Source organism: Streptomyces sp. NPDC017520 (assembly GCF_044329855.1).
GTDB lineage: Bacteria > Actinomycetota > Actinomycetes > Streptomycetales > Streptomycetaceae > Streptomyces.
On record NZ_JBIRKB010000001.1, the window covers coordinates 1 to 57,220 of the forward strand.

Consider the following 57,220-nt stretch of genomic DNA (forward strand, 5'->3'; position numbering starts at 1 on the left):
AGCTACCTGGCCGGACTCCAACTCCGGGCCTCCATGATCTGGATCAAAGACCTCACGCGAACCACCCAGTGATCACGACCCGATACACGCCCTAGGGGGATCGGCCCGTGGCCGCTAGCAGAAGGTCGAGATGCCGTTCTTGACTGCTGTGTAGACGAGGGGGTAGCCGGCGATGTCCAGTGTTCCCGCGGCATTGGTCGTCGTCTTGCACGCGGGTATGTGCACCGTCGGCGCGAAGCAGCCCGCGGTCGCGCCGGCTGCGAAGTTCGAGGTGGCACACCACACGTCTCCTCCGCGCTGCGACTCGAACACGACCCGACCACTGATCGTCTTTGCGCTCGATGTCGGGTTCTGAGCGACCAGAACACCCTGCGCGTCGTTGTTGTTGTTGAGGACGATGCACGTCTTCAAGTTCAGTCCCGAGGTGGGGTGGTACAGGTAGTGGGTGCAGTGCCAGTTCGCGTTGGTTTTCACCGGCTTCCAGTTAACGGTCTCGCTCGCCTGCGCGGGCTGCGCGACGACAAGCACCGCACTCGCTGCGAGCGCTGCCGTAGCAAGTCTCTTCCTGCGCGCCATGGTCTTTCCCCTCCCTCTGCCAGCCCCCAAGCGGGGCCGGATCGGGTGGCAGACTAGCAATTTCGCAGGTCACGAGCAGCGCTGAATTCAAGCCCGCACGTCGGTGAAGTACTCAGGCCCGCCGTGAGATGCAGATCGGCCTACTCGATACGGAAGATGAGGCACAGCATCACGACGGCTTTCAAGACCTCGACGCCGGGCGTACGGGCATGGCGCGACGGATCGAAGCCTCGTCTGGAAAGCGGCCGGGCGAAGAGGCTGCCGCCGGCTAAGGCTGAGGGCGAAGCGAAGGGTCCGGCTCGATGAGCCGGACCCTTCGTCCACAAGCGGTAGCGGTGGGATTTGAACCCACGGTGACGGGTTACGCCACACTCGCTTTCGAGGCGAGCTCCTTCGGCCGCTCGGACACGCTACCGAGAGAGAGCTTAGACCATCCCGGGGTGTGGACAGAAATCGGTTCTCGGGAGCGGGGCCCTACCTGGTCAGGCAGCCGGGCCGTGCCTGGTCGGGTGGCAGGGCCGTACCTGTTCAGAGCGCCCGGAAGAAGGCCGTCAGCTGTTCGGCGCACGTGTCCTCCAGGACGCCGCCGATCACCTCCGGGCGGTGGTTCAGGCGGCGGTCGCGGACGACGTCCCAGAGGGAGCCGGCCGCGCCCGCCTTCTCGTCGCGGGCTCCGTAGACGACCCGGGTGACGCGGGACTGGACCAGGGCGCCCGCGCACATCGTGCAGGGCTCCAGGGTGACCACCAGCGTGCAGCCGGTCAGGCGCCACTCGCCGTGGGCCTCGGCCGCCCGGCGCAGGGCCAGGATCTCGGCGTGTGCGGTCGGGTCGCCGGTGGCCTCGCGTTCGTTGTGGGCGGCGGCCAGCTCGGCGCCGTCGGGGCCGAGGACGACGGCGCCGACCGGCACGTCGCCGGCCGACGCCGCCCGCCCGGCCTCGGCCAGGGCGCGGCGCATCGGTGCCTGCCAGGGGTCGCGTACGGGGTCGGGCTCGGGTACGCGTACGGGATCCGGGGCGGGCTCGGGTGAGGGGTTCGGCGGTCCGGCGGTCACCCGCGGACCCTAACGGACGGGACAGGACGGACGTACGACGGGGACGGACGTACGACGGGGGCAGACATACGACGGGACGACGGGACAGAACGCTTTTCGGCCCGGCCTAGCGGGCCGACTCCAGGATCTCCGCTGCTCCCACGGCCTCCGCGATCTCGGAGAGTGCGTCGGTCTGAAGGGTGAGCAGCTCCTTCTCGGACAGCCCGAGGTCGGCGAGGATCCCGAGTTCGCCGATCGGTCCCGCCGGCACGGTGTCCGGGTCGGGGCCGTCCTCGTCCGGGTCGACGGCCGCGGGGGCGGAACGTTCCGGCTCGCCGTCCTCGGTGCCGTCGAGGTCGACGAGCTCCTCCAGGGCGGCGATCTCGTCCTCGGCCCCTGGTTCGCGGCCGAGCACTTCGTCGGTGAGCAGGATCTCCCCGTACGAGGAGCGGGCGGCGGCGGACGCGTCCGAGACGTAGATTCGGGGGTCCTCCTCACCGTCCACCCGGACGACGCCGAACCAGGCGTCCTCCTGCTCGATGTAGACCAGGACCGTGTCCTCGTCCACCGAGGCCTCCCGGGCCAGATCTGTCAGATCGGACAGGGTCTCCACATCGTCGAGCTCTGTATCGCTCGCTTCCCACCCGTCTTCGGTGCGCGCGAGCAGTGCGGCGAAGTACACCGTGACTCTCCCACTGGTCATAGGCGAATCGGTCCGGCGGGAGGGCGAACGGTGATCCGTCCGTCCTGCGCCCCGCCCAACCGGCATCGTGGCAGAAACAAGCGCTGTGCGAGACCTCTTCGGCCGTTGCGTCGGCCATCAGTTCCAGGAGTGCCTGGTCGGCCGTCTCCCTGACGCGCCGATCGGCGGGGGGAGTGCGCCGGTGGTACGAGGCGGATACGGGGAGGATTCACCAGCGGAACGTGCGCATCCGCATCTGTTGCCGCATACGGGCCGCACGGGCCCGGCGCGGCTGCACGCGGTCGCGCAGCTGCTTGGCCTCGTGGAGCTCACGGAGGAACTGGGCGCGTCGACGGCGGCGGGCGGCGTCACTCTCCTGCGCGTCGTCGACGTCACTCGCCACGCCCTCGGCGTCGCGCCCGTCGCGCGGCTCGCGCGAGGCCGGGTCGCGCCGCAGTTCCCCGTCAGCCATCGACTCATCACCCCAGTGCTGGGTCCGTATGCCCCCACCTTCCCCCCGAACAGGTGCTTGATGCCAGCGCAGAGTGCCGGGCGGCGCGGTTACTGTTGACACATGCGGATCCACGTCGTCGACCACCCGCTGGTGGCGCACAAACTCACCACGCTGCGCGACAAGCGCACCGACTCCCCGACCTTCCGGCGGCTCGCCGACGAGCTGGTCACCCTTCTCGCCTACGAGGCCACCAGGGATGTGCGCACCGAACTGGTCGACATCGAGACCCCGGTGACGCCCACGACCGGGGTGAAGCTCTCGCACCCCCGGCCCCTGGTCGTCCCGATCCTGCGGGCCGGTCTGGGCATGCTGGACGGCATGGTGCGGCTGCTGCCGACCGCCGAAGTGGGCTTCCTCGGCATGATCCGCAACGAGGAGACGCTCCAGGCGGAGACGTACGCGACCCGGATGCCCGAGGACCTCTCCGGTCGCCAGGTCTACGTCCTGGACCCGATGCTGGCCACCGGCGGCACCCTCGTCGCGGCCATCCGCGAGCTGATCAAGCGCGGGGCCGACGATGTCACCGCCGTCGTCCTTCTCGCGGCGCCCGAGGGCGTCGAGGTGATGGAGCGCGAGCTGGCCGGGACCCCGGTCACCGTCGTCACCGCCTCCGTCGACGAGCGGCTCAACGAGAACGGCTACATCGTGCCGGGCCTCGGGGACGCGGGCGACCGGATGTACGGCACGGCCGAATAGGTCACGGCCGAACAGGTCCGGACAGGGCCCTTTACGATTTCGCGCCCCGTTCCGGCTCGTACGTAACCGTACGGTGCCCGGACGGGGCGCTTTCGTGTGCGGGGTTCAGCAGGAGGAGGACGGGGCCGGGGCCGGCTTCGTCAGGGCCGCCATCGCTGCGGTGGCCTCCTGCGGGGTGCTGAACGCCTTGAACTTCGCCCCCAGGATCAGGTCGACCTCGCCCGTCCTGCGGGTGTCCGTCTTCTGCACCGTGCCCGCCAGCTGGGTGCCGAGCACCGTGAAGCTGCCGTTCGTCGCGGTCGGTGCGCCGAGCAGCACGCCCGTGCCGGGCACCTTCTTGTCGTACGCCTTCGTCGCGTTGCCCACCTCACCGATGGTGAAACCGCGTTTCTTGAGCTCCTCGGCTGCGGACTTGGCCAGCCCGCTGCGTGTCGTCGCGTTGTAGACGTTGACCTTGATGGCGGCCGGTTTCGGCAGCGCCTTGGCGGGGGCCGCCGACGGCTTCGGGGTGGGGCAGTCCCGCTTGTGGTCGGCCGCGCTGGCGCTCTTGTCGCCGCCGGTGAAGACGTCGATGAGCTGCAGTGTGCCCCAGCCGGCCAGGCTGAGGGCGACGACGGCTCCGATGCCCGCGAGGACCAGCCTGCGGCGGTGCCGGGGGCGGCGCATACGGGGATAGGCGTCGCCCGTGATGCGGTACTTTCCGCCCATGCCGGGGGGAGTGAGCATGCTCATGGAGGCAGCGTAGTGCGACCCTGTGTCCATGCGTACAAGATGATCAACGTATGACACCCGGATGAGCGTGAAAACACCCGAAAGGCCCGAATCGGCCATCTGTGAGGTGCGGAACCCGGGTGGGGTGTGCGGGTGCCCTCGCGGAGGGGCGCGCAGGTGGCCGGGGGTGGCGTCAGCCCAGGTCGAGGACGCGGGCGTGCAGCACCTGGCGCTGCTGGAGCGCCGCCCGGACCGCCCGGTGGAGACCGTCCTCCAGGTAGAGGTCGCCCTGCCACTTCACGACGTGGGCGAACAGGTCGCCGTAGAACGTGGAGTCCTCGGCGAGGAGGGTCTCCAGGTCCAGCTGGCCCTTGGTGGTCACGAGCTGGTCCAGGCGAACCGGACGCGGCGCGACATCCGCCCACTGTCGGGTGCTTTCCCGGCCGTGGTCGGGGTATGGCTTCCCATTTCCGATGCGCTTGAAGATCACACGGAAAGCCTACCGGGCAAGGGCCACCGGGCGCAGCCAGGGAAGCTCACCGCGATGACGGTGCAAAGGTCGTATAGCGCTGAATAGGGCTGGATACCGGGACAGGGGTCGGTCGCCGCAGTGAGCCCGGCCCCGGAATGCGTACGGATTCCGGGACCGGGCCCACTGCTGGGTTCACCGTGCGTGCGGTCCGCCGCTCACGGGCCCGTTTCGGGCCGCCGCTCCTACTCCGCGACCCGGCCGTGACCCTCGCGCAGGCCGCCACCGCTGCCACCGCTGCCGGGCGTACCCGTCCCGGTGTCGGGGGTGACCGGGCGGGTCAGGGAGCGGAGGTCGTGGGCGTACGTTCCGACCGCGTTGGCGATCACGTCGATGTTGGTGTCGAAGTGGCCCATGTCGATGTTGTCGAGGTCGTCACAGGCCGCGTGGTAGCAGGGGTCGTACGCGATCCCCGCCTCGCCGCCGAACACCTCGGCCTGGGCCGCCGTCTTGATGCCCTCCGCCCCGGTGTCCGTGCCGCCGGACGGGATGCCGACCTCGATGAACGGTCCGTAGTCCGAGCGGCCGGTGAAGTCCGTGCCCTCGTGCGGCTTGCCCTTGCCGTCGAGGAACTCGTTGATGTCACGCTCCAGTTGGGCCGAGCCCTCCGGGCCCGCGCCCTCGCCGACCTCGTCGGAGTTGTCGCCGTCGAAGACGAACTGGACGCCGTTCGGCGAGGCGATCATGTCGAAGTTCAGATAGAGCGCGATCTGCTCGCGCTGCTTCTCGGAGAGCGCCGCGACGTACTTCTCCGAGCCGATCAGGCCGTTCTCCTCGGCCGACCACCAAGCGAACCGCACCTTGTTGGCGGGCTTGCTCTTCGACTTCGCCAGGTCCAGGGCGACTTCGAGCAGGCCGGCGGAGCCGGAGCCGTTGTCGTTGATGCCGGGGCCTTCGGTCACCGAGTCGAGGTGGGCGCCGAGCATCACCGTCCGGGCCGTGCTGCCGCCGGGCGTCTCGGCGATGACGTTGCGGGTGGGACGGTCCTCCTGGAGCTCGCGGATCTCGAAGGAGACCGTGACCTCGCCGGCCGCGACGTCGGCGGCCAGCTTCTCGCCCTCCGCCTGGGTGAGGCCCCCGGTCGGGATCCTGCCCGCCGCGACTTCGCCGAGCGTGCCGGACAGGGCGCCCTCGACGTTGTTGTAGATGACCGCCCCGGCCGCGCCCGCGTCGGCGGCGGCGGCCTGCTTCTCGGCGAAGGAGCAGCCGCCGCGCTTGATCAGCGCGATCTTGCCGGTGAAGGTCGTGGACGCGTAGTCGGTGGCCTCGCAGCCCGTCGTCCCGTCGACGGGCACCGCGACGAGCGCCGCCGTCAGGCCGCCCACCTCGGTCGACGGGGTGTACGTCATGGCCTTGATCGTGACGTCGCGGGGCGTCGGCGTCACCACGGCGAGCTTCTCCGCCAGCGTCTCCGTGTAGGTGAAGCGGAAGTTCTCGTACGAGACCTGGTACCCGGCCCGCTGGAGCTGACGGTAGACGTACGCCGCCGAGGCGTCGTGGCCCAGCGAGCCGGCGGCGCGGTGACCGTCGGTCGAGTCGGCTATCGCCTGGAACTGCTGGAGGTGGCGGTAGGCGTCGCGTGCGGACCCCTTCCTCACCAACTCCTTCGACAGCTTGGCCGCTTCCTTGCCGGGGTCGTGCGGCGCGGGGCGTCCGGGGTGCGGGGACGCGGCCAGGAGGAGCGGTGTGGCCAGGGCGGTGGCGGCCACGACAGCGATGGCTCTGCGACGTGTTGCGTGCACAGGAGTCCTTCCGGTCTGAACGGCTGGTGCTCTGAGCGGCTCAGTACCTGAACCGCCGGTGCTCCGAGCGGCTCAGGACCTGAACGGCTGAACAAATGTGCTGCGAAAGCTAGCGAGTGGGGTGACGCCTGTGAACAGATGTGGCCGGATTCGATCGGTGAGGGGGAGGTGTCGGCCTGATTCGGCGCTCGTCCCCGTCACGTCCACTTCATGTCACCGTCACGTCACTTCTCGGTCGAGCGCAGGATCAGGCCGACTACCTGCCCGACTTCTCGGGCGGTGAGCCACCCGACTTCTTGGGCGAGGGCCCGCTCGACCTCGTGGGCGGGGGCCCGCTCGGCTTGGTGGGCGAGGGCTCGCTCGGCATCTTCGCTGTTCCGGCCGCCTTCTTCGCCGCTTTGGCCGCCGCCTTGGCCTCCTGCTTGTACGCGCGCACCTCTACGAGGGACTCCGGGCCCGTGATGTCGGCGACCGAGCGGTGCGATCCGGCCTCCCCGTACGGGCCCGCCGCCTCCCGCCACCCCGTCGGCCGTACGCCGAGCTGTTTGCCGAGCAGCGCCAGGAAGATCCGCGCCTTCTGTTCGCCGAAGCCGGGCAGCGCGTTGAGGCGTTTCAGCAGCTCGGTGCCGGTCGCCGCGTCGCGCCACACCGCGCTCGCGTCGCCGTCGTACTCCGCCACCAGGTAGCGGCACAGCTGCTGCACCCGCTGGGCCATGGAGCCGGGGTAGCGGTGCAGAGCCGGTTTGGTGGTGAACAGTTCGGTGAAGGCGTCCGGGTCGTAGGCGGCGATCCGCCCCGCGTCCAGGTCGTCGGAGCCCATGCGTTCCGCGAGGGTGTACGGGCCCGTGAACGCCCACTCCATCGGTACCTGTTGGTCCAGCAGCATGCCGACCAGAGCGGCCAGCGGGCTGCGGCCGAGCAACTCGTCGGCCTCCGGATTCTGGGCGATCCGCAGGGTGATGTCCTTGCCGCTGTCGCTCGTGGTCATGCTGCCGATCATCGCGAGCACGGCGGAGGACGGCGACCGGTACTGCGCCGATGGCCTCTCCCCTGTCGGCCGAAGGGAGTAGGGGGGCCGCGGGGGCGGCCGTGGTGTGCGGGCCTGTCCGTGCCACCGCGCTGCCCGATGAGGCAGGTCCGGATGCCCCGGCCGGGCCGGGGCGCGGGCTGGACGGCCCGGGGGCCACACCGTAATCGTGGAATGCCGAGGACAGCGCGGTCAGGGGAGAGATGAGCATGGACGCGCACGACATCGAGCAGGAACGGCACGAGCACCACGGACACGGCGGACACCACGGACACGGTGGGCGTGAACAGGTCCACGAGCGCGATGAACAGCTCGGCGAAACCGCCGCGGAGGCCTCCGGTGAGCAGGCCCACCACGTCTTCCGGGCCGCCGCCACGGGCCGGGCCGATGTGGTCGGAGCGGCCGGGATGGGGCTGCTCCAGCGGACGGCCGGCAACGGGGCGATCGGGGCGATGGTCCAGCGTTCCCGGTCCGGGGCCGCCGAAACCGCCGCCGAGCAGGCCGAGCAGGCCGAGCAGACAGGGCAGACAGGGCAGGCTGAGCAGGCCGAGCAGACAGAGCATGCCGCGCGGGCGGCGCAGGCGGGACAGGCCGAGGAGCAGCGGTCGCCGGTGCACGACGTGGTCTCCTCCGGCGGTTCGCCCCTGGACACCGACACCCGTACGGACATGGAGAGCCGGATGGGCGCGGACTTCTCCGACGTGCGCGTCCACCATGACTCCGCCGCGCACGAGTCGGCGAAGGGCGTCGGGGCGCACGCGTACACCGTGGGCAACAACGTGGTGTTCCAGCGCGACGCCTACGACCCCGGATCGCCGCAGGGCCGCACCACGCTGGCCCATGAGCTGACCCATGTGATCCAGCAGCGCAACGGCCCGGTGGAGGGAACGGAGGCCCCGGGCGGCATCCGGGTCAGCGACCCTTCGGACCGGTTCGAGCGCGAAGCCGTCGCGAACGCGGACCGGGTGCTGTCCGATCCCGCGCCGGAGGCAGCGCCGGCCCCGGCCACCCCCGTGTCCGCCCCCGCGACCGGTACCGCCGCCACCTCCATCTCCACCTCCGCCGTGCAGCGGGCGGCCACGGAGGACGAGGACGAGCAACCCGCGGACGTACAGGGGTCGTTCGTGCAGCGTGCGGAGGAGAAGAAGCCGGGGGAGGAGGAAGAGGAGGAGAAGCCCCCGGCCTGAGGGAGCCCGCCCCGGTCTTGCCCCGGCCGGTCTTGCCCCGGCCCCGTCCGGCCCCGTCCGGCCCCGTCCGGCCCCGCGCGTCCCGGTCCGTCCCCGTCCGTCCCCGCGCGTCCCCGTCCGTCCCCGTCCGAGCCCATCCGGGCCCGCCCCCGGCCTGGGGGAGTCCGCCCGGTGTCGGCGCGGGCTTCAGCCCGCCGGGGTGTCCGGGCGCATCGTCCCGCCCAGGAACATCGAGGACGAGCACCGCGAGGGGGCCAGGGCGCCCACCGGCTTGCCGATCCGCCTGCAGTCGATCGTCATCGTGACCTTGCCGCCCGCGGGCACCAGGATCGGGGTCACGAAGTGGTAGTCGGAGTCGCGGAAGTTCTCCAGACCGAGGCTCAGGACGCGGGTGTCCTCGCCGGCCGTGACGGTGACCGTGCCGGCGTCGCCCTGCGGGTTCTGCACCACGATGTCGGTGAGCTGGAAGGTGTGGCCGGCCGGTACCTCCAGGGCCGTGCCGGTGTTCGGGCCGCCGCCCACCCCGTCCTGCACCCGGACCTGCGCGCTGGTCGGGGCGCCCGCCGCCGCGTCACCGCTGCCGTCGCCGCTGCCGGCCGAGGCGGAAGGTCCCGGTGAGGGGGTGGAGCTTGCCGCGCCGCCTCCCGTGCCCGCCCCGGCGGAGTCGCCGCCTCCGGAGCCCGCGCCGCCCTGCTCGCCCTCTTCCGGGGCCTTGCTCTTGTCGGCCGCGGCGGCCGACCGTACCGCCTCGGGGGTGACCGCCTCCCGGGCCGCGGACTTCACCGCCGGGCGCAGCAGCGCGTACCAGAGTCCCACCAGGACGAGAAGCAGCAGAGCGGCGGTGAGCAGGGCCCGGGGCAGCCAGCGCGGCAGGATCGGGTCCTGCTGGTACGAGCCGTCCACCAGCACCGGGGCCGGCGCCTCCTCGCCCTCGGGCGGCTGCGGGGCGGCGTACACCTGGAAGGCGTGCGTCACCGGCGTACCGCGCCACATCCGCTTCGCCGGGCGGACCCGCAGTTTCGCGAACTCCGCGTGGCCCGGCTCGATCCGCAGCTCGGAGGCGGCGAACACGACCCGCGCCTGTTCCGTACCGGGCTGGGCCCCGAGCCGTACGGTCACCGGGGTGTTGCCGCGGTTGTCGACGGCGAACTGGTGCCGCCCGCCGCGCGAGCCGTTCGATCCGCGCGGGACCAGCTCGGCGGTCGTCTCGGTGAACGGCAGGACGGTCACCCGGCCCTCGGGCACCACGGTGTCGCTCCGGTCGCCGGTCGGCATCACCCGGATCCCGAACGTGCTCTCGCCCGCCAGGACCGTCGCTTCGCGCGGCGGGCGCATGACCAGGGAGACGGTTCCGGAGTCGCCGGGGTAGAGGGAGAGCACCGCGGGTTCGATCGCCGACCAGGCGGCGCAGGTACCGACCACCTCGAAGTGGTATTCCTCGACGGTCCGGCCGGAGTTGAGGATCTGTAGGGGAAGGGTCGTCTCCTCGCCCGGTACGACGGTGACGGACGACGCGTCGAGGCTTGCGGTAAGACTCATACGCGGACCGTAGGACCGGGCCGGAGGGCGGGCACCGGTCACGGAGGAACACTTTCGGGCAGATGTGATGCCCGACACAACCTTTCCGTTTCCTCGCGAGTAAGAACGGGAATCTTCTGACCGCCTCACATCTGATGGGGCGGACGAGTACAGCTGTGGAGCTTGTGCTTGCAGTGTGATGCTTCCGGCTGGTGCCCAGGGGGAGCATTCGCATGGAGCGCATCACTGTCGTTTTACGCGCGCAGGACCCGATTTCCCAGGCCGGAGTGGCCAGCCAACTGCGGGCCCGCCCCGAGGTCGCTGTCGTCGACCGGGGCGACGGGGAGCCGGCGCCCCAGGTCGTGGTCATGGTGGTGGACGCCGTGGACGACGAGGTCCTGCGCGTCCTGCGCAACATCCAGCGCACCAGCGCCTGCCGCACGGTGCTGGTGACCACGGACATCGACGAGCAGAAGCTCGTGAGCGCGGCGGAGTGCGGGGTCGCGGGGGTCGTCAGGCGGTCCGACTCGACGCCGGACCATCTGGTGCAGGTCATCGGCACGGTGGCGCGGGGCGAGGGGCATCTCCCCTCCGACCTGCTCGGACGCCTCCTCGAAGAGGTGGGCAGGCTCCAGGGGCAGGTGCTCGGTCCGCGCGGTCTGCACTTCACCGGCCTGGCCGCGCGCGAGGTGGACGTGCTGCGGCTGGTGGCCGAGGGGTACGACACCGCGGACATCGCGACGAAGCTGGCCTACTCCGAGCGCACGATCAAGAACGTGCTGCACTCGGTGATGACCCGTCTGCAACTGCGTAATCGCTCCCACGCGGTGGCGTACGCGATGCGCCAGGGGCTTATCTGACGGCCTGGCGGCTCAGGCCCCCATCACGAACGCCGCTGCACCATCGGGCAGTTCGGCCTTCCCGCGGAAGTGACTCGTCTCTCTCCGCACGCGGCCCGCCGGTGCGTGACGGTGGCCTCCGGGTATCGGGCGTGGCGCGGGGAGGGGAACGCTGTGCGGTGGTTTCAGCCAGGAACGGTACCGCGGAGGCGAGCGGCCGGGCTTGTTCTCCTGCTGCTGGCCGCCGGCCTTGTGCCCGCGTCGGGCGTGAGCGGTGTGGCGTCCGCCGTGCCCGTGCCGCCGGAGCCGTGGGTCACTCCGGCGACGCTGGAGGAGGCGCTCGACCCGGGCGGTTCGACGGGCGTGGACAAGCGGGTGCGGACCCCGGCGATCCCGCCTCGGCCGGACGTGGTCCTGCTGGTGGACGGCACGGGGAGCATGGAGGTTCCGATCACGAGCGTTCAGGAGAATCTGCCCGACATCGTCGGCAAGATCCGGGCCGAGGAGCCTGATTCGCGGTTCGCGGTCGCCACGTTCGGCGACCAGCAGGTCGACAGGCCGAACGCGGGGTTCCGGGTACTCCAGGAGCTGACGGACGACATCAGCCTGGTCCAGACCGGTGTCGACGGGCTGGGCACGGACCTCGGCGGGTTCAGCATGGGTCCGTCGGAGGACTGGATCAACGGTCTGTGGGAGATCGCCGACGGCGCGGACGGCAAGACGGTCTTCCGTGAGGGCGCCAGCCCGGTCGTCGTCCTGGTCAGCGACGCCTCCAGCCACGCGCCGAGCAACGGTCACACCATCGACGACACGATCGCCGACCTTCAGGACAACGGGGTCCGGGTGATCGGCATCGAAGTGGAGAGTGACCGCGGGGACGGCCTGAACGGCAACGGGAACGCCAACAACCCGGACTACCCGGGTCAGATCGAGATTCCGCCGACCGAAACCGGTCAGGCCACCCGGATCATCGAAGCGACCGGTGGCCAACTGCTCGAAGGTATCCAGCCGGACGAGACGGCCGAAGCGATCATGAACGGCTTCGACAACCTGCCCACCTCCGTCGGCCATGAACTCGCCGACTGCGACCCGCATCTCAGCGTCGCCCTGGACCCGCCGACGAGACGGCTGACCAGCGGCGGAACCGCGCAGTTCACTGAGACCGTCGACGTGTCGGCCGATGCCCCCCAGGGCACGACGCTGACCTGCACCGTGCAGTTCCTGCTCGGCACCCAGGTGCCGGGGACGGACGCGCTCGGCCCCGCCGCCGTACCCGACCCCGACTTCCAGCAGAAGATCAGCATCGCCGTGAACGACATCAACGACCCGGTCGTCACCGTGGACGACCGTACGGCCAGGGCGCCCGACGACGACGGCGTCCGCATCGACTACACGGCCACGGCGACGGACCCGCAGGACGGGGAACTGCCGGTGACCTGTACCCCGCCGTCCGGATCGCTCTTCCCGGTCGGAACGACGACGGTCACCTGTTCCGCGACGGACGCGGCGGGCAACACGGGGGCGGACACGGCCCGGTTCGAGGTGCTGGAACCCGTGGTCCCACCGGACCCGCCGGACCCGCCTGCTCCGCCGCCTCCGCCCCTGCCCCCGCCTCCGGCCTCCGACCTCGCGGTACGGGCCGATGTCAGCCCGGACCGTACGTACGTGGGGCGGCCCGCCACCGCCCGGTTCACGATCACCAACGCGGGCCCGGACACGGCGACCGGTGTCGTCCTCGGGGCGGCCTGGCCGAGGACGGGCGAGTCGAAGGACCGGAGCCTGCCGGGCCTGACCCGGTGCACGGCGGCGCGGCCCTGCACGATTCCAGCCGGGGGCCGGGTCGAGGTGACGCAGAGGGCGACCTACCGGGCGGCGGTCACCGGCGATGTACGGGCCACCGTGCGCGGCACCCTGCCCGACGGGCGGGCGGCGAACAACCGTGACGTGGACCGGCTGAGGGTTTTCAAGCCCTCGCTGACGGTCACCCCGCAGGTGGCGAAACCGGGGCAGCCGGTACTGGCCAGGGGCAAGGACTATCCGCCGGGCGAGACCGTACGTTTCACGTGGAACATCGGCATCACCGCGGACCGGTCCGGCGTACGGGTCGGGCGGGACGGCACCTTCGAGGTGCAGGTGCTGGTCCTGCGCAAGGACACGCTGGGCCCGCGGGTTCTGCGGGCGGAGGCCCGCGATCTGCCGCGCCTCCGAAAACCGGTTCTGGTCGTCCAGCACAACCTCCAGCCCCCGGACTTCGCGGGCCGGTCATGAGGACTCCGTTCCTGCGGCTTCGTCGGCCGGTCATGAAAACTCCTTTCCTGCGGCTTCGTCGGCCGCTCATGAGCCTGCTCTTCGCTTCGGAGGCGGTCACCGGATGATCCACGAGGTCGACGACGTCCTGCGGGCCCTGATCCGGGCCGAGGTGCTGGAGGGCCGCCAGATCGCGGTGGTCTTCGACGCTCCGACCCGGGAGTGGGCGGCCAAGGTCAACGCTCCGATGGTCAACCTCTACCTCTACGACATCCGTGAGGACATGCGGCGGCGGGAGCGCGGCCTGCACAACGAGTACGACGAGCGCGGGGCGATCGTCGCGCGCCGCCGCCCGCCCCGCTTCTTCAAGCTGTCGTACCTGATCACGGCGTGGACGAAGCGCCCCGAGGACGAACACCGCCTGCTCTCCTCCCTGCTGGCCTGTCTGCTGCGGTACGAGGCGCTGCCGCCGGAGCGGCTGGCGGGCTCGCTCGCCGAGGTCGGGGCCGCCGTCCCGATGTCGATCGCGCTGCCGCCGCCGGAGGACCGGTCGTTCGCCGATGTGTGGAGCGCGCTCGGGGGCGAGCTGAAGCCCTCACTGGACCTGGTGATCAGCGTTCCGGTGACGGCCTCCCCGGTCTACGAGGCGGGCCCACCGGTGGGCGACGAGGGGCTGCGGGCGCAGTTCGGGGACGTACCCGCGCCGGTTCTCGGGGAGGGTGCGGGCGCGACGGTTCCCGGGGAGGGTGCGGGCGCGACGGAGGCGCAGCCGGGCCGGCCGGGTCTGCCGGTGTACGGGTCGCGCCCCGGCCGCCCCGCCCGGGAGCCTTCCTCCGCGCCCTCGGGCGGGGCGCACGGACGGGCGGTGTCGCTGCGGATCACCGAGCGGCGGGGGTCGGCACCTGAGGGGCGGGGCACGTCACCCGGGAGACGGGGTACGCCATCTGAGGAAGGGGACGTATGACGGCGCGGAACGCCGTCGATCCGGACCTCCGTCATCTGCTCGCCCGGGCGGCGGCCGTGGAGCGGCGCATCCGGCACGCGGTGGAACTGAGGCGGACCACCGATCCGGACCCGGACGACGACTTCCGGGGGTTGTATTTCACGGACGAGAGCATCGTGCGGCTCCTGGAGGACGAGGAGGCCAGGGCGTTCCCGACATGGGAGGGGGCGCAGGAGGGGACGCCGGGTGGGGGTGAGTTGAACGCTCCCGCGGCCGAGAGCGAAGCGGATTCCCGACTGGGCTGCCTCGCGTCGGAGTTCGGCCTCACCGCGCTCGATACGGAGATCCTGCTCATCGCGCTCGTACCGGATCTGGACGACCGCTTCGAGGCGTTCTACGGCTATCTGAACGACGACGTGTCCCGTCGTCGCCCGTCCGTCGGGCTGGCCCTGGGCCTGTGCGGCGTGGCTCTCTCCGACCCGGCGGCCCGTGCCCGGCTGGCCGCGGGTGCGCCGCTTCGGGCGGGCGGGCTGCTCCTGGCGGAGGACCTGAACCGCCCGTTCCTGAGCCGTGCGCTGCGGGTGCCGGACCGGGTGGCCGCGCACCTGCTGGGCGACGACACCCCGGACCCGCGGTTGGCGGACCTGCTGGCCCCGTGGCAGGCCGTGCCCGGGGTGGGCGACCCGGCCCCGCTCGCCGGGGTCCTCGCCGACGGCGTCCGGCTGGCCTACCTGAGCGAGGACCAGGGGGGCGCGGGTACGGCGTTGGCCGCGTCGGCGCTGACACGGGCGGGCCGCGGGGTCCTGGGCCTGGACCTGGCCCGGCTGGCGGAGGACCCGTCGCCCGCCGAGGCGGTGAGCGCCTTGGTCCGGGAGGCGCGCCTGACGGGGGCGGGCCTGGTCTGCGCGCCGCTCGACGCGGTGTCCAGGGAACGCCCGGGGCTGCTCAGGCTCCTCACGGCCACCCCGGTCCCGACGGTCCTGGTGGGCCGGGCGCCCTGGGACGCGTCCTGGTCGGTCGCCCCGCCCCTGCTGCTGCACGCGCCCCGGGTGGAGCCGTCGGCGCGGGGGGCGCTGTGGCGGGACGCGTACCGGCTCCGGGAGGACGCGCCGCTCCCGCCCACCATCGCCCCGGACCAGCTGCTGGCCCCGTTCCTCCTCACCCCGGAACAGATCACCGGAGCCGCCCGCTCCGCCGCCCAGGCGGCCCGGCTGGCGGGCGGCGAGCTCACCGCGGACCACGTACGGCGGGGGGCCCGCGCCCAGAACGCGGCGGGCCTGGACCGGCTGGCCCGCCGCATCGAACCCACGGTGACCTGGGACGACCTGGTCCTCCCGCCCGACACCCACACCCAGCTCCGCGAACTCACGGCGCGCGCCCGGCACCGTGACCGGGTGCTGGGGGAGTGGGGGATGCGGCCGGGCGGCGGCCGGGGCCGGGGGGTGTCGGCGCTGTTCGCGGGCGACTCCGGCACGGGCAAGACGATGTCGGCGGAGGTGATCGCGGCCGACCTGGGGCTGGACCTGTACACGGTCGACCTGGCGACGGTGATCGACAAGTACGTGGGCGAGACGGAGAAGAACCTGGAGCGGATCTTCACGGAGGCGGCGGGCGTGAACGGCGTGCTCCTCTTCGACGAGGCGGACGCGATCTTCGGTAAACGCTCGGACGTGAAGGACGCGCACGACCGCTACGCCAACGTGGAGAGCGCGTACCTCCTGCAACGCATGGAGTCCTTCGACGGCCTGGCCATCCTCGCCACCAACCTCCGCGCCAACCTGGACGACGCCTTCACCCGCCGCCTGGACCTGGTCATCGACTTCCCGGTCCCTGACCCCGAACAACGCCTGCTCCTGTGGGACCGCTGCCTGGGCCCGACACTCCCGCGCGGCACGGACCTGGACCTGCCGTTCTGCGCCGAGAACTTCGAGCTGGCGGGCGGCAACATCCGGTCGATCGCGGTGACTGCGGCGTACCTGGCGGCGGAGGCGGGGGGCGCGGTGACGATGGAGACGGTGATCCACGCGATCCAGCGGGAGTACCAGAAGCTGGGGCGGCTGACGCTGGCTTCGGAGTTCGGGCCGTATCTGAAGCTGGTGCAGCCGTGAGGCGTGCTGCCGGCGTCGGTCGCATGACGTCACGAGCCGGCTAGGCCCTGATCCGGCGGACACGCCCTAAGGGCTGTCCCGTAATCCCTGGTGGTCCAGCGCCCGCAGTGGGCGCCCATCGGTGACCGCTCCGAAAGCGCTCACTGACTTGACAGATCCTGCCCTCTTTCCTCAGCAAGCCCGCTCGCCCCTGGTTAGATCGGGGGGTGGTCTGGGGTGGAAGCAGAGGATCACAGATAACTGCGTTTCACGCGCAGCTGGGCACCATTCATGCGTATCTCGGCAGCGAGCTCATTAGTCATGTGATGGGGAGAACCAAAATGCGACTTGCGCGATTGATGGCAGAAATCATGGAGCGGTACGCGGACCGGCCGGCCGTCGGTGAACGCGCGAAAGAGTTCACCCGAGACCCCGAAACCGGACGCCTTTCCATCAGCTTGCTGCCGCACTACGAGCTGATCACGTTCGGTGAACTGTGGAGCCGAGTACGGTCGGTGGCGGCCGAGTGGCATCATCATCCGCGCCGGCCGCTGAGAGCGGGCGAACGAGTCGCCTTTCTCGGTTTCTCAAGCGTTGACTACTCGGTGGTCGACCTGGCCTCCGTTCATCTCGGTGCGGTCAGTGTTCCGCTCCAGACCAGCTCTCCGGTGTCCCAGCTCGCCGCCATCATCGAGGAGACCGGCCCCACCATGGTGGCCACCAGTCTCGAACGACTCGATACCGCGGTCGAGTTGACGCTGAAGAGCGCGTCGGTACGGCGGGTGGTGGTCTTCGACCACCACCCGGAACTGGCCGAGGAGTCCGAGGCGCTCGCGAACGCCCGTGAGCGCCTGGCGCGGCTCGGCCACACCGCGACCATCGACGCGCTGCCGGACCTCGTCGCCCGGGGATCGTCGCTGCCCGAGGCCCCGCTGTTCACGCCCGAGGACGGCGACGATCCGCTCTCCCTCCTCGTCTACACCTCGGGGAGCACCGGCACGCCCAAGGGCGCCATGTACACCGAGCGGCTGGCCAGCGCCATGTGGGGCGGTGCGTGGGCGAAGCTGTTCTCGGACGACCACGCGGTCACCTTCCACTACATGCCGATGAGCCATGTGGCCGGGCACTCATCGTTGAAGAACACTCTGGCGCGCGGCGGGATCACGTACTTCACGGCCGCCAGCGATCTGTCCACCTTCTTCGAGGACATCGCGCTGGCCCGCCCCACCGAGATATCCCTCGTGCCACGCGTGTGCGAAATGCTCTTCCAGAAGTACCAGAGCGAGCTCGGCACCCGGGTGGGCGGCGACGCCGACCGGGAAGCGGTCGAGTCGGAGGTCATCGCGCATATGCGGCGGAGCACGCTCGGTGGCCGCATCGCGTGGGCCAGTTGCGGATCAGCTCCGCTCTCCGACGAACTGCGCAAGTTCGTCGAGTCGCTGCTGGGGTTCGAGCTGAACATCATCTACGGCTCCACGGAAGCCGCTGCGATCTCGGTCAACGGTGAGCTGATACGCCCTCCGGTGATCGACTACAAACTCATCGACGTGCCCGAGCTGGGCTACTTCGTGACCGACCTGCCGCACCCTCGCGGAGAACTGCTGCTGAAGACCGAGGCCGTCATTCCCGGTTACTACAAGCAGCCGGAGCTGAGCGCCGAGATCCTGGACGACGACGGCTACTACAGGACGGGCGACATCGTTGCCGAGTTCGCGCCCGGCCGGCATTCCGTCGTGGACCGTCGTAAGAGCGTCCTGAAGCTTTCGCAGGGCGAGTTCGTGGCGACATCCCACCTGGAATCCGTGTTCTCGGTGAGTCCTCTGGTCCGGCAGATATTCGTGTACGGAAACGGTGAGCGGTCGTACCTGCTCGCCGTGGTCGTCCCCTCCGGCCCGCTTGAAGAATGGGTTGACGAGGAGGGTTTCAAGAACCACCTCCGTGATTCCTTCCAGCAGATAGCCCAGGACCAGGGGCTGAACTCCTATGAGGTTCCTCGCGGTTTCCTGATCGAGACCGAGCCGTTCAGCCAGGCGAACGGACTGCTGTCCGACCACAGGAAGCGCCGGTGGCCCGAACTCGTCAAGCGGTACCGCGAGAGGCTCGAAGAGCTGTATTCCCATATCGCCGCACAGGAAGCGGACGAACTGAGCGCGGTGCGCCAGATGGGAAAAAGCAGGCCCGTCCTGGAAACGGTGCAGCGGGCCGCCCGGGCGCTGCTCGGCGGGGCGCTGGCGGAGGTGAGCCCCAGCGCGCGCTTCCGGGACCTCGGCGGCGACTCCCTGAGCGCGGTGTCCTTCTCCAACCTGCTCCACGACACCTTCGACGTCCGCGTCCCGGTGGACCTGGTCATCAGCCCGGCGACCGACCTGCGGCAGCTGGCCGACCACATCACGGCCAAACGCGAGGCCGGGCCCCGGCAGGTGACCTACGAGTCGGTGCACGGGGGTGAGAGCGCCGAGGTGCACGCCAAGGACCTCGTCCTGGAAAAGCTCATCGACGCGGGGACCCTTGAGGGCGCCCGGTCCCTTCCCCACCTGACAGGGGAACCGAGGACCGTGCTGCTCACGGGGGCGAGCGGCTACCTCGGCCGTTTCCTCTGCCTCACGTGGTTGGAACGGCTGTCCCGAACAGGTGGAAAGCTGGTCTGTGTGGTGCGAGGGAGCAACGCGGAAGCCGCCAGGAAACGCCTCGACGAGGCGCTGTCACGGGGCGACGAGGAGCTGGCCCGGAGGTTCCAGGAGCTGGCCGCCGACCACCTGGTCGTCGTGGCGGGCGACATGGCGGAGCCCCAGCTGGGCCTGGACGACCGGACCTGGAAGCGGCTGGCCGATGACGTGGACGTGATCGTCCACGCCGGCGCCCTCGTCAACCACGTGCTTCCGTACAACCACCTGTTCGACGCGAACGTCGTCGGAACCGCGGAGCTCATACGTCTGGCCCTCACGAACCGGATCAAGCCGTTCACCTACATCTCCAGCGTGGCCGTCGCCACCTCCCGGGACGGCCGACCGCTGGACGAGGACTCCGACGTACGCTCGGCCATCCCGGTGCAGCGCGTCTCGGAGGGATACGCCGGCGGGTACGCGACGAGCAAGTGGGCCGGTGAGGTCCTGCTCCGGGAGGCGCACGAACAGTGCGGTCTCCCCGTCGTCACGTTCCGGTCGAACATGATCCTCGCGCACAGCCGTTACCCGGGGCAGCTGAACGTTCCGGACGCCTTCACCAGGCTTCTGTTCAGCCTCATCGCCACAGGGATCGCACCGCACTCCTTCTATCGGGCCACTGAGGCGGGCGGGCACCTGCGGGCGCACTACGACGGCCTGCCCGTGGACTTCACCGCCGCGGCCGTCGTCGCGCTGAGCGCGCGTGCCGACACCTCGTACGAGACCTTCAGCCTGGTGAACCCGCATGACGACGGGGTCTCCCTCGACACCTTCGTCGACTGGCTGAACGAGGCGGGCCACCCGATCAGGCGGGTGGCCGACTACGAGGGCTGGTTCTCCCGGTTCGAGGCGGCGCTGCGGGCCCTGCCGGAGAAGCAGCGCCAGCACTCCCTGCTGCCCCTCCTCCACGGATACACGCGGCCCGAGGAGGTGGCCCAGGGGTCCGCGATTCCCTCCACTCGGTTCCGTGCCGCGGTCCGGGAGGCGGGAATCGGTACGGACGGAGACGTTCCGCACGTCTCCGCGGAACTCATCCGCAAGTACGCGGCCGATCTGCGGCCGTTCCTCTCCCTCTAGCCAGGGCCCGCGGCGGAACAGGGCGACCTCACGTGCCCGGACCACGCCTCACACCCCAGCGGACCTTTCGATCGCCAACACCACACGTAGCAAAGGGGCATCATGAGCCAGGCATCCCGGACGCCGGAGGAGCGCTACCGTCTCGGAATGAACCTCGTCGAGCAGTTGGGCAGCGGTGAGGCCGTGCCCACGACCTTCGAGCTTCTCGACATGGAATGGGAGGTGCTTCCGGGCACCTACGCCCCCCACCGGGGCACTGGAACCGAGTGGTACACCACGGTCATCCCGTATCCCAAGGGCGGCCGTTTCCTGGAGATCGGCAGCGGGGCGGGCGTCACGGCGATCTGGGCGGCCGTGCACGGCGGCTGTTCCCATGTCACCGCGACCGACATCACCGAAGCCGCGGTGGGCAGCACCACCAGGAACGCCGAGCTGCACGGCGTGGCGGACCGGATCACGACGCTGCGCAGCGACGTCTTCGCGGATCTGGACGCCGAGGACCGGTTCGACGTCGTCTTCTGGAACTGCAGCGTCTTCGAGGCGCCGTCGGAGTTCGAGTTCACCCGGGATGTCGAGTGGGCCATCTTCGACCGTGGCTACGAGGCACTCGGCCGGTATCTGTCCCAGGCGCACGACCGGCTGTTGCCCGGCGGGCGTGCCCTGGTCACCTTCAACACCCTGGGCGACGCCGCCCGGGTCACCGCGGTCGCCGCCGACGCCGGCGTGACGCTGAAACTGTTGGACAGCTCGGCCCGGAGCCTGAAGGGCCATGACGTCACCTACAAGCTCTTCGAGATCCTGCCGGGCAAGGAGGGGTGAGTCGGCGGGTGGCCGGTCCGCCGTCGTGAGCGGTGCTGGGGAGCGGGCCTCCGCGGAGGCCCGCTCCCCGGCACCGCTGTTTCGCCCGTCAGGCGGGGACGGAACCTCCTGTGGGTCGGGGGAGGGGGCAGGCCGCTCGCGGCACGCTCCCTCCCCCGACCGTCTGCCGGTACGGTCCCGGCAGTCCCGCTATCGGACCTGCTAGCGAATGCCTGCTCCTTCGTTGCTGTCCGAAGCCTCCGCCTCCGTCGCGGCCTGCCTCGGGCCATCGCCGCTCGGGTCGGCGTCCTTCTCGTCGTCCAGGACCTTCGGAACCCAGCGCAGGGTGAGGATGGCGAGGACGAGATGGAGGAGGCTGGCCGCGACGGCGACGATCTGGAGACCGGTGACGAAGGCGTCCTTCGCCTGGCCGATCACCGCGGGCGCGAGACCGGGGAGGTCGATCGTCTCGCCGAAGGTACCGGCGAGGTCGGGGCCCTGCAGTCGGAAGATGAGGACGGACAGCGAGCCGAGGAGCGCGATACCGAGAGCGTTGCCGATCTCGTTGCTGGTCTCGGCGATCGCGGCCGCGGAGCCGGCCCGCTCGGAGGGGACCGCGGCGACGGCGGTCTCGGCGACGAGGCTGAACGAGATGCCGTAGCCGACGCCCGCGAGGACCGTGGACGCGACATACCAGCCCACCCCGCCGGAGGAGGCGATGGGCAGCAGCAGGAGCAGACCGGTGGCGATGAACAGGTGACACGTGATGAGCGCCGACCGCTTGCCGATGCGCGCGACCAGCATGGGCGTCACGATGCACGTGACAGTGAGAAGCAGGGCCCCGGGAACGGAGAAGAGGGCGGCCCGCAGGACGGAGATCCCCAGAACGGACTGGAGGTAGACGCCCGACAGGTAGGCGGTCGCCGACCATGCGGCGAGCGGCAGAAGCCCGGTGACGATCGCGATGGTGAAGACCCGGTCCCGGAAGAGGCTCAGGTCGATCAGCGGTTCGTCGAGCGTGAGTTGGCGCCGGATGAACCACGCCAGGATGGCCAGTCCGACCAGGCCCAGCAGCAGGGTGATCGTGGAGAATCCCTCCGCTGCCATGTGCTTGACGGAGTAGATGGTCAGCAGGAGGCCGATGACGGACTGCACGACGCTCAGGACGTTGACACTGCCCGTCCGCGTGGCCTTCACCTCACGGAGCAGGACCGGCGCGAGCGCCAGGAACAGCACGAGGATCGGAAGGTTGACCAGGAAGACCGAGCCCCACCAGAAGTGACTCAGCAGCTGCCCACCGACAGCCGGCCCGATCGCGAAACCTGCGGCGAAGGCGGCAGCGAAGATCCCGATCGCCTGAGCCCGCTTCTGCGGGTCGACGAAGAGTTCGCTGAGCACCGCGAGCGCCGAGGGCAGCAGCGTCGCCCCGGCCAGGCCCATGAGCGCCCGGAAGGTGATGAGCATTTCCGGGCTTGACGCGAACGCCGCTCCGAGCGAGGCGAGACCGAACAGTGTGACACCGATCATCAGCAGCCTCAGCCGACCGTACCGGTCACCGATGTTGCCGAAGGCGATGAGCAGGGAGCCCACGACGAATCCGTAGATGTCCAAGGTCCACAGCGCCTGGTCGGCGCTGGGCGACAGGGCTTCCGTGACCTTCGGCATGGCCAGGAACAGCACCGAGCCGTCCATCGCGACCAACAGAACAGGGCCGAGGATCACCGCCAGGCCCAGCCACGCCCGCAGACCTGGCTTGGGGGTATCAGTAGTCTTAGTCATGCGCACGAGCATGGGACTCCCCGGGGCGGGCAACCAGGGCCATGCCGTGGGTACACCCCACAGGGATACCCAGGTTCCGTTGTGCCCCGCCTAGACTCGAAGCCATGGAAGTGGAGAGCCTGGGGACATTCCTCAAAACCCGCCGAGCTCGGGTCACGCCGGCTCACATCGGACTCCGCACCTTCAGCACCGCCCGCCGTGTTCCCGGTCTGCGACGCGAGGAACTGGCCCAGGTCGCCGGGGTGAGTGTCGGCTACTACACGCGTCTGGAGCAGGACCAGGCGGGCACGGCCTCCGCGCAGGTTCTCAACGCGCTGGCCCGCATTCTCCAGCTCGACCCGGCAGAGACTGCTCATCTGCACAACCTGGCGCTCAAGCGGGCCGCCCCGCGCATGGTCCGTCACCAGCACGAGCGGCTGCATCCGCGCGTGGTCGCGCTTCTGGCCTCCCTGGGCCAGAACACGCCGGCCATCGTCCTCGGCCGCCGGGGCGACGTCCTGGCGTGGAACCGCACCGGGCACGCCCTCTTCGCGGAGCACGTCGACTTCAACGCGCACCAGGACGCCGTGCGGAGGCCTTCGATACCGCGGATGTTCTTCCTCGACTCCCATACCCGCGCCCTGCATGAGAACTGGGACGAACTGGCACGCATCCACGTGGCGTTCCTACGGTTCACCGCGGGCCGGTATCCCAACGATCGTCGGCTGGCCGAGCTCATCGGCGAACTGGTCATGCGTAGCGACGACTTCGCCAAGCTCTGGGCCGCGGGCGATGTCGCCGAATGTACCGTGGGCACCATGCATCTGCAGCACCCGACGGTCGGCAGGGTGAGCGTCGACTACCAGGTCTGGCTCCAACCCGACAGCCCCGACCACCGGTTGGAGATCTACACAGCCAACGACGGCCCTTCCGCCGACGCGCTGCGCCTGCTGTCCAGCCAGGTCGTGGAGCAGGAGCGCCTTCTTCCCGAGCCCGCCTCCTCGGAAGCGCCCTGACGCACGGTGTGGTTCACCCGGGCCCCTCGCGGGCGGGGCTCGTCCCTGAGGCCGAGGCGTGACGCGCGGCTCGCAGGGCGACGGGCGAGGACATGGCCCGAGCCAGCTTCTGCTGGAAGACGAGCTCGGCGGCGAGATCGCCCGGCGCGGCGGACAGGGGCGTTTCTGATATTTCCTCCGGCAAATGGTTGTGACGTTTCCTTTCAATGGCGCCACTGATCTGGGCGGCCTCCACAAGGGCAGCGAGTTCCTCGCCCTCCACGCCGTCCCTCTCGGCTTCCTCGTGAGCGACGACGGCCGTCCTGGAATCCATCCAGCTGTGCAGGGCCCATTGGGCGTCGCGTATCTCTATCACCATGCGGTACAGACGGGTCCGCAGGTCCCAGGACAGGTCTACCTGAATGACGATTTCCGGTACCTGTTCGGTGATATGCCGATGGAGTGGGGCCAGCACACGATAGACCCTCCGGTGTCTCAGCCGAATCACGGCAGAAGTGAGGTGGGGGCCCAGATCGGGCAGGATCCAGCCCAGGGTCTGCACGAGGACGGCGGTCGCCACGGCTAGTTGTGCGGCCGGCTCCCACAGATTTCCGCTCTCCCCGAATTGAGCCACGACGATCTCGGCAGCACGGCATGTCGTGTAGGCGAGGACGAACGGGAGGGCGAAGGAAACCAGACGTAGCCCACGGCGTAGCCAGAGGGAGGGGGCGATTTTGGAGTAGCGCCAACCCATGACGCCTATTTCCACTTGGTTTACTGTGAAAGCGACAAGGTAGACGAAGAGGTAGGCGGGAGTGTACTGAGCATGAGCAATGGCGAAATCGTTGGGCGCCTCACCCTGTTCGGCGGCTCCTGCGAACAGAACGGACATCGCCACGATGGCCACGGCCAGGCTGATGAGCCGGGGTACTGCTTTGACCCGTGCGATATCGGGGTCGTAGGAGAGGTGCAGCAGCAGTAGCTGCTGGCAGGCGGTCATGATGATGATGGAGCCCTGCGTCAGCAGCCCTGAAAAGTTGACGATCCCGACGAAGTCGCTGGTCAGCACCCATATGGAGGGTGTGGAGACGGTGAAGGTGATGAAGAGGAAAAAGGAGTTGGCCGCCAGGACGACCTGCGTGACGGATCGGTCTGCTCTCAGCGATTGCAGTTTGTAGAGCAGTATCAGGAGTGCGATGGTTGAACATAGCGGATACAGCAGGCTATTCATGGTTTCCGCCATGGAACAGGTGGCTCCAGTGCGGTCAGGCGATCGGCTATCTCCTGTGCCTCGGGAGGCACGGGCCACGTGCGTTGCGTCGTCCACGTACTGATTCGCTGACCGATGAGCGAGCCGACCATTTCGGCTTCGATCTCCGCATCGGAATCAGTGTGGTCACGTCCTACGACCCGGAGGATCAGGTCTGGGTCGAGAGAGGGAAACAGGACCCGGGAAGCGTCTCCGATCAGGGTCGAAGATGTCTCGTGGTCACAGACGACATGGCCGATTTCATGGAGGAGCACCTGCTGGCGGTGAACGGGGACGAGGCGCTTGTCGACGAATATGTAGTCGTTGGCCTCGGTCGAGACCAGTAAGCCGTGCAGGCTGATTCGGGGGAGAGGTACCACGCGTACCGGACGCTGCCGCAGGGCGCCGATGTGTTCGCAGATTTCCTCAACGGTCAGGCTCTCGTGAAGGGGCAGGCCAAGGCTGCGTACCCGTTCCGCACAGCGTTCTTCGAGGCCGGGCGACGGGTTGGTTCCGAGGCGTGATCGCCGGCGCATGATGATTGCAGATCACACGTCGCAGTTGCGTGGTGTGCTTTTGACGATCATGGCCCCCCCTGCGTTCGGCAACAGCTCAACCCCAACACGGCTGCTCGCGGGCGACCAGCTTGATTTGAGCCATTCGCAACTGAAATTGACGGGCGATGTCGCAGCTCACCTCGCAGCTGGTTCGAGCAGCTCCGTGAGCAGGGTGCCGACCAGGCGTACACCGTCCTCGGTGAGGACCGACTCCGAGTGGAACTGGAGCGAGGCGAAATGCGGTCCGAGCAGTGCGTGGACCTCTCCCGTGACCGCGTCCCGGCTGACCTCCACCACGCCCACGTCCGCGCACTCGACCTTGTCCTCGGTGCTGCGGGCCGCGAACGTGTTGTAGAAGCCGACCCGTTCGCGTACGCCGAAGAAGTCGATCTCCCGCTGTACACCCTGGTTCGGAACGTCCCGACGGACCAGCGGGAAGCCGAGGAGCCTGCTGAGCACCTGGTGACTCAGGCAGACGGACAGGAACGGGCGCCGCTCATCGACCAGCCTGCGGAGCGTCGACCGCAACCGGGCGATCTTGGGGTGGTCCGTCTCGCGCGGGTCTCCGGGGCCCGGCCCCATGACGACCAGGTCGTGGCCGTCCAGGGTGAACGGCTCGTCGAAGCGCCGGACGGTCACGGTCAGGCCCAGCGACCGGAGCTGATGATCGATCATGGCCGTGAAGGTGTCCTCGGCGTCCACGACCAGCACACGACGTCCGGCCAACCTCGGCTGAGGCCGGAACCGCGCCGCGTTGCCCGCCAGCCAGAAACCGGCGAGCGTCGCGTTGCGCCGCTCCAGCACCGCGCGGACCTCCGGATGGGCGCCGAACCTGCCCGCCCCGTCCGGGCGTGCGACCGCCGACCGCACCGTCGGCACCCGCACGTCCGTCGGTGCGACGACCGGCTCCGCGTCCGCCACGGGCGCAGCCTCACCACCGTCCCGGAGCGCGGCCAGAAGCCCCGCCGCCTTGGCCCGGGTCTCCGCGACCTCCGAGGCCGGGTCCGAATGGCGTACGAGGGTGGCGCCCACCCCTATCCGCAGTCGGCCCCCGCCGTCGATGTCCGCCGTACGGATCAGGATGGACGAGTCCATCGCAGGTGCGCCGAGCCCGTCGTGCCCGATGAGGGCGACCACCCCGCTGTAGTAGCCGCGGCCGTGTGGCTCGTGCCGGCCGATGACGCGGCAGGCGCTCTCCAGCGGACTGCCGGTGACCGTCGGCGCGAACATCGACTCGTGCAGAATCTCGCGCGGATCACGGGTGCTGTGCCCCTCGATGAAGTACTCGGTGTGCGCGAGTCGTGCCATCTCCCTGAGGTACGGGCCTACGACGCGCCCGCCCTCGTCACAGATTCTGGCCATCATCTTGAGCTCTTCGTCGACGACCATGAACAGTTCGTCCACCTCCTTGCGGTCCGCGAGGAAGTCCATGACCTCGGGCAGGACCGGCCCGGAGGGCGGGTAGCGATAGGTGCCGCTGATGGGGTTCATGACCGCCTTGCCCCCGGCGAGACTGATATGGCGCTCGGGGGTGGCGCCGACGAAGGTCCGGTCGCCGGTGTGAACGATGAACGTCCAGTACGTGCCCGACTCGCCCCGGAGGAGCCGCCGGAAGAACGACAGCGCGCTGTGGGGGGTGTAACCGGTGATGTCAGCGACGAACGAGCGCTTGACGACGAAGTTCGCGCCCACCCCCTCACCGATCTCCTCGGTGATGACGCGGCGGACCGTGGTGGCGTACGCGTCGTCGTCCACGTCGAAGTGACCGCCGGCCAGTGCGATCGGTACGTCGGGCAGCCGCCGCAGGGCCTCGGCCACGGGGAGCAGGGCCTGGCCGGTGACGCTCAGCGCGATCAGCGGTTCGTCGTCGTCGGCACAGGCGAATCCCCGTTCGGTGATCTGCCGGTACGGGACGAGCGCGAGTACCTCGTGCCGGGGGCCGGTGCCCACCTCGGGCCCGGGCAGCGGAAGGTCCGCCAGCGTCGCGGGCGTGGATATCTCGCCGACCAGGACGTCCAGCGTTCCCGCCCCGGTCGCGTCCGGACGATGCAGCAGGGCGAAGGCGGGCGGCCGCGGCTCCAGGATCCGGTCGAACAGCTCCGCGGGCGCTGCCGCCGTCTCCCCGGTCCCGGTCATGCGGCCCCCTCGCGCGTGCCGGCGCCGGTCCTGGCGCCGGCCTCTGCCAGCTGGGCGAGGATCCCGTCCGTCGTGCGGACCACGGCGCACCGCTGGGCCGCGTAGTCGACGGCCAGCCGGTGGTACTCCTCGGAGAAGTCCGCGACGGCGTCTGCCACGAGGAAGGGCTGGATGTCGTTGGTGAACGCCTCCACCGCACTCATCAGCACACCGACGTGGGCGTACACACCGCAGATGACGATCTGGTCCCGGCCGCGCTCCCGCATCCACTCCAGCAGCCCGGACCGGAAGAAGGCGCTGTAGCGCCACTTGGTGAACACCGCGTCCTCCGGCCCCGGAGCCAGCGGCTCGACGACCATGCGGTCCGCCGGGTCCCTCTCCATGCCCGCGCCCCAGAAGTCCATGAGGAGACCGCGCTGTTCGTCCGTCATGGAACCGGGCTGCGCCGTGTACGCCACGGGGATGCCCATGGCGGTGCCGCGCTCCCGGAGCAACGCCGCGTTGCGTATGAGCGGTTCGCGGACGGCCGGGGGGAACGGCCGGAGGAAGTAGCGCTGCATGTCGTGCATCAGCAACACCGCGCGGTCCGGGTCCACGGTCCATCGGGCGGTGCTGTCGGGCAGGTCGCCCGCTGTTGGCAGGGGGTACGGCTCGATCGGGGGTATGCCGGTCACGGCTTTCCTTTCCTGGGGAACTGCCGGTTCGGGTGGGCGGAGAGCACCTGCGGACTCTCAGGCGGCGGCGGACTGGGCCGGCCGAGCGGCCACCCACCAGGCCGAGACCGCGGAGAAGGCCTGGGCCGGGTTGAGCCGGGGGTCGCAGAGGCTCGTGTAGACGGTCGCGACGCGGTCGATCTGGGACGGATCCTGGACGCATTCGGTCACTTCGTCCGGGGTGGTCTCCAGGTGCAGCCCGCCCGCGACACCACCCGCGACACCGACCGCGTGCTGGAACGCCTCGATCTCCCGGGTGACCGTCTGGAGGAAACGGGTCTTGAGCCCGTCCGGAGTGCTGACGGTGTTGCCGTGCATGGGGTCCGTGAGCCAGATCACCGGGTGCCCGGCAGCCTGTACGGCCCCGACGAGCGGGGGCAGCCGGTCGGCGACGGCCTCGGCGCCCATCCGCGCGATCAGGGTGAGCCGCCCGGGCTCCCGCGCCGGGTCGAGCCGTTCACAGAGGGCCAGCAGTTCGTCGGAGGTCATCCGGGGGCCGACCTTGCAGGCCACCGGATTGACGACCTTGGAGAGCAGGGAGACATGCGCTCCATCGACCTGCCGGGTTCGCTCACCGATCCAGGGCCAGTGTGTGGAGGAGAGCAGTAGTCGCCCCTGGTCGTCGCGGCGGAGAAGGGGCACCTCGTAGTCGAGGAGCAGCGCCTCGTGACTCGTCCAGATGGGCGCGCCGATCCGGGCCCGGCCGCCCGGATCGCGCCAGCCGAGATAGCTCGTCACCTCGTGCGCACACCGGTATCCGGTCAGCAGCCGCTGAGGGTCGGAGCGTCGGAGCGCGGGGTCGGGCTCCGGACTGTTGACCATGTGGCCGCGGAAGACGGGAAGCTCAACGCCGCCGACGTACTCGGTGGGGTTGGAGCGTGGCTTGCCGAACTGTCCGGCGATCCGCCCGACGCGCACCACAGGCTTGGAGGTCCTCATCTGCAGCACGCCGGCGAGGAGGTTCAACAGACCCGTCTTGCGGCTCACATCGCTCGGCGCGCACTCGCCCGGATCCTCCGCGCAGTCCCCCGCCTGGAGGACGTGGGCCTCGCCCGCGGCGACCTGGGCCAGCATGGACCGCAGGGTGATCACGTCGTCCACGCGGACGAGCCCGGCGAGGGTCGACAGTTCCTTCCGTACCTGCAGAACGTGGGCAGGATCATCCCACGGCGGCTGTTGCTGCGCCTGTTCCTGTGGCATATCTGGCAGGTCGTGGTCCACTGATCTCTCCCAAGTCGCAGGTGGAGCGGCACGAGCGGTCCCAGCCGGGCGGCGAGGGCGAGAATTGCGGCTGGGTGAAAGACGGTGCGCCAAAAGGGATCCGGCAGGAAAAGAGAGGCCCGAACTCTCCGGAGCAGACCGTTCCGGCGTACCGTCATGGCGATCTCGATCCTGTTACGGAAATCCGCACCCGCCAACACTTCTCGCCGTACTCCGTCAAGTGGCGGCTGATCTGTCAAGTGGCCGACAATCCGTCAAGTTCGCGCGCCCTGAACGCAAAGGGGCATCCGGCATGGCAGCAGCAGGAAACGGTCCGACTCGGGCGCCAAGGGCTGTTCCGTAATCCCTGGCGGGCGCACGAAGACAGCTACGGCACCTCGCCGGGTTGTCGGCACATCCACATACATCCAGTACGCGGACGCCCCTCCGCCTTGCGATGCACCGCATCTGACGCCGCCCGCTGATCCACCGGGGATTACGGGACAGCCCTTAGCGGCCATCGAGGCGGCGGCTTTCGCGAGGCGGCCCGGAATTCGTCTCGTTCTCCGAGCGCTTTCGGAGGGAAACCCAGGGGGATTCCGTGGCGAGGACGCGACGCACGAGGAACCCGTGACGCCGCTGGATCTCGCAGGCCTTGCCAGCCCGGCGCCACGGCCCTGAACGCGGCCCGCACCCACCGGATCACCGGGATCCGCGAATGCCGACGCGCCTCCGTCCTGACCGGCCGGGCCCCAGGGGCGCCCCGGGGTCACCGCAGGGCGCGATATCGGTCGCCAAGGTCTTCCGTACCTCGGAGAGGCAACGCGGGAAACGATCAATGACCGAGAACGGTGAGGCAGACGGCTACCGGAGCCGCCTGCCCGACCGTAGTCGCGACCGGGTGGGACGGCAGGGCTCAGGGAGAGACGCCGGCGAGGGAGACCACCGCATGGGCGGCGGAGGCCAGCGTGATGTGGCGGTGCCATCCGCCGAAGGAGCGCCCCGCGAAGTCGCGGATGCCCACCTGGTCGGCGATCTCGGTGAAGTCCCGGTCGACCTTCTCCACCAGTCTGCTCAGCCGAGCCAGGAGAACGGTCGACAGGTTGGTCAGGTTGGTCAGCCACAGCCCGGCAGGCCAGGGGACTCCTTCCCCGCCGACCCCCAGAAGCAGCAGCTCGCCCTGGCCTGCGGGCAGTGCGGGCGAGGGCGGCAGGCAGACCTGGACAGTCGCAGCCAGCTGCGTGCGGTGGGCCGCGTCGGGCTCCTGGCCCCTCCTCCTGACCGGCCGGCGCAGGTCCTGGACCAGACTCATGAGATGGGAGGCCGGCAGCTGCTTGCCGATGTGGGCGGGGAGGACGGGATCCGTCACGGTGAGCCGCAGGTCACGGTCGACCCTGACGAGGAGCGGAGTCCTGGTGGCGCGGAATTCGCGAAAAATCGACGCCACATGTGGTTCACAGGTGTCCAGTACGACCGGCCGGACCGGCAGTTGCCATCCTTTCATCGTCTCCAGGCAGGCCCTCGAAACGGATTCACTCACTGTTTCCACACCGGTTTGGTCAGGGATCGACACCTGATTGCGTCGTAGTTCGTCCCTGATCCAGTCCGGAGGCAACAGAAGACGCCAGTTGACAGGGGCACTCATGGCTTCCGAAACCGCCCATACACCGATCGCCTGCTGTGCGTTGACCACCTGCCTCAGGGCGGGGAAGAACTGCTTGTGCACACCCACCGAGTGCTGACCGGCCTTCGGGATGATCATGCTCTTGACCACCCAGGCCTCGGGGGGAAAAGTCTCGGTCACATGGAGGGCCAGCGCTCTTCTGATGGGTATCCAGTCCCAGGTGGAGCCGGATATGAAGTGATGAAGGTTCTGTTCCGATACCTGATCGCCCAGCAGCGCCGCGATGTTGCGGATCGACTTACGTCCCCGAGTTTCCAGGAGGCCGCGTAAGTACTGCCGTCCCTTCGCGCACTGATCACTGCGGGAAAACGACGTGAACAGGATGGAACACAGTTCGGCGAGCGCCGCATCGTGAAAGGTGGTCGCGAAGGGCGCGAGGTCTTCTTGCTTCGTGCCCGCGGGATACAGATCCAGGTTGAGCATGACTCTCCCAACTCCCGCCCGGTAACAGGCGCGTGACGTGTACATTCCGGTCGCGGAGCGGCCCGTCGGCAGGGAGCTCCACCTCGCCCGCCGACGGATCGTCCTGGGTGCAGCGCGAAGCGACGCAGCCGGCGGAATACGGCACGGAGCGTCGTCGTTCTCGTGTTCCCGCATGCAGGAATCGCGGGGCATCGCGCCCGGGGCCGGAGCGCCGGCCTACCGGGGTATCGCGGTCGGTGCGGGGGAGGTCATCCCCGCCGGTCGGGGTGGAGGAGGCAGCGCCTGCCCCGGAGCCCACAGAAGGCGACCAGGTGGGCGACGGGTGATCGGTGTGGTGCTGATGCGTACGCGCGCACGACCGGCCGACACTGGCCCCTGCCCCGGCGTGCGCGGCCCACCGCAGGGCGCCGCCACGGCATGTGAGGCATCGTCGGATACCGCTGCCTTCCAGCGGTGGCGGATGCCGACCGCCATCGGCGGGTCAGGGACCCGCCGTGGCGATCGGGGCGGGCTCCATCACCCGTGCATGCGGAGCGCGGTGTCCGGTGGGCGGGCCGGGAGAGCATGGCGCCGCAGGGCAGGCGGGAGTTCGACGACAGGGCTTTGGGGGGCGCGCGCGAGCGCGGCGGGCCGATGAAGGGCGGAGGTGATCCGAGGGGCTTGGTGGCCCCAGTGCGAGATCGCGCGGCGCGCTCGGAAGGGCCGGAATCCGCGCACTACGGTACGGCCGGGTTCCACAATCCCTGATAGCGTGCCTGGCTCACTGGCTGCAGGCCCCGTCACTCCACTCACGCCCTTTCGTCATCGTTTCCGCGATACGGCTTCACGTTTCGGTGCGTTCCGGGGCGTGTACGGCGGATCGGGCGTGGACCCGGTCAAGATCCACCGGACACGCCCCAGGGCCTTCGTAAGCGTGCAGTTGACTCGGGAACGCAGGCCAGGCGGGCCGCGTCGTGGGGAACTGCCGCCGTACCCTCGCATCGGATGGATGGCAGGACTGGAACTCGACCATGACGACACCGGCGGCCCCCACAGTGGGCGGAGCCACTCACCATCTCAACTGATGTTGCTCTGATCGGGGTGCTGCTTTCACGCCAGTTGATCTCGACTCAGTGAGAGTAGCCATCGAGGCACGCTGCGTCAACTGTCGTTGGCTATCAATGCAGTTCACTTAAACATGGGTGCGAAAGTATCGTGTAACTCCGACGATGGAGGTGGGGACTTGACCGACCCTGAGATCCGGCCCGTCAACCGCTTGGCCCACAAGCTCAATCACCTGTTCAGCGAGGTCGTACCTGCCGGCCGTGCCCCGTACGCCACCGAGGAGGTCGCACGCGCGATCACTGCGGCCGGCACGCCGATCTCCGGCAGCTACATCTGGATGCTGCGCAAAGGGCAGCGCGACAACCCGACGGTCCGTCATGTGCAAGGCTTGGCAAAGTTCTTCGGGGTGCCGGTTGCCTACTTCTGCGATGACGAGGTGACCGACGCCGTCGACGCGGAGCTGTCTCTGCTCGTGGCGCTACGGGACACGCAGGTACAGAGGGTCGCCCTGCGGAGCGCCGGTCTGTCGTCGAAGAGCTTGAAATCCATCAGCGAAGTGATCGAGCGCGTTCGTGAGCTCGAGGGACTCTCCGAGGAGTCACCGGAAACGGACCGCTAGCGGCGACACGGTTCCCGGTCGACGGGCGGCCCGCTGTCCTGCCCTTGCCCGGCCCGTCGAGGAGCTCCGGAATCCGGGCAGCGCGATGCGCGAGGGACTGCGCGGCCCACCGTCCGCCCAGGGGTGAACCCGCTCTGTCGTCACTCCGGAGCGCGGCGGGGGCAAACGGGCTGTCGAGCGGACCTCCGATGCCGTCGCGCGTCGGCACGTCGTGACCTGGCGGCGATCCGCCCCAAGGCGAAGGCCGAGGGCGCTGATCAATGCTTCTCAGGAATCCCTCCACCGGGCGAGCCCGTCATCCAGGCGGGACCTCAGATCACCGTAGTCGTTGTCCGGAAAGTTATCGCTCAAGAATTCGATTGCTTGTCCCAGGCCGGATGAGATCTCCTCGAAATTGTAGTAATCGGATGGGATCCCGGCGAAGAGGTACTGCCAGTAATAGGCGCCACGCGTGAGGAGGAGGTTGTTCAGGTAGTCCTGGTAATTGATGTCCAGTCTGATGCTTCCATGGTTCATGTGGTAGTACCAGATTTCGGGTTCATCGGCACCGTCCCTCAGCCTTAGCGCAGCAAAGGTGCCGACTCCGCCCTGAGGCTGGCTGTCGAAGATGCGGAGGGCGGAGTGGAGCGATGACTTTCTCCCCGAGCGCTTGGGGGAGGAGAGGCCTGCCGGGCGGCCCCCGATGATCGCGTTGAGAATGTGTACGAGGTAAAATTCACCGCCGATCGAGCTCTTCTCGCCGACGCCTCGCCAATGCAAGCCGAACCTGCTGAAGCGGTGGAATGATTCCTCGAAATGTGGGTTCAGGGTCACCCCGTGCGTCTCCCGCAGGAAGGCGAGAGCTTCTTCGGGAGTTCCTAGGTAGTCGGCCAGGGGCCCCTTTTCGTGGCCCAGGACGTTGACGTTCTCACAGTCTTTGAGTTCCTCGACCATTCTGATCAGCTTCGCTTCGTGCTCCAGATCCATGGTTCGCCCCGGATTTCGGTCGGGTCAGTCCCAGCGGATGAGGCCCTGCGATTCCATTTCGGTGAACTTGTCTGTGAATTGAGGCCACTTGATCGTCAGTTCTGTGATGTCGGCGTAGGGTCGCCCTGCCTTGATGGCTCTTCCGATGCGCTTGTTTGCGGCGTTTTCCGGCAACCCGAGTCGCCTCATAAAGGCCGTGGCGCCTTCCACGTTTACTCGTAGGCGGTCCTCGGTCGGGGGGTCCTGCTGGTCGGAGAAGTCTCCACTCGCGGGCTTCTCCTTCCACTTTCCCTGAGCTCTTTCGTATCCTCCCCACTCGACGCCGATGGTATCGGGAAATGAGTCGTCCGGGAACTCTCCGGCAGGGCTCGTGTGGAAGGTCAAATCTTTGATTCGATACCAGACCATCTTTTCGTCAGATTTCAGGGCCCGCTTTGCAGGGTTCTCGGTTGCGTCGAGAAAGAGAGGATTGTTCGTGAATCCTCGCGCCGGTACGAGGTTCGAGTCGGTCGCGTGCCCGCCCAGGAAGTCGGGTAGCAGGTGCATCCTCACCCAGGATGTTTTGTTGCTGCCCTTGTTGAGTCCGGCCGTATCAATGTGATCCCACCCCGGCAGGTTTCCTCTGTGTGCACCGGAGGGGGTGCCCTTCAGGCCGTGGTTGATGTAATGGGCGGTAAATTTCACAGCGCGAACATGGTTGACGAACGGAGGGAGAATGGGGGCTGGTAGTGGGGCTTCCGATCCCGGTACGTGGTGGGACAGAGCCTCTGCCAGGCCATCGAGCAGTCGGGTCAGGAGGGAGAGCTGTTGCTGGCGGTCGACGCCAGAAGCTCTGTCCAGAGATGTCTGGGCTTTCTTGACCTCGGTATGTTTTGCGGCTGCATCGCTGTGAGATTGTTCCTGTTTCTCGCGCTTGGCAGGCTCCTCCTCGTCTGCTATGTCCGCGCGCCAGTTGTCAAGGAATTCATGCACGGGCAGAGGGGAGCTGCGAATCATGAGGGCTGCTTGCGGACGGTTACTCGTAAAGGAAAGGAGGTGTCCTTCCCCCATGTCCGTGGTAAACGTCTTTCTCGGGAGGGAGACGGGTTTCTGATCGTTTCCCTTCTCTGTCTTCCTGTGTGTGCTCTTATTCCTCCCTCTGAGCTTCCTCCAGAGCGCCTTGCCCTTCTTCGCGATGAAGTCGACGAGTTTGTCCAAGGCGCGCGTGACCGGTCGTGACACCGACTGGAAGACCGACTTGACCTTGTTGGCCAGGCCGCCGATGCCCAGCAGGGCGGCCAGGAAGCCGATCAGGAGGGGCACGCTGGTGGCGAGGGCGGCTTCGATGAGTTGGGGGACGCCGGCCTGGCCGCCGTTGGCTATGGCGATGACCGCGTCCAGGACCGCGTTGACGAAGTCCGCGATCTGGGCGCCCTGGGTCACGATGAACGTGACGATGTCGATGATTCCCTTGACCGCGCGGACGAACGCCGAGGCGGGGTTGAGCAGGGAGATGATCCAGGTGATGCCCGCGATGAGGACGGTGGGGATCAGGTAGGTCGTCAGTTTGCTGAGGATGGTGGCCTTGAGGTCGCCCGTTTCCGCCTGGATCTCCTTGACCGCGCCGGCCGGGCCCTCGCGGGCGAGGGAGCCGGCCACCGGGACGGACGTCTCGACCGCGCTCATCGCCTCTTCGGGGACGCCCTTGCGGGTGACGCGGGTACGGATGTTGTCCCACGTCAGGCCGAGCATCGAGCCGATGAGCTGGATGATTCCCTTGAGGTCGAACTTGGCCGGGAGGTCCAGGCCCGCCTTCACCGCCGTGCCCAGCAGCCAGGAGACGACGCCGGTCTTCAGGTGGTCGGCGATGTTCGTGATGAAGAGGTTCAGGCCCGCGCCGACCGCTTTCACCAGGTTGCCCAGAAAGCCGATCGGGTCCTTGATGATCTTCATGATCGCGGAGGCGGCCTTGGCGAGGATGCCCAGGAGCAGGTTCTTCAGCTCGTTGATCGTTTTGATGGCGCCGACGATGGCGTCCTTCGCCTTGTCGATCAGCCCCTTGTTGGCTTCCTGGAGCTTCTTGATCTCCTCGTCGATCTTGGTGAGGGCGGCCGTGTACTTCTGGGCCAGGTCCTGGACCAGCTGTTCCGTCTTCTCGTTGACCGTGGCTTCCAGGTCGTCGAATTTTCCCGCGAAGTCCTTTGCCGCCTCCTCACCGAACTGCTTCAGGTCGGCGGGGAGTTTGTCCACCTCCGCCTTCAGTTCCGTGCGGCCCTTGGCAATGCGGGCCTTCGCCTTGCCGAGTTCGGCGCCGATGATGTCCGCGACCTGGGAGATGACCGTCTGCATGCGGGAGACGTAGAGCTTGCGGGACTCCTGATAGAGGTCGTTCGCCGCCTTCGGCAGGCCGGCGAACTTGTCCTTGACCCAGCGGCCCTTGCCCATGAGGCCCGAGTACCGCTTGTCCTTGTACTTCTTCATCCGGCTCTTGTGGTCGGCCGTGAACGCGTCCCGCGCTGACTTCTCGCCCGACGTGAACGCCGAGTCCACCTTCTTGTCCAGGCCGGACAGGGTGTCCTCTACGTCCTTCTTCGTGCCGTCGTAGACCTTCTGGAGTTTCGCCGTGACCTCGGCGCGCTTCTTCTCGTCCTTCGACTTCGTGTCGTTCTTGCCGCCGTCCACCTGTTTCCCGGCGGTGGCGCGGGTGGAGGTGAGGCCCGCCATCGCCTGGGCTCCGGAGGCCGCCGCGCTCTGTTTGGCGGTGGAGAGCTGCTGGTCCTCCGCCGCCCTCCCCTTCGCGGGGGCCTTCGCCGCGTCCGCCTCGGAGGTCTTCTTCGCCGACAGCGCCTCGTCGAACGCCGGCTCGTTGCCCTTGGCCAGCTGGTCCTCGGTGACCTCGGCGTCCGCCATCGCCTTGTCGTTCTCGGCCGGCCCCTCGGAGAAGTCCGTGACGGACGCCGGCTGCTTCTCGGGCACCGCGTCCGTCGCGGAGGGGGCGCCGGGGTTGGCGGGGGCCTGGGCGGGGGTGAGCGGGGTGACTTCCTTGTCCTTGGCGGCCGAGGTGTCGGGCGGGGCCTTCGTCGCCGTGTCGATGGCCTTGGCGGAGGACTCCTTGCCGTCGGTGACCTTGCCGTCGACTTCCGCCTTGATCCGGTCCGCCTTGCCGGACTTGGCGAACTTGTCGGCCTCGTCGAGGTTCTTGGGGGCCTGGGAGTCGATCGCCTGGTTCACCGCGTCGATGAAGGCCTTCTTGTCGAACTCCCCGGGCTTCGCCGCGTTCATCTTCTCGGCGTTCGCCGCCTTGCCCTGGGCCTCCTTGTCGTCCGGCGGGGCCACCGCGGCGTCCTGCGACGCCTTCGACTCACTCGCCGCCGGAGCGTGTGCGGCGAGCCGGGTCTTCTTCGCCGCCACGTCGGCCTTCACGCCGCGGAAGCGGGCCGACTGCGCCGGGGACGGCTTCACCGGCGCGGTGTACCGCTGTGCGACCAGCCGCGACACCGCCCTGTTCCCCGCCATGCGTTGCAGCCGTTGGATGGCGCGGCGGTCGGGGGGTGTGGAGGCCGGTCGGGGCGTCGTGTCCGTTCGTGGTGCGCCGGGGCGCGAGGTCTCGGAAGGCTTCTCCGGAACCGCCTTCATCCGCCCTCCCGCTCCTCCCGCCGCTCCCGCTCCCGCTCCCGCCGGCCAGGAGGCCGCCCGGACGGCCCGGGTGGCCCGGACGGCCCGGATGTGGTGCATGCGTGGTGGCTGCCACCGTGCCGGGGAAGCCGAGGACGTACGCAGCGCGCGCGGACCGCGTACGGGGCAGGGCGGGGCGGCACTCGTGGCGCGGTCGGGTTGCCTTATCGGGCAGCCCTCGATGCGCGGCGGGGCGGCCGACCGTCCGTTCCCGGTGATCGACCCCGTGACGAGAATGGCCCGCGTCACCCGGTCGAGCAGTGCGTTCAGGAGTGCGTCGAGGAGAGGCCCTTATGCCGTCGTACCTGTCCCCCGGCGTCTACGTCGAAGAGGTCGAGTCCGGATCCCGGCCGATCGAAGGGGTGGGCACCTCGGTCGCCGCCTTCGTCGGCTTCGCGCAGAAGGGGCCGTTCGACGAGCCGACGCTGATCACCAACTGGAGCCAGTTCATCGCCACGTTCGGCGACTTCGTCGACGGCACCTACCTCGCGTCCTCCGTCTACGGCTTCTTCGCCAACGGCGGCGGCGTCTGTTGCGTCGTGCGCGTCGACGACGGCACGACAGCGGCTCACGTCGGGGCCGGCGAGGGTTACGAGGGCGACACCGGGGAAGCCGGTGAGGCCGGCGAACTGCCCGTCGGCGCCGAGGTCCCGGTCGGGCCCTACGCCGTACGGCCCCGGCCCGGCGTCAGCGGGGAGATCAGCGTGGAGGTCGCCCCGGTGGAGAGCGACGATCCGCCGGCCGACGTCTTCCGGTTCCTCGTGAAGCGTGACGGCCAGGTCGTGGAGACGTACCCCTCCGTCACCACCAAGCGCAGCAAGGACAACGTCGCCACCCGGGTCAACGCCAAGTCCGAGCTGATCGAGGTACGGGAGTCGGGGCGCGGCGCCGCTCCCGCCCCGCCCGCGCCGCAGACGGTGGCCCTCGCGCCGGCCGCCCCCGCCGCCGGCAGCTCCGGGGCGATGGCCCCCGAGGTGTACGTCGGCGACGCCGACCGCCGTACGGGGCTGGGGGGCCTGGAAGCGGTCGACGAGGTCACGATGATCGCCGTGCCCGATCTGATGAGCGCGTACGAGCGCGGGCTGCTGGATCTGGAGTCGGTGATCGCCGTCCAGCAGGGGCTGATCACCCACTGCGAGCTGATGGGCGACCGGGTGGCCATCCTCGATCCGCCGCCCGGGCTCACCCCGCAGCAGATCCGCGGCTGGCGCACCGGGCAGGCCAACTTCGACTCCAAGTACGCCACGCTCTACTACCCCTGGATCAGCGTCGCCGACCCCGCGTCCGGCCGCGCCACCCTCGTACCACCCAGCGGGCACATCGCCGGGGTCTGGGCGCGCAACGACGACACGCGGGGTGTGCACAAGGCCCCAGCGAACGAGGTCGTCCGGGGAGCCGTCGCGCTGGCGACCCAGCTCACCAAGGGCGAGCACGACCTCCTCAACCCGATCGGGCTGAACTGCATCCGCGCCTTCCCCGGCCGGGGCATCCGGGTGTGGGGCGCGCGGACGCTGGCCTCCGACCCCGCCTGGCGGTATCTGAACGTCCGGCGGCTCTTCAACTACCTGGAGGAGTCGATCCTCGCCGGTACGCAGTGGGTCGTCTTCGAGCCGAACGACGACGCCCTGTGGGCCCGTGTCCGGCGTACCGTCTCGGCGTTCCTCGTCAACGAGTGGCGCAAGGGTTCGCTGTTCGGGCTGACCCCCGAGGAGGCGTTCTACGTGAAGTGCGACCGCGAGACGAACCCGCCGGAGAGCATCGACGCCGGTCAGGTCATCTGCGAGATCGGGGTCGCCCCCGTCAAACCGGCCGAGTTCGTGGTGTTCCGGCTCTCCCAGTTGACCGGCGGCAGCGGTGGTGTCGACGAATGACCGGCCGCCGCCCCCGTTGGTCGCTGACAGCCCGTTCCTGAGTCCGGCGTAAGGAGTCTGCTGTGCCACTTCCCGATCTCGACAGTTCCGTCGGGCATTCCTTCGGCCTCGAATTCGACAGCGTCATCATCAAGCAGATCACCGAGGTCAGCGGTCTGAAGATGGAACAGGACGTCATCGAGCTGAAGCAGAACACCTTCGACGGCAAGTACGCCATCAAGAAGCTGCCCGGCCGCCCCAAGGCGGGCGAGGTCACCGTGACGCGCGGGCTCACCGAGGACAACAGCTTCGAACGGTGGATCAAGGACTCGCGGTTCGGCCGCATGACGAACGCCCGCCGCAACGGCGCCGTCATCGTCTACGACTACGAGGGCTTGCCGATCAAGCGCTACAAGCTCATCAACGCCTGGCCGAAGTCACTGGAGATCGGCACCCTGAAGGCCGGCGACACCTCGGTGCTGACCGAGAAGCTGGCGATCACCTACGAGGCCATGGAACTCGACTGATGCGCCGCTCGGTCCAGTTCCAGAGCCCGGAGCAGGTCGACGCCGGGGCGTCCGGAGCGCGGGGCGGCTCGGCGACGCGTCAACAGGAGGCGTTGCGCACGGAGTTCGGCTTCGAGCTGCCGCGCGGTTACGTCGACGAGTCGGGGACCGTCCACCGTACGGGCGTGATGCGTCTCGCCACCGCGCGCGACGAGCTGGTCCCCCTGCGGGACGACCGGGTCAGGGAGAACTCCGCCTATCTGTCGGTGGTCCTCATCTCGCGGGTCGTGACGCGCATCGGCACGGTCGAGGACATCCACCCCGGTGTCATCGAGGACCTGTTCGCCTCCGACCTGGCCTTCCTCCAGGACTTCTACCGCCGGATCAACGCCGAGGGCCACACCCGCGCCGCCGTCACCTGCCCTTCCTGCGACGAGGAGTTCGCGGTGAATCTCGCCGGTGGCCGCCTGGGGGAATCGTGACGTACGCGGCCGACCTGCTCTACGAGGAGGTCGCGTACCTCGCCCACCACTTCCACTGGCCGCTGGACGACCTGCTGGACCTGGAACATCCGGATCGCCTGAAGTTCGTCGCGCAGGCCGCCCGCCTCAACGGGCAGTAAGGCTATGCCCGACGGCCGGGCGGGACACACCGTGCAGGGGAGGACGAGGAGCTCATGGGGTTGATGTCCTGGCTTCGGGGCGGCCGTTCCGGCGGTACGTCCGCGCCTTCGGCCGCGTCCTCGCCCGCGCCCGGCCTCGGGGCGGCCGATCGCGGTGAACAGGTCGACGTGAACCGGTTGGAGCCGCTCCAGCGGGTGTTGGCCGGGCAGCAACTCACCGTCGCTCCGGCTGAGTTCGAGGCTTCGCTCACCACCCGCCAGGGCACCGCGCTCGGGACCCCTCTCGGGCACCTGGTGAGCCCTGATGCTCCGGCCGGGCTTGTGCGCGGGGTGGGGGTGGCGGAGCCCGCCCCGTCGCCATCGTCGTCGCTGTCGCCGGTCGCTGCTCAGCGGTCCGTGGACTTGCCGATGCGGGGGGCGGTGACCCACTTCGGGCGAGTGGGCGGGGCTGCGGCCGTGCCGGGGGTGGCGGTCGCGCCCGCCTCGGTGCCCGTACCCGCCCCGGTACCCGTACCCGTACCCGTACAGCGGGGGTACGAGGGTGAGGGCGCGGCCCTGACGTCCGCCGCCGAGGGCGCGGAGGAGCTGTCCGTACGGCGTCTGGTGGGGGAGCGGCCCGTCGTGGCGGAGCCCGCGCCTCCGGTTCCGCCGCCCGAGCCGCCGCCCGCATCGGCCCCCGCCCCGGCCGCCGGCGGCGGCGTCGGCGTTCAGCGGGCTGTGATGCCTCCGGCGGGGGAGCGGCCCCGGCGGGCTCCCGGGCTCGGTGCGCCGCTGCCCGGTCTGCCGCCGACCGCCCAGCGGCGGGCTGCCTCCGACCCGGAAGCCTCCGGGGGCCAGGTTCCGCCTTCGGCCCCGGCCGTGCCCGGCCTGTCCGATGACGTTCGGCCGGGGGGAGCGGACCAGCCCACTGCGCCCTTGCTCGGTGACGATCCGCTGGTGGGGGAGGCGGCCCGGGGCCGTTCCGATGGCCGTCCCGATGACCTGGCAGGGGGAGCGCCTGCTTCTGCCGGTGGGTTGAGCGATGCGAGTGGGGTGAGCGGTGTCGATGGGGCGAGCGATTCCGGTGGGGTGGGCGATTCCGGTGGGGTGGGCGATGCGGGTGATGCCGGGAGTACCGGGAGTTTCGTGCAGCGGTCGGTCGGTCCGCCTGCCCTCTCCGGGCCGTCCCCCGCCCTGCCTGCCCTGCCTTCCCCCTCTGCCCCGGCCGACAGCGGACCCGTCGCCCCCCTCCTGGGCGACCGGCCCCTGGTCCCGCGGAACCTCGACGTCCAGCGCGCCGCGGAGCCGGGCTCCGGGCCCGCCGGGGGGCCCACGCCGGGCCCCGGCGGCTCCGGCGGGGGCCCTGCGGGCGTACCTGTCCGGTGGACCGGGGCGGAGGACGGGGGGCCGATGACCGGCCCCGGTGTCTCCCTCGGGCCCGCGCCCCCGTTGTCGGCCCCCGCCGGCCCGCCCTCCGCGTCCGTTCAGCGGCGGGCAGACGGCGGGCCTCCGGTGCCGAGCTCCGTGGCGCGCTCCCTGCCGGGTTCCGGCAGTGTGCGCCGGTTGCCCTCGGCCGGGGCCGTGGCGGTGGCGGCCGGGGTGGCGCAGCGGATGGCCGACGGCAGTGTCGTGTTCGGGGGCGCGCCGGTCTCCGGGACCTCGCGGCCGGTCGTCCAGCGGGACGCCGAGGTCGCCGAGGTCGCCGACGTCGTCGAGGAACCGCCGCCCGAGCCCGACCTCGTAACCGAATCGGAGGATGGCGAGGATGGCGTGGAGCCCGGCTCCGGGCCCGGGACCGGCACCGTAACGGAAGCGGGCGCCCCGAAGGACGGCAGAGGGGCTCCCGCCGTCACGGACGAGCTGGTCCGCGCCCTGTACGCCCCGCTGAGCCGGCTTCTGAAGAACGATCTCCGGCTGGAACGCGAACGCGCCGGTCATCTCATCAACACCCGCCACTGATAGCCGAGTGGCAGCCCGGACCGAGACCGCACGATCGGCTGCTCGACCGAACTGAGAGGTACGTGTCATGGCCACCGCCCAGGACAGCGACCCCGCCGTCAGCGTCTGTTTCGTCGTGACGATCGACGACATCGAGCTCGGGTCGTTCAACACGTGCGAGGGCCTCGGCTGCGAAGTCGTCCTCGAAACGCGGGAGGAGGGCGGCAACAACGGGCATCTGTGGCAGCTGCCGACCCGGCTGAAGTACTCCAACGTGAAGCTGTCCCGGCCGCTCACCCGGGAGACGGAGAAGGTGGCGCGCTGGTTCGCCACGATGACCACCGGGTTCAGCCGGAAGACCGCGCACATCGAGGCGCGGACCGGGGACGGCCAGAAGGTCGCCCAATGGGGGCTGCTGGAGGTCGTGCCCGTGCGGTGGACCGGGCCCTCGTTCACGCCCGAGTCGCCCAAGGTCGCGATGGAGACCATCGAGATCGCCCACCACGGCTACGTGATGGAGGGCTGAGGACGATGAGCGGTGCGGGTCCCATCGCGTTCAGCGCGGCCGGTACGTCGGGGGTGGCCTCGGCGGCGAAGGGCGGCTCGGCGCGGCCCAAGCTGGAGCACGCCTACCTGGAGCTGCGGACCCCGCCGACCGGGGGCGGGCTGACGCCCGGCGGGCCGTGCGGGCGGATCGACTTCCAGTTCAACCCCAAGGAGCTGAGCCTGACCAAGGCGGCCTCCTGGAAGCGGAGTCCGGCGAAGGGGGCGAAGAGTTCGGGCCCGCCGGAGTACCAGGGCTCGCAGCCCAGCAAGCTCACCGTCGAGATGTTCTTCGACGCCAGCGACACCCAGGACACCCGGGTCGTCACCTCGGTGGAGCAGCTCTTCGCCTGCTGCGTGCCGACGGACGAGACCCGGCAGCAGCAGCGGTCGTCCCCGCCATGGGTGGTCTTCCACTGGGGCGGACTGACGGGGTTTCCCGGTTACGTGAGCCAAGTCGCTGCGAGATACACGCTGTTCACGACCTCCGGAGTGCCGATCCGGGCGGTCTGCCAGGTCACCATGGAGGAGATCAGCGGCGAGACGCCCGGCCAGAACCCGACCTCGGGCGCGCTGGCCGCCCGGCGCGTCCACCGCGTCGGCTCGGGCGACTCGCTGCCCTCGCTCGCCCACCGGGAGTACGGCGATCCCGGGGCCTGGCGGGTGATCGCCGAGGCGAACGGGATCGACGACCCGATGCGGCTCGCCCCCGGCACCCAGCTCCTGTTGCCCGCCCTGGACGAGCTGGCCCGGCTCAGGGACAAGGGCAGGGGCAGGGGCAGGGACTCCTCGGAACGGGACGCCGCCAGGGCCGCCCGCGGCAGGGGGCGGGGCTGATGGGGCAGCAGGGGGTTTCCACCGCGCTGACCGTGGAGTTCGACGGTACGCCGCTGCCCGCGAAGTTCGTGAACACGCTGGTCGAGGGCTATGTCGACGACAGCCGTACGCTCCCCGACCTGTTCCTTCTGCGGTTCCGTGACCCCGACCGGGTGCTGCTGGAGCAGGCCGGGCTGAAGATCGGTACCGAGGCCCGGCTGCTGGCCCGCGCGGGCGGCGGCACCGAGCCGAAACCGCTGCTGGAGGGGGTCGTCACCGCGCTGGAGGTGGAGCTCGACGAGTCCGGCACGTTCACCGTCGTCCGGGGGCTCGACGAGTCGCACCGGCTGTTCCGGGGCCGCCGGGTGGCCAGCTACCAGAACATGACCCTCGCGGACATCTGCGGTCAGGTCGCCCAGCGTGCCGGGCTGAAGCCGGGCCCCGTCGACATCGCCGGGCCCGTACTGGAACACATCGCCCAACCCAACATCACCGACTGGGAGTTCGTGCGCGGCCTCGCGGAGGAGGCGGGCGCGCAGGCGTACGTACGGGACGGGCAGCTGCACATCACGAAGCCGGCGGAGGCGGGCGGAGCACCCGACGCCTCGGCGCGCGCCGACCGCGACCCGCTCGTCCTGGAGCTGGGCAGCAATCTGCTGCGCTGCCGGGCCGGGGTGTCGGCCGCCGAGCAGGTCTCCGAGGTGGAGGTGCGCGGCTGGGACGTCCGGGCGAAGCAGCCGCTGGTGGGCCGGGCCCCGGCGGGCTCGTCCCCGACGCTGGAGCTGGGGGTGACGGCGGCGGAGGTGTCGGCCCCGTTCGGCGAGGCCCGGTTCGTGGTGACCGACGCGGCGTACGGGGCGCAGGCCCAGGTCGACCAGGCGGCGAAGGCGCTGGCGGAGCGGATCGCCGGGTCGTTCGCGGAGCTGGAGGCGGTGATCCGGGGCAATCCGGAGGTGCGGGCGGGCAGTGCGGTGGCGCTGAACGCGGTGGGCGCGCCGTTCGAGGGCCGGTACACGGTGACGACCTCGCGCCATGTCTTCGACGCCGTACGCGGGTACGAGACCTGGATCACCGTGTCGGGGCAGCAGGAGCGGTCGGTGTACGGGCTGACGGGCGGCTCCCCGGCGGTGGCGGGTGGTGCGCGGTGCGCGGGGCTGGTCAGCGGGACGGTGACGGACACGCAGGATCCGGAGGGGTCCGGGCGGGTCAAGGTGCGGTTCCCGTGGCTCTCCGACGAGTACGCGAGCGACTGGGCGCGCACGGCGCAGTCCGGCGGTACGGGGGGCGGCGAGGCGTTCATCCCGGAGGTGGGCGACGAGGTGCTGGTCGGCTTCGAGCACGGGCATCTGGACCGGCCGTACGTTCTGGCGGGGCTGTACAACGGGCAGGACCGGCCGGGGGGCGGCGGTGGCGGGGGCGGTGGCGCGTCTGCCGGTGCGCCCGGTGCGGCCGGTGCTCCCGGTGCTCCCGGTGCGCCTGGTGCATCAAGCGGCTCCGGCGCCCCTGGTGCTCCGGGTGCGTCCGGTGCTTCTGGTGGCGCGGGAGGTGCGGGACGTGCGGGAGGCGGGGATGAACTCGTCGACCCCACCACCGGTGCGGTGAACCGCCGGGCCTTCGCGTCGAAGAGCGGAAACCAGCTGGAGCTGCTGGACGCGGCGAACGGCCCGCAGGGCGTCCGGCTCCGTACCGGTGACGGCAAGCTCACCATCGACCTCGACCGCAAGGGCACCGCCATCGTCATCGGCAGCGACGGCAGCGTGACCATCGAGGCCAAGGAGCAGATCTCCATCCGGGCGGCCGACGGCGTCGCCCTGGAAGCGGGGTGCGGCGCGCTCGAACTGAGCGGCGAGAGCGTCACGTTGACCGCGCGGAAAGGGGTGTCCGTGGACGGCGGCACCGGGAAGGTCGGCATCGCGGCGCAGGGCCCGGTGGAGGTGCGGGGCGGCGAGGTGTCGGTCGACGGCAGCCGCCGAACGGAGATCAGGAGCGGCGGCTCGGTGAACGTCAACGCGCCGATGGTCAAACTCAACTGATGACACGTCAGTCCCCGCATGCGGGAGGAGCACACAGCATGTCCGTCGCAACAGCCGCTCCGGCAGCCCGGGTCGGCGACCCCACGGGCCACCCCGGTACGGTCGGGCCGCCCGGAGTCCTGTCCGTGCTCATCGGCGGGAAGCCCGCCGCCACCGTCGGCACCGCCCACCTGTGCTCCTCGCCCGCCGCCCACGCGCCGACCGTCCTCGCGCCGCCCGGCAGCGCGACGGTGTTCATCGGCGGGCAGCCTGCCGCCCGCGTCGGTGACCTGGCGGGCTGCGGCTCCCCCGTGCTCTCCGGCTGCCCGACCGTACTGATCGGCGGGTGAACCGGACCCATGGGACAGCAGTTCATCGGCGCGGGCTGGGCGTTCCCGCCGCGCACGGACGCCACCGGGTCCATCGCCCTGGTGCGCGGCGAACACGAGCTGGAGGAGTCGATCCGGCTGATCCTGGCGACCTCGCCGGGGGAGCGGCCCATGCGGCCGGAGTTCGGCTGCGCGGTCAACGACTACGTGTTCGCCCCGGCGGACGCGGGAACCGCCGGGCAGCTCGCGTACGAGGTGCGGCTCGCGCTGGAGCGCTGGGAGCCCCGGATCGAGGTGACCGAGGTCGTCGTCCGGTTCGACGAGGCGGACAACGGCGTCCTCTACATCGACATCGGCTACACCGTGCGCGGCTCGAACGACCCCCGCAACCTCGTCTTCCCGTTCTACGTGATCCCGCAGCACGCCGAGTCCACCGAGGCACCGGCCGACGAGCCGGAGGCGGGCGCGTGACCCGTTCCCGTACGCACGAAGAGGAGGCGAGGGCGTGACCCTGCCCAGCCCGCATCTGGACGACCGCACCTTCCAGGGCCTGGTCGACGAGGCGAAGCGTCTGGTGCAGCAGCGCTGCCCGGAGTGGACCGACCACAACGTCTCCGACCCCGGGGTGACGCTGATCGAGGCGTTCGCGACCATGGTCGACCAGCTCGTCTACCGGGTGAACCGGGTCCCGGAGAAGAGCTATCTGACCTTCCTCGACCTGATCGGGGTGCAGCTCCACCCGCCGACGGCCGCCCACACCGAGGTGACGTTCCGGCTCTCCGCCCCCCGCCCCGAACCGGTGCTGGTGCGCGCGGGCACGGAGGTCGCCACCGTCCGGACGGAGACGGAGGAGGCGGTCGTCTTCACCACGTCCGAACCGCTCTCCATCGTGCCGTGCGCCTTCGCCCACCTGGCCACCTGGCCCTCGCCCGGGGAGGCCGTCGACCGGACCGAGGAGCTGACGCTCGGCCGGGCCGTGCCCGTCTTCGGTGCGACGCCCGCCCCCGGCGACTGCCTGTACGTCGGCCTGTCGGCCGCCGTGCCCGCAGGCGTACTGGCGCTCCGGCTGGACTGCACGGTGGACGGTGTCGGGGTCGACCCGGCACGGCCGCCGATCCTCTGGGAGGCCTGGGACGGGTCGAGCTGGGCGGCCTGTGAGGTGGAGAAGGACGAGACGGGCGGCTTCAACCGGTCCGGTGAGCTGATCCTCCACCTCCCGCGCACCCATGTCCCGGCGGCCGTCGTCCGCCGCACGGGCGGATGGCTGCGCTGCCGGCTGGTCGAGGCGGAGCCGGGCCGGCCGACGTACATGGCCCCGCCCGTCGTGCGCTCCATCACCGCGTTCACCATCGGCGCGACGGTGGCGGCCGAACACGCCGAGACCGTCACCGACGAGGTGCTGGGCCAGGCGGAGGGTGTTCCCGGGCAGGTGTTCCGGCTGGCCAGACCGCCGGTGGTGCCGGGGGAGTTCGTGGTCGAGGTGACCGACCCGGCCGCGCCCGACGCCGTCGCCGGCTCGGACGTCACCCGCTGGAGCCGGGTCGACGACTTCGCGCACTCCGGCCCCGAGGACCGGCACGTCACGCTCGACCCGAACACGGGGCGCGTCGAGTTCGGTCCCGCCGTACGCGAACGGGACGGCTCCGTACGCCACTACGGCCGCGTCCCGGCCAAGGGCGCCACCGTCCGGGTCCGCTCCTACCGCAGGGGCGGCGGGCTGCGCGGCAACGTCGCCCGCTCCACGCTCCGCGTCCTGCGCAGCGCGATCCCGTACGTCGCCCGGGTCGAGAACCGCCGGCCGGCGCTCGGGGGCGTGGACGGCGAGAGCGTCGACAGCGCCCGGGTGCGCGGGCCCATGACGCTGCGCACCCTGCACCGGGCGGTCGTCCCGCACGACTACGAACTCCTCGCCCGGGAGATCGCCCCGGACGCGGCCCGGGTCCACTGCATCCGGGCCGGTGCGCAGGACGGCGCGGAGGCCGCCGACGCGGGCGGGGTACGGCTGCTCGTCGTCCCCGCCGGGAGAAGCGACGAGCAGGGCCGGATCGAGTTCGACGAGCTGATCCCGCCCGCGAACACGCTCGCCCTGATCGCCGGACACCTGGACGCCCGGCGGCCGATCGGGGCCCGGCTGGTCGTCGAGCCGCCGTTCTACCAGGGCGTCACCGTCGTCGCCCTGGTCCAGGCGGAGCGCGGGGCGCTCGCGGAGAAGGTCCGGATAGGCGCACTGGCCGCGCTGTACGGGTACTTCAACCCGCTCACCGGCGGGCCGGCCGGGGGCGGCTGGCCGTTCGGCAGGCCCGTCCAGTCCGGGGAGGCGTTCGCCGTGCTCCAGCGGGTGCCGGGGGTCGACCTGGTGGAGGACGTCCGGCTGTACCGGGCCGACCCGGTCACCGGCGAACGCACCGACGCCACCGCGAAGATCGCGCTGGACCCGCACGCACTGGTCTTCAGCTACGAGCACCAGCTCCGGGTGCGGGGGGCCTGATCCGATGCGCGACGGAATCCCGGGGCTGCCGACCCCGCACCCCTTGATCGACCGGCTCCCCGCCGTCTACCTGGAACAGGACTTCCTCCAGCGCTTCCTGGCCGCCCTGGACGACGTCCTCGCCCCCGTCCTCCTCTCCATCGACAACCTGCCCGCGCACCTGGACCCGCGCAGCGCCCCCGACGACTTCCTCGACTGGCTGGCCCAGTGGGTGGCCGCCGACCTCCACGAGGGCAGCCCGCCGGAGCTGCGCCGGGCGGCGGTGCGCGGCGCGGTCGCCCGGCACGCCCGACGCGGCACGGTGGGCGGCCTGGCGGAGGCGCTCCGGCTGGAGACCGGTACGGAACCGGAGATCGTCGAGAGTGGCGGCACCGCCTGGTCGACCGGTCCCGGCACCCCGCTGCCGGGCCAGGACCGCCCCTGGGTGACCATCCGGATCCGGGCGGCCGGAGGTGGGGGCGGCGGAGGCGACGGGGGCGGGGGAGGCGGAGGCGGCGGAGGCGGTGACCGGTCCGGGGCCGGCGTGCGGCAGCCGGACCGGGTCCGGCTGGAGGAGTTGATCGGCGCGGAGGTCCCGGCGCACGTCGGATTCACCCTGGAGCTGCTGTGATCTGCGACGAGTGCGGACACCGGAACCCGCCCGGGCGGGAGTTCTGTGTGGCGTGCGAGGCGTTCCTGGGGTGGGAGGAGGGGGAGACCTCGCCCGCGCCCCACGCGCCGAACGCGACTGCTGGGCGGCCTGCTGCTTCCACCGGGCCGCCCGCCCCTGCCGGGCCGCCGGTTTCCGCCGGGCCTGCCGGTTCCGAGCCACCCGCTCCCGCAGGGCCTGCCGGTTCCGGCCCGCCCGTACCCGGCCCGCCCGCGCCGAGGAGGCCGCCCGCGCCTGCCGGGCCGCCCGCGCCGAGGAGGCCATCCGCTTCCGCCGGGCCCGCCGGTTCCGGGCCATCCGCTTCCGCCGGTCCTGCTGGTTCCGGCCCGCCCGGCCCGCCCGTACCCGGCCCGCCCGCGCCGAGGAGGCCGCCCGCGCCAGGGACACGGCCCGCTCCCCCGCCCACCGGACCGCCCGCGTCTCCCTTCGTGACGCCGCCCGCGCCCGCCCCCATGGCGTCGCCCGCGCCCATGCCCGTAACGTCCCCTCCGCCCCCGGTGCCCGCGACGCCCCCCGGACCGCCGACGCCACCGCGGGCAGCGGCGCCCCGGCGTCCGGGCGAAGGGCCGCCCGGTCCGGCTCCCGGGCCCGACGCTTGGCCGGACGGTGGGCCGCTACCCGCCGCCGAGCCGACGACCCGCCCGGAACCCGCCGTCGCACCGGTCGTCTGCCCCCACTGCCGTACGGAGAACGCCCCCGGCCGCACGCTGTGCATCCGCTGCGCTCTGGTCCTGGACCCCGGGCCCGCCCCCGAGGGCCGGCTGCCGTGGTGGCGGCGGATCCTGCGTCGCCGGCCCCGGCAGGCGCGCGTGGCGGGGGCGCGTCCGCGGCGCGGGTGGCGGCGGCCGAGGGTCGGGCTGCCCCTTTTGCTGATCCTGCTGGCGGTGGGGGTGTGGTTCGCGCTGCCGCATCTCTCGGGCCTGTTCGGTCTCGCCAAGGAGGAGACCGGAACCCCGGAGTCCGTGCCGCCCGCCGTCTGCCGGGGTTCCAGCGAAGCGGGCGGGCACCCGGCGGCGGCGGCGGTCGACGGGTTCAACAACCGTTACTGGGCGCCCGAGAAGGCCGGCGAAGGCGTCGGGGAGTACCTGGAGTGCACCTTCGCGCAGCCGGTACGGATGATGAAGATCGTGGTGTTCTCCGGGACGTCGGCGCGCCAGAACGAGTTCCTGACGCAGGGCCGCCCGGCCCGGCTCACGGTCGAGCTGACGTCGAAGGACGGGGAGAAGACCGACCGGACGATCCGGCTGCGCGACCAGGCGGGCCAGCAGACCTTCGACGTACGGGGTTCGGACACGGTCAAGGCCCGGCTCACGGTCGGGTCGGCGTACGGCTCGGGGAAGGACCGGCGTACGGCGGTGGCGGAGATCGAGTTCTTCGGCCGGCGGGAGTGAACGGGCGCGGCCGGAAGGGCGACGGGAGTGAACGCGCCCGGCCGGAAGGCCGGCGGGAGGGAACGGGCGTGACCGGAAGGGCTTCTACGGGTCCAGCCGGTCGGCGCGCATGCGCAGATAGCGGGCCTCTGGTTCGCTGAGCGTGCCGTCGGCGGCCGCGCGGTAGGCGGCACGGGCGGCGGCCGGCTCCCCGGCCCGTTCCAGGAGATGCCCGCGTACGGCGTCGAGGCGGAAGTGCGGCTCCACCGCCCCCGTCAGGGCGTCGACCGCCGCCAGCCCCGCCCGGGGCCCGTCCACCATGGCCACGGCGACCGCCCGGCCCAACGCGGCGGCGGGGTCGGGGGTGCGCCGTACGAGGAGGTCGTAGAGGGCGAGGATCTGCGGCCAGTCGGTGTCCTCCGCGCGCTCCGCCTCGTCGTGGAGGGCGGCGACGGCGGCCTGGAGTTGGTAGTCCCCGGCCGGGCCCTGGGCGAGCGCCTCCTCGGCCAGGGCGGTGCCTTCCGCGATGGCCGTACGGTCCCAGAGTGTCCGGTCCTGTTCGTCGAGGGGGACCAGCTCACCGCCCGGCCCGGTGCGCGCCGGGGTGCGCGCCTCGGTGAGGACCATCAGCGCCAGCAGCCCGGTCACGCGCCCCTCGTGGGGCAGCAGCCGGCGGACGGCGCGGGTCAGCCGGATCGCCTCGCGCGCCAGGTCCGTGCGGGTGAGGTCGGGGCCCGCGGTGGCGGTGTAGCCCTCGTTGAAGATCAGGTAGAGCACCTGGAGCGCGGCGCCGAGCCGCTGGTCGAGGTCCTGGGCGTCCGGCCGCCGGAACCGCGTACCGCGCAGCGCCCGCTTGGCCCGGCTGATCCGCTGCGCCATCGTCGCCTCCGGCACCAGATGGGCGCGGGCGATCTCCGCCGTGGTGAGACCGCCGACCGCGCGGAGGGTGAGCGCGATCTGGGCGGCGGGGGAGAGCGCGGGGTGGCAGCAGAGGAAGAGCAGGGTGAGCGTGTCGTCCTCGGAGGGGGCCCGGCCCGTGCCGGAGGGGCCTTCCCCGGGCGGCGGCGCGACGAACGCGTCCGCCGGGGTGAGGGCCGCCGCCGTCTCCTCCCTCCGTCGACGGGCCTCGTCGCTGCGGAGCCGGTCGGTGAGGCGGCGGGAGGCGACCCGGATCAGCCAGCCGCGCGGGTTGTCGGGGACCCCGTCCCGCGGCCACTGCCCGGCGGCCGCGATCAGGGCCTCCTGGACGGAGTCCTCGGCCGGGTCGAAGTGCCCGTACCGGCGCACGAGCGCGCCGAGGACCTGCGGCGCGTGGTGGCGCAGCAGGTCCTCGATGATGACGTCGGCCGTACCTTCCATCCGTGTCCTCGGGTGGTGCGTCAGTCGTCGATCCCGCCGTCGACGGGCCGGATCAGCACCGGGTAGTCGGGCGCCCCGGCCGGCTGCGGGCAGCGTGCCACGCGGGCCGCGATCTCGGTCACCCTTTCCAGGCTCTCGCAGTCGAGCACCCAGAACCCGGCGAGCAGCTCCTTCGTCTCGCTGTACGGCCCGTCCGAGACCACCGGACGGCCTTCGGCGTCGACGCTGACAGCCCGGCCCGAAGCGGGCTCGCGCAGCCCGTAGCCGGTGACCAGCTCGCCCGACTCGGCGAGGTCGTCGTTGATGCTGCCCATGTAGGCGAACATCTCCTGCATGGCCTTCTCGTCCCAGGCAGGGCTGTCCGCGGTGCCCTTGCCGGTCTGCGCGTCGTAGTCCGCCTGGCTGCCCTGGACCATCACCAGATACTTCATGACCGTCGCCTCCTGGTCGCTCGTTCGCTCGGTGGTGCTTCTTCCTCTTACACAGGGGACGTCGGGGCCGGGGCGGGGTTCTCGACACCACGCGCGAAGTTTCTTCGGGATTCACCCACCGGAGGGGGCGGAAAGCGAGGTTCAGTAGAGTTCGGCAGCGTTGCCCCGCGCCTTACGCTCCGTCTCCTCCCCTCTTCCGCCGTCCCCTCCGTCTCCTCCCCTGCCACTACCTCCTCCCCCCGCGCCGAACGAGGTCCCGACCGTGTCTGCCGCCCCTCCCCCCGCCGCTCCCCCGCACTCCGTCTCCGTCGTGGGGATCGGCGCGGACGGCTGGTCCGGCCTGTCCGGTACGGCCCGCGAGGCGCTGCGGGAGGCGGAGGTGCTGATCGGCGGGGCACGCCAGCTGGACCTGCTCCCGCCGGAGTGCGCCGGTGCCCGGGTGGCCTGGCCGTCCCCGCTGCGGCCGGCCGTCCCCCGGCTGCTGGCCGAGCACCGGGAGCGCCGGATCGCGGTGCTGGCGAGCGGGGACCCGATGTTCTACGGGATCGGGCGCGCGCTGGCGGAGGAGCTGGGCCCGGAGGGGCTGCGTGTGCTGCCGCACCCGTCCTCCGTCTCGTACGCCTGCGCGCGCCTCGGCTGGCCGCTGGAGGACACGGAGGTCGTGACGCTGGTGGGCCGTCCGGCGGCGCGCCTCGCGGCGTCGCTGTACGAGGGCCGGCGCCTGCTGGTCCTGAGCGCGGACGCGAGCACCCCCGCGACGGTCGCCGCACTCCTCACGGAGCGTGGCTTCGGCCCGAGCGGGCTGCGGGTGCTGGAACAACTGGGCGCGGAGGACGAGGCGTACGTGGACGGCCTCGCGGAGACGTGGGAGCACCCCCCGGGAGACCGGCTGAACGTCATCGCGATCGACTGCCGGGCGTCGGCGGAAACGCTGCGGCTGGGCACGGTCCCCGGTCTGCCGGACGAGGCGTACGAGCACGACGGCCAGCTCACCAAGCGCCACATCCGGGCGGCCACGCTCGGGGCCCTGGCGCCCGCGCCCGGAGAGCTGCTCTGGGACGTGGGCGGCGGCTCCGGCTCGATCGCGATCGAGTGGCTGCGGGCGCATCCGTCCTGCCGGGCGGTGAGCGTGGAGCGGGACCCGGTACGGGCGGAGCGGATCACCCGCAACGCGGAACGCCTGGGGGTCCCCGCGCTGAAGGTCGTCACGGGCCCGGCCCCGGCGGCCCTGGCCGGACTGGAAGCGCCGGACGCGGTGTTCATCGGCGGCGGCCTGACCGTTCCGGGCCTGCTGGACGCGTGCTGGGAGGCGTTGCGGCCGGGGGGCCGGCTGGTCGCGAACACGGTGACGCTGGAGTCGGAGGCGCTGCTGGCCGAGCGGCACAAGGCGCACGGCGGTGAGCTGGTGCGCCTCGCGGTGGCCCACGCCGTCCCGGTCGGTGGCTTCACCGGCTGGCGCCAGGCCATGCCCGTGACGCAGTGGTCGGTTATCAAGCCCCGGTCGGTTATCAAGCCCCGGTTGGTTATCAAGCCCCGGTCGGTTATCAAGCCCTCGGCTTCCGGGGCACGTTCGCACAAGGGAGATCGATCATGACGGTGCACTTCATCGGCGCGGGCCCGGGCGCGGCCGACCTGATCACGGTGCGCGGCGCCCGGATCCTCGCCGCCAGCCCGGTCTGCCTGTACGCGGGCAGCCTGGTCCCGGTGGAACTGCTGGCCGAGTGCCCCGAGGGAGCCCGTCTGATCGACACGGCGAACCTGGACATCGAGCAGATCACCGCCGAACTGGTCCGGGCCCACGCGGACGGCCACGACGTGGCGAGGCTGCACTCGGGCGACCCGTCGGTGTTCAGCGCGGTGAACGAACAGATGAAGCGCCTGGACGAGGCGGGGGTCCCGTACGAAGTGGTCCCCGGAGTCCCCGCGTTCGCCGCGGCGGCGGCGGCCCTGAAGCGCGAGCTGACGGTCCCGACGGTCGGCCAGACGGTGATCCTGACCCGCGTCGCGCAGCGCGCCACGGCGATGCCGGAGGGCGAGGACCTGGCGACACTGGGCCGCAGCGGCGCCCTGATCGTCCTGCACCTGGCGGCGCGGTACGTGGACCGGGTGGTCGACGAACTGCTCCCGCACTACGGCGCGGACTGCCCGTCGGCGGTGGTGGCGATGGCGTCCCGCCCGGACGAGATCATCCTGCGGGGCCCGCTGGACTCGATCGCCGGGCAGGTGAAGGCCGCGGGGGTGATCCGGACGGCGGTCATCATGGTGGGCCGGACCCTGGGTGCGGAACAGTTCCGGGACAGCCACCTGTACGCGGTGGGGCGGGACCGGGGGGAGTGCTGAGGGGGTGCGGAGCGTGGGCCATCGAGGCGGGGCGCTCCGGGGAGGCGAACCGGGGAGGAACTGTGAACGCTCCACCGTCGAGCGCGATACCCACCCGGGCCGCCTGGCCGCCCCGCACCGAACCGCCCGGACCCCACGGCATTCCGTAGGGGCGTCGACGTCGGCCACAGGTTCCTGACCGCTTCCGGGGGAGCGGAGGGACCGCAAGCCGACGCGGACTTGCCCGTGCCCCGGCGGCGAAACCCGACGCGGACGTGCCCGTGCCCGGCGGCGAAAGGTCGCTGCCGGGCACGGACACGGACGACAGGAGAGGGCCGAGGCCCTGGTGTACACCTCCGACGTCAGCCCTTGATCTCGATCTCGCCGTTCTTCGCGGTCGAGGAGTCCGTCTCCTGATCGCCCGAGGGGGTGGGAGCGGGCACCGTGCTGCCGACGCGGCCCTTCAGGTTCTGGAGGAGGGACGCCATGTCCACGCCCGTCGTCGAGGTGAGCAGTTCCATGCCCTGCGCGACGTTGTCGGTGACCGTGCGGGCGAGCTGGCTCGCGCCGTCCGTGGAGATGACCGTCATCTTGTCGATGGCGCTCAGCGGCTCCGAGGCCTTCGCCACCACGCTCGGGAGGACCTCGACCAGCATCTGGAGGACGGCCGCGTCGCCGTACTGAGCGAACGCGTCGGCCTTCTTCTGCATGGCCTCCGCCTCGGCCGCACCCTTGGCGGCGATCGCCGCTGCGTCCGCCTCACCCTCGATGCGGACCGCGTCGGCCAGCGCCGAACGGTGCAGCTTCTCGCCCTGACCGGTCAGGCGCGAGCGCTCCGCGTCGGCCTCGGCCTCCTTGACCTGGGCGATGCGGCGGGCCTCCGCCTCCTGCTCGGCCTGGTAGCGGGCGGCGTCGGCGGGCTTACGGACCTTGGTGTCCAGCTCGCGGTCGGTCAGCGCCGCCTGGCGCTCGGCGACCTTCTCCTGCTCCTGGAGCACTTCCTGCTGGCGGGCCGCCTCGGCGAGCGGGCCGGCGGCGTTGGCCTTGGCGGCCGCGGCTTCGGTCTCGGCCTTGATCTCGGCCTGCTTCAGGTAGTACGTCCGCTCGGCGATGGCGATCTCCTCGGCCGCCTTCAGCCGGGCCTGCTCCGAGGCCCGCTTCGCGATGGCCTCGGCGATGTCCGCCTCCTGCTTGGCGCGGGCGGCCTCCGGGCGGCCGAGGTCCTCCAGGTAGGAGCCCTCGGTGGTGATGTCCTGGATCTGGAAGGCGTCCAGGATCAGGCCCTGGCCGGAGAGGCTGGCCTCGGCCTCCTCCGCGACCTGCCCGGCGAACGCGGCCCGGTCCCGGATGATGTCCTCGACCGACATGCGGCCGACGATCGCGCGGAGCGCGCCGGAGAGCACTTCCTGGGTGAAGCCGACGATGCCGTCCTGCTGCTGGAGGAAGCGCTGGGCCGCGGCGCGGATCGCGTCCTCGCTGCCGCCGACCTTGACGATCGCGACGCCTTCGAGGTTCGACTTGACGCCGCGCAGCGTCACCGCGCCGCGCACGGCGATCGGGATGTGCCGGCTGGACAGGTCGAGGGTGAACTTCTGCTGGACGAACGGCACGACGAAGACGCCGCCGCCCACGACGACCTTCTGGCCGCTGTTGTCGATGCTGGTCTGTCCGGTGACCGGATCCGTCGACTTCTTGCCGCGGCGGCCGGTGATGATGAACGCCTCGCTGGGCCCGGCCACCTTGTAGCGCGTGATGACGACGAGGCCGAGCAGAACGAGGAGTACGACGATGCCGATGACGGCGATGACTACTGGACTCATGTGATGTGTCCCCCCTGCCTCCCGTGGGGGACGGCAGATTGTTGTGGAGCTGGGCGGTGCTGTGGAGTGCTGTGGAGTTGACCGGTGCGGTGTGCCGCGTAACGGTGGGTCGTCAGTGGGGATCAGGGCGGATACGTGGTCAGCGTTCCACCGGGCGGACCGCGACCGACGTGGACGACAGTGCCTCTTCCACCCAGATCTCGGTTCCGCGCGCGACGGGCGTGGCCGACTTGGCTGAGTACTTCACGGGCTGACCTCCCAGGCGCAGCAGCACCTCGCCGTATCCCTCGGCCGGGATGGCCGTCACGACGGACCCCGAGGTG

General features: G+C 70.5%; 48 protein-coding genes and 1 tRNA gene (1 of these 49 cut by a window edge). 26 read left to right on the forward strand and 23 right to left on the reverse strand.

The window, feature by feature from the left end:
- Nucleotides 1-114 precede the first annotated feature (114 nt).
- The 5 genes from ACH4KB_RS00005 to ACH4KB_RS00025 form a co-directional block, all read right to left on the reverse strand.
- Nucleotides 115-576 carry a hypothetical protein gene (locus tag ACH4KB_RS00005; RefSeq protein WP_398062045.1) on the reverse strand — a complete coding sequence of 154 codons (462 nt, stop codon included), beginning with the start codon at nt 574-576 and terminating at the stop codon, nt 115-117.
- A 327-nt stretch (nt 577-903) separates the two neighbouring features.
- Nucleotides 904-991, reverse strand: a tRNA-Ser gene (locus ACH4KB_RS00010).
- Nucleotides 992-1,104: 113 nt separating this feature from the next.
- Nucleotides 1,105-1,533: a tRNA adenosine(34) deaminase TadA gene (tadA, locus tag ACH4KB_RS00015; RefSeq protein ID WP_398063295.1), complete on the reverse strand. Its 429-nt coding sequence runs from the start codon at nt 1,531-1,533 to the stop codon at nt 1,105-1,107.
- A 202-nt stretch (nt 1,534-1,735) separates the two neighbouring features.
- Nucleotides 1,736-2,290 (reverse strand): hypothetical protein, encoded by a 555-nt coding sequence (locus ACH4KB_RS00020; protein WP_398063297.1) that lies wholly within the window; start codon nt 2,288-2,290, stop codon nt 1,736-1,738.
- Between the two features lie 229 nt (nt 2,291-2,519).
- Nucleotides 2,520-2,762: a hypothetical protein gene (locus ACH4KB_RS00025; RefSeq protein WP_398062047.1), complete on the reverse strand. Its 243-nt coding sequence runs from the start codon at nt 2,760-2,762 to the stop codon at nt 2,520-2,522.
- Nucleotides 2,763-2,864: 102 nt separating this feature from the next.
- Here ACH4KB_RS00025 and upp point away from each other — a divergent pair, with 102 nt between their 5' ends.
- Entirely contained in the window at nt 2,865-3,500 is a 636-nt protein-coding gene (gene upp, locus ACH4KB_RS00030; RefSeq protein ID WP_215109612.1) for a uracil phosphoribosyltransferase, read from the forward strand.
- Nucleotides 3,501-3,605: 105 nt separating this feature from the next.
- Here the strand turns inward: upp and ACH4KB_RS00035 are convergent, their stop codons facing one another.
- From ACH4KB_RS00035 to ACH4KB_RS00050, 4 genes are all read right to left on the reverse strand, one after another.
- Nucleotides 3,606-4,208, reverse strand: a complete 603-nt coding sequence (locus ACH4KB_RS00035; RefSeq protein WP_398063299.1) for a LytR C-terminal domain-containing protein — start codon at nt 4,206-4,208, stop codon at nt 3,606-3,608.
- Nucleotides 4,209-4,404: 196 nt separating this feature from the next.
- Entirely contained in the window at nt 4,405-4,701 is a 297-nt protein-coding gene (locus ACH4KB_RS00040) for a type II toxin-antitoxin system VapB family antitoxin (RefSeq protein ID WP_003967677.1), read from the reverse strand.
- A 224-nt stretch (nt 4,702-4,925) separates the two neighbouring features.
- Nucleotides 4,926-6,482, reverse strand: a complete 1,557-nt coding sequence (locus ACH4KB_RS00045; RefSeq protein ID WP_398062049.1) for a M28 family metallopeptidase — start codon at nt 6,480-6,482, stop codon at nt 4,926-4,928.
- 256 nt (nt 6,483-6,738) lie between these two features.
- The gene (locus ACH4KB_RS00050; RefSeq protein ID WP_398062051.1) at nt 6,739-7,470 is read right to left on the reverse strand and encodes an HhH-GPD-type base excision DNA repair protein; all 732 of its coding nucleotides are present in this window, start codon (nt 7,468-7,470) and stop codon (nt 6,739-6,741) included.
- A gap of 242 nt (nt 7,471-7,712) precedes the next feature.
- On the opposite strand from ACH4KB_RS00050, the gene ACH4KB_RS00055 reads away from it, so the two are divergent.
- Entirely contained in the window at nt 7,713-8,696 is a 984-nt protein-coding gene (locus ACH4KB_RS00055) for a DUF4157 domain-containing protein (protein ID WP_398062053.1), read from the forward strand.
- Nucleotides 8,697-8,882: 186 nt separating this feature from the next.
- Here the strand turns inward: ACH4KB_RS00055 and ACH4KB_RS00060 are convergent, their stop codons facing one another.
- Nucleotides 8,883-10,235: a hypothetical protein gene (locus ACH4KB_RS00060; RefSeq protein WP_398062055.1), complete on the reverse strand. Its 1,353-nt coding sequence runs from the start codon at nt 10,233-10,235 to the stop codon at nt 8,883-8,885.
- Nucleotides 10,236-10,447: 212 nt separating this feature from the next.
- On the opposite strand from ACH4KB_RS00060, the gene ACH4KB_RS00065 reads away from it, so the two are divergent.
- The 6 genes from ACH4KB_RS00065 to ACH4KB_RS00090 all read left to right on the forward strand — a co-directional run bounded on the left by ACH4KB_RS00065 (nt 10,448) and on the right by ACH4KB_RS00090 (nt 20,889).
- A complete protein-coding gene (locus ACH4KB_RS00065) occupies nt 10,448-11,074 on the forward strand; it encodes a response regulator transcription factor (protein WP_398062057.1) in 627 nt (208 codons plus the stop codon).
- Between the two features lie 267 nt (nt 11,075-11,341).
- On the forward strand, nt 11,342-13,321 hold the full coding sequence (locus tag ACH4KB_RS00070) for a VWA domain-containing protein (RefSeq protein WP_398062059.1): 1,980 nt from the start codon (nt 11,342-11,344) through the stop codon (nt 13,319-13,321).
- Between the two features lie 103 nt (nt 13,322-13,424).
- Nucleotides 13,425-14,264, forward strand: a complete 840-nt coding sequence (locus tag ACH4KB_RS00075) for a DUF4255 domain-containing protein (protein WP_398062061.1) — start codon at nt 13,425-13,427, stop codon at nt 14,262-14,264.
- The gene (locus ACH4KB_RS00080; protein WP_398062062.1) at nt 14,261-16,351 is read left to right on the forward strand and encodes an AAA family ATPase; all 2,091 of its coding nucleotides are present in this window, start codon (nt 14,261-14,263) and stop codon (nt 16,349-16,351) included. Before ACH4KB_RS00075 ends, ACH4KB_RS00080 begins: the two co-directional genes overlap by 4 nt.
- Nucleotides 16,352-16,557: 206 nt before the next feature.
- Nucleotides 16,558-20,070 (forward strand): carboxylic acid reductase, encoded by a 3,513-nt coding sequence (gene car, locus ACH4KB_RS00085; protein WP_398062064.1) that lies wholly within the window; start codon nt 16,558-16,560, stop codon nt 20,068-20,070.
- Between the two features lie 102 nt (nt 20,071-20,172).
- Nucleotides 20,173-20,889 carry an SAM-dependent methyltransferase gene (locus ACH4KB_RS00090; RefSeq protein ID WP_398062066.1) on the forward strand — a complete coding sequence of 239 codons (717 nt, stop codon included), beginning with the start codon at nt 20,173-20,175 and terminating at the stop codon, nt 20,887-20,889.
- Nucleotides 20,890-21,090: 201 nt separating this feature from the next.
- Here the strand turns inward: ACH4KB_RS00090 and ACH4KB_RS00095 are convergent, their stop codons facing one another.
- Entirely contained in the window at nt 21,091-22,647 is a 1,557-nt protein-coding gene (locus tag ACH4KB_RS00095) for an MFS transporter (RefSeq protein WP_398062068.1), read from the reverse strand.
- Nucleotides 22,648-22,751: 104 nt separating this feature from the next.
- Here ACH4KB_RS00095 and ACH4KB_RS00100 point away from each other — a divergent pair, with 104 nt between their 5' ends.
- On the forward strand, nt 22,752-23,642 hold the full coding sequence (locus tag ACH4KB_RS00100) for a helix-turn-helix transcriptional regulator (RefSeq protein WP_398062070.1): 891 nt from the start codon (nt 22,752-22,754) through the stop codon (nt 23,640-23,642).
- 13 nt (nt 23,643-23,655) lie between these two features.
- Here ACH4KB_RS00100 and ACH4KB_RS00105 read toward each other — a convergent pair whose 3' ends face one another.
- The 5 genes from ACH4KB_RS00105 to ACH4KB_RS00125 all read right to left on the reverse strand — a co-directional run bounded on the left by ACH4KB_RS00105 (nt 23,656) and on the right by ACH4KB_RS00125 (nt 29,476).
- Nucleotides 23,656-24,864 carry an MAB_1171c family putative transporter gene (locus tag ACH4KB_RS00105; protein WP_398062072.1) on the reverse strand — a complete coding sequence of 403 codons (1,209 nt, stop codon included), beginning with the start codon at nt 24,862-24,864 and terminating at the stop codon, nt 23,656-23,658.
- Nucleotides 24,849-25,406 carry an ImmA/IrrE family metallo-endopeptidase gene (locus tag ACH4KB_RS00110; RefSeq protein WP_398062074.1) on the reverse strand — a complete coding sequence of 186 codons (558 nt, stop codon included), beginning with the start codon at nt 25,404-25,406 and terminating at the stop codon, nt 24,849-24,851. Before ACH4KB_RS00110 ends, ACH4KB_RS00105 begins: the two co-directional genes overlap by 16 nt.
- A gap of 156 nt (nt 25,407-25,562) precedes the next feature.
- The gene (locus ACH4KB_RS00115) at nt 25,563-27,563 is read right to left on the reverse strand and encodes an anthranilate synthase family protein (protein WP_398062076.1); all 2,001 of its coding nucleotides are present in this window, start codon (nt 27,561-27,563) and stop codon (nt 25,563-25,565) included.
- Nucleotides 27,560-28,237, reverse strand: a complete 678-nt coding sequence (locus ACH4KB_RS00120) for an isochorismatase family protein (protein ID WP_398062078.1) — start codon at nt 28,235-28,237, stop codon at nt 27,560-27,562. The genes ACH4KB_RS00115 and ACH4KB_RS00120 overlap by 4 nt, the downstream gene beginning before the upstream one ends.
- 57 nt (nt 28,238-28,294) lie before the next feature.
- Nucleotides 28,295-29,476 (reverse strand): 3-deoxy-7-phosphoheptulonate synthase, encoded by a 1,182-nt coding sequence (locus ACH4KB_RS00125; protein ID WP_398062080.1) that lies wholly within the window; start codon nt 29,474-29,476, stop codon nt 28,295-28,297.
- Between ACH4KB_RS00125 and ACH4KB_RS00130 the strand changes: the two genes are divergently transcribed.
- The gene (locus ACH4KB_RS00130; protein ID WP_398062082.1) at nt 29,470-29,961 is read left to right on the forward strand and encodes a hypothetical protein; all 492 of its coding nucleotides are present in this window, start codon (nt 29,470-29,472) and stop codon (nt 29,959-29,961) included. The genes ACH4KB_RS00125 and ACH4KB_RS00130 overlap by 7 nt on opposite strands.
- Before the next feature lie 431 nt (nt 29,962-30,392).
- On the opposite strand, the gene ACH4KB_RS00135 is transcribed toward ACH4KB_RS00130, so the two are convergent.
- Entirely contained in the window at nt 30,393-31,583 is a 1,191-nt protein-coding gene (locus tag ACH4KB_RS00135; RefSeq protein ID WP_398062084.1) for an IS701 family transposase, read from the reverse strand.
- A 1,222-nt stretch (nt 31,584-32,805) separates the two neighbouring features.
- Between ACH4KB_RS00135 and ACH4KB_RS00140 the strand changes: the two genes are divergently transcribed.
- On the forward strand, nt 32,806-33,246 hold the full coding sequence (locus ACH4KB_RS00140; RefSeq protein ID WP_398062086.1) for an XRE family transcriptional regulator: 441 nt from the start codon (nt 32,806-32,808) through the stop codon (nt 33,244-33,246).
- A gap of 267 nt (nt 33,247-33,513) precedes the next feature.
- Here the strand turns inward: ACH4KB_RS00140 and ACH4KB_RS00145 are convergent, their stop codons facing one another.
- The gene (locus ACH4KB_RS00145; protein ID WP_398062088.1) at nt 33,514-34,212 is read right to left on the reverse strand and encodes a hypothetical protein; all 699 of its coding nucleotides are present in this window, start codon (nt 34,210-34,212) and stop codon (nt 33,514-33,516) included.
- A gap of 24 nt (nt 34,213-34,236) precedes the next feature.
- Nucleotides 34,237-37,707 (reverse strand): hypothetical protein, encoded by a 3,471-nt coding sequence (locus ACH4KB_RS00150; protein ID WP_398062090.1) that lies wholly within the window; start codon nt 37,705-37,707, stop codon nt 34,237-34,239.
- Nucleotides 37,708-38,159: 452 nt separating this feature from the next.
- On the opposite strand from ACH4KB_RS00150, the gene ACH4KB_RS00155 reads away from it, so the two are divergent.
- The 13 genes from ACH4KB_RS00155 to ACH4KB_RS00215 all read left to right on the forward strand — a co-directional run bounded on the left by ACH4KB_RS00155 (nt 38,160) and on the right by ACH4KB_RS00215 (nt 50,989).
- Nucleotides 38,160-39,737: a phage tail sheath family protein gene (locus tag ACH4KB_RS00155; protein WP_398062092.1), complete on the forward strand. Its 1,578-nt coding sequence runs from the start codon at nt 38,160-38,162 to the stop codon at nt 39,735-39,737.
- A gap of 62 nt (nt 39,738-39,799) precedes the next feature.
- Nucleotides 39,800-40,243: a phage tail protein gene (locus ACH4KB_RS00160; RefSeq protein WP_018960795.1), complete on the forward strand. Its 444-nt coding sequence runs from the start codon at nt 39,800-39,802 to the stop codon at nt 40,241-40,243.
- Entirely contained in the window at nt 40,243-40,704 is a 462-nt protein-coding gene (locus ACH4KB_RS00165; protein ID WP_398062094.1) for a hypothetical protein, read from the forward strand. Before ACH4KB_RS00160 ends, ACH4KB_RS00165 begins: the two co-directional genes overlap by 1 nt.
- A complete protein-coding gene (locus ACH4KB_RS00170) occupies nt 40,701-40,844 on the forward strand; it encodes a DUF6760 family protein (RefSeq protein WP_398062096.1) in 144 nt (47 codons plus the stop codon). Before ACH4KB_RS00165 ends, ACH4KB_RS00170 begins: the two co-directional genes overlap by 4 nt.
- 1,491 nt (nt 40,845-42,335) lie before the next feature.
- Entirely contained in the window at nt 42,336-42,782 is a 447-nt protein-coding gene (locus ACH4KB_RS00175) for a hypothetical protein (RefSeq protein WP_398062098.1), read from the forward strand.
- 67 nt (nt 42,783-42,849) lie between these two features.
- Nucleotides 42,850-43,287 (forward strand): phage tail protein, encoded by a 438-nt coding sequence (locus tag ACH4KB_RS00180; protein WP_018488496.1) that lies wholly within the window; start codon nt 42,850-42,852, stop codon nt 43,285-43,287.
- A 5-nt stretch (nt 43,288-43,292) separates the two neighbouring features.
- Nucleotides 43,293-44,141 carry a LysM peptidoglycan-binding domain-containing protein gene (locus ACH4KB_RS00185; protein ID WP_398062100.1) on the forward strand — a complete coding sequence of 283 codons (849 nt, stop codon included), beginning with the start codon at nt 43,293-43,295 and terminating at the stop codon, nt 44,139-44,141.
- Nucleotides 44,141-46,153 carry a VgrG-related protein gene (locus ACH4KB_RS00190; RefSeq protein WP_398062102.1) on the forward strand — a complete coding sequence of 671 codons (2,013 nt, stop codon included), beginning with the start codon at nt 44,141-44,143 and terminating at the stop codon, nt 46,151-46,153. Before ACH4KB_RS00185 ends, ACH4KB_RS00190 begins: the two co-directional genes overlap by 1 nt.
- A 38-nt stretch (nt 46,154-46,191) precedes the next feature.
- Nucleotides 46,192-46,482: a PAAR domain-containing protein gene (locus ACH4KB_RS00195; RefSeq protein ID WP_398062104.1), complete on the forward strand. Its 291-nt coding sequence runs from the start codon at nt 46,192-46,194 to the stop codon at nt 46,480-46,482.
- Nucleotides 46,483-46,491: 9 nt separating this feature from the next.
- Nucleotides 46,492-46,932: a GPW/gp25 family protein gene (locus tag ACH4KB_RS00200; protein ID WP_398062106.1), complete on the forward strand. Its 441-nt coding sequence runs from the start codon at nt 46,492-46,494 to the stop codon at nt 46,930-46,932.
- A gap of 34 nt (nt 46,933-46,966) precedes the next feature.
- Complete coding sequence (locus ACH4KB_RS00205; protein WP_398062107.1) at nt 46,967-48,949, forward strand: putative baseplate assembly protein; 1,983 nt, start codon at nt 46,967-46,969, stop codon at nt 48,947-48,949.
- A 4-nt stretch (nt 48,950-48,953) separates the two neighbouring features.
- The gene (locus tag ACH4KB_RS00210; protein ID WP_398062109.1) at nt 48,954-49,559 is read left to right on the forward strand and encodes a phage tail protein; all 606 of its coding nucleotides are present in this window, start codon (nt 48,954-48,956) and stop codon (nt 49,557-49,559) included.
- 905 nt (nt 49,560-50,464) lie between these two features.
- The gene (locus ACH4KB_RS00215) at nt 50,465-50,989 is read left to right on the forward strand and encodes an NADase-type glycan-binding domain-containing protein (RefSeq protein ID WP_398062111.1); all 525 of its coding nucleotides are present in this window, start codon (nt 50,465-50,467) and stop codon (nt 50,987-50,989) included.
- Between the two features lie 84 nt (nt 50,990-51,073).
- On the opposite strand, the gene ACH4KB_RS00220 is transcribed toward ACH4KB_RS00215, so the two are convergent.
- Nucleotides 51,074-52,327: an RNA polymerase sigma factor gene (locus ACH4KB_RS00220; RefSeq protein WP_398062113.1), complete on the reverse strand. Its 1,254-nt coding sequence runs from the start codon at nt 52,325-52,327 to the stop codon at nt 51,074-51,076.
- A gap of 20 nt (nt 52,328-52,347) precedes the next feature.
- Nucleotides 52,348-52,758 carry a YciI family protein gene (locus ACH4KB_RS00225; RefSeq protein ID WP_018960806.1) on the reverse strand — a complete coding sequence of 137 codons (411 nt, stop codon included), beginning with the start codon at nt 52,756-52,758 and terminating at the stop codon, nt 52,348-52,350.
- Nucleotides 52,759-53,020: 262 nt separating this feature from the next.
- Here ACH4KB_RS00225 and cbiE point away from each other — a divergent pair, with 262 nt between their 5' ends.
- Together cbiE and cobM are read left to right on the forward strand one after the other, a co-directional pair.
- Nucleotides 53,021-54,352 (forward strand): precorrin-6y C5,15-methyltransferase (decarboxylating) subunit CbiE, encoded by a 1,332-nt coding sequence (gene cbiE / locus ACH4KB_RS00230; RefSeq protein ID WP_398062115.1) that lies wholly within the window; start codon nt 53,021-53,023, stop codon nt 54,350-54,352.
- Complete coding sequence (gene cobM / locus ACH4KB_RS00235; RefSeq protein WP_398062117.1) at nt 54,349-55,098, forward strand: precorrin-4 C(11)-methyltransferase; 750 nt, start codon at nt 54,349-54,351, stop codon at nt 55,096-55,098. Before cbiE ends, cobM begins: the two co-directional genes overlap by 4 nt.
- 341 nt (nt 55,099-55,439) lie before the next feature.
- On the opposite strand, the gene ACH4KB_RS00240 is transcribed toward cobM, so the two are convergent.
- Nucleotides 55,440-56,897, reverse strand: a complete 1,458-nt coding sequence (locus ACH4KB_RS00240) for a flotillin family protein (protein ID WP_398062119.1) — start codon at nt 56,895-56,897, stop codon at nt 55,440-55,442.
- A 139-nt stretch (nt 56,898-57,036) separates the two neighbouring features.
- A protein-coding gene (locus ACH4KB_RS00245; RefSeq protein WP_398062121.1) for a hypothetical protein crosses the window boundary here: on the reverse strand, nt 57,037-57,220 show its 3' portion. It continues 326 nt past the right edge of the window; the window shows 184 of its 510 coding nt (coding positions 327-510); its start codon lies beyond the right edge, outside the window; the stop codon is at nt 57,037-57,039.

What these genes read in the sequence shown, in the direction of transcription:
- ACH4KB_RS00145 (WP_398062088.1), bottom strand. Translation starts at nt 34,212, where the DNA reads ATGGATCTGGAGCACGAAGCGAAGCTGATCAGAATGGTCGAGGAACTC.
- ACH4KB_RS00125 (WP_398062080.1), bottom strand. Translation starts at nt 29,476, where the DNA reads ATGCCACAGGAACAGGCGCAGCAACAGCCGCCGTGGGATGATCCTGCC.
- ACH4KB_RS00185 (WP_398062100.1), top strand. Translation starts at nt 43,293, where the DNA reads ATGAGCGGTGCGGGTCCCATCGCGTTCAGCGCGGCCGGTACGTCGGGG.
- ACH4KB_RS00090 (WP_398062066.1), top strand. Translation starts at nt 20,173, where the DNA reads ATGAGCCAGGCATCCCGGACGCCGGAGGAGCGCTACCGTCTCGGAATG.
- ACH4KB_RS00220 (WP_398062113.1), bottom strand. Translation starts at nt 52,327, where the DNA reads ATGGAAGGTACGGCCGACGTCATCATCGAGGACCTGCTGCGCCACCAC.
- ACH4KB_RS00210 (WP_398062109.1), top strand. Translation starts at nt 48,954, where the DNA reads ATGCGCGACGGAATCCCGGGGCTGCCGACCCCGCACCCCTTGATCGAC.
- ACH4KB_RS00005 (WP_398062045.1), bottom strand. Translation starts at nt 576, where the DNA reads ATGGCGCGCAGGAAGAGACTTGCTACGGCAGCGCTCGCAGCGAGTGCG.
- ACH4KB_RS00095 (WP_398062068.1), bottom strand. Translation starts at nt 22,647, where the DNA reads ATGACTAAGACTACTGATACCCCCAAGCCAGGTCTGCGGGCGTGGCTG.
- ACH4KB_RS00065 (WP_398062057.1), top strand. Translation starts at nt 10,448, where the DNA reads ATGGAGCGCATCACTGTCGTTTTACGCGCGCAGGACCCGATTTCCCAG.
- ACH4KB_RS00035 (WP_398063299.1), bottom strand. Translation starts at nt 4,208, where the DNA reads ATGGGCGGAAAGTACCGCATCACGGGCGACGCCTATCCCCGTATGCGC.
- ACH4KB_RS00105 (WP_398062072.1), bottom strand. Translation starts at nt 24,864, where the DNA reads ATGGCGGAAACCATGAATAGCCTGCTGTATCCGCTATGTTCAACCATC.
- ACH4KB_RS00115 (WP_398062076.1), bottom strand. Translation starts at nt 27,563, where the DNA reads ATGACCGGGACCGGGGAGACGGCGGCAGCGCCCGCGGAGCTGTTCGAC.
- ACH4KB_RS00060 (WP_398062055.1), bottom strand. Translation starts at nt 10,235, where the DNA reads ATGAGTCTTACCGCAAGCCTCGACGCGTCGTCCGTCACCGTCGTACCG.
- ACH4KB_RS00225 (WP_018960806.1), bottom strand. Translation starts at nt 52,758, where the DNA reads ATGAAGTATCTGGTGATGGTCCAGGGCAGCCAGGCGGACTACGACGCG.
- upp (WP_215109612.1), top strand. Translation starts at nt 2,865, where the DNA reads ATGCGGATCCACGTCGTCGACCACCCGCTGGTGGCGCACAAACTCACC.
- ACH4KB_RS00195 (WP_398062104.1), top strand. Translation starts at nt 46,192, where the DNA reads ATGTCCGTCGCAACAGCCGCTCCGGCAGCCCGGGTCGGCGACCCCACG.
- ACH4KB_RS00190 (WP_398062102.1), top strand. Translation starts at nt 44,141, where the DNA reads ATGGGGCAGCAGGGGGTTTCCACCGCGCTGACCGTGGAGTTCGACGGT.
- tadA (WP_398063295.1), bottom strand. Translation starts at nt 1,533, where the DNA reads ATGCGCCGCGCCCTGGCCGAGGCCGGGCGGGCGGCGTCGGCCGGCGAC.
- ACH4KB_RS00110 (WP_398062074.1), bottom strand. Translation starts at nt 25,406, where the DNA reads ATGCGCCGGCGATCACGCCTCGGAACCAACCCGTCGCCCGGCCTCGAA.
- ACH4KB_RS00075 (WP_398062061.1), top strand. Translation starts at nt 13,425, where the DNA reads ATGATCCACGAGGTCGACGACGTCCTGCGGGCCCTGATCCGGGCCGAG.
- ACH4KB_RS00165 (WP_398062094.1), top strand. Translation starts at nt 40,243, where the DNA reads ATGCGCCGCTCGGTCCAGTTCCAGAGCCCGGAGCAGGTCGACGCCGGG.
- ACH4KB_RS00150 (WP_398062090.1), bottom strand. Translation starts at nt 37,707, where the DNA reads ATGGCGGGGAACAGGGCGGTGTCGCGGCTGGTCGCACAGCGGTACACC.
- ACH4KB_RS00055 (WP_398062053.1), top strand. Translation starts at nt 7,713, where the DNA reads ATGAGCATGGACGCGCACGACATCGAGCAGGAACGGCACGAGCACCAC.
- ACH4KB_RS00100 (WP_398062070.1), top strand. Translation starts at nt 22,752, where the DNA reads ATGGAAGTGGAGAGCCTGGGGACATTCCTCAAAACCCGCCGAGCTCGG.
- ACH4KB_RS00155 (WP_398062092.1), top strand. Translation starts at nt 38,160, where the DNA reads ATGCCGTCGTACCTGTCCCCCGGCGTCTACGTCGAAGAGGTCGAGTCC.
- ACH4KB_RS00135 (WP_398062084.1), bottom strand. Translation starts at nt 31,583, where the DNA reads ATGCTCAACCTGGATCTGTATCCCGCGGGCACGAAGCAAGAAGACCTC.
- ACH4KB_RS00180 (WP_018488496.1), top strand. Translation starts at nt 42,850, where the DNA reads ATGGCCACCGCCCAGGACAGCGACCCCGCCGTCAGCGTCTGTTTCGTC.
- ACH4KB_RS00200 (WP_398062106.1), top strand. Translation starts at nt 46,492, where the DNA reads ATGGGACAGCAGTTCATCGGCGCGGGCTGGGCGTTCCCGCCGCGCACG.
- ACH4KB_RS00240 (WP_398062119.1), bottom strand. Translation starts at nt 56,897, where the DNA reads ATGAGTCCAGTAGTCATCGCCGTCATCGGCATCGTCGTACTCCTCGTT.
- ACH4KB_RS00080 (WP_398062062.1), top strand. Translation starts at nt 14,261, where the DNA reads ATGACGGCGCGGAACGCCGTCGATCCGGACCTCCGTCATCTGCTCGCC.
- ACH4KB_RS00050 (WP_398062051.1), bottom strand. Translation starts at nt 7,470, where the DNA reads ATGACCACGAGCGACAGCGGCAAGGACATCACCCTGCGGATCGCCCAG.
- cobM (WP_398062117.1), top strand. Translation starts at nt 54,349, where the DNA reads ATGACGGTGCACTTCATCGGCGCGGGCCCGGGCGCGGCCGACCTGATC.
- ACH4KB_RS00025 (WP_398062047.1), bottom strand. Translation starts at nt 2,762, where the DNA reads ATGGCTGACGGGGAACTGCGGCGCGACCCGGCCTCGCGCGAGCCGCGC.